The following is a 57,671-nucleotide window of genomic DNA, read 5'->3' as shown; positions in this document are numbered from 1 at the left end:
TTTGTTTCTGGAGTAATTTCTTTTTTGTGATTTGTAAGCGTTCCATCAATGTCTAATAATATTGCCTTAATTGCCATTTTCCTTTTCCTCTACATCCTTTTCATATGTCATTGTAATATACATACAAGCATATGCTTCTATCATATATATGCTTATCAATATTACACTATAATTTACATAGATACCATCATAGACAGCCCTGCTTCCCAGCAGAATCACAAGCACAAATACATGTGCAATACTATAATGATTCATCTGTTTTCCATACATACCAAGCAATATTTCTACTGCAGCAGCCGCAAATCCACCCATCAGAAATAAGCTGCATACAATCAAAGAAGATTGCATCATCATACATCCAAAAATACAGATACTGATTAGAATACTGATTCTTTGTGAAAGCGCATTTCTAAGTTTCATTTTTTCTTGAAAGTATGATGTAATGAGCCAGACAATACTAATGATTAAAAGATACACGTACATTCTATTTTGTGGAAACAATGCATCTTCATGGAAGATATGAATCATAGATCTACATGCAATCTTAAACGTAGAAAACATACATATATTTCTCATCATATTCAAACACGTAGATAAGACTAGTTTTTTACAGGAATGTTGTATTTCTTTATTTGAAATATCAATTTCATGAACTTTATACATGCATACATATTCTATTTCTGTAAACAGATAAAACATATACTGAGTAATATTGATCCATCCTTTTGTAAATGCATAATTACAGAAAGCAACCGTTACACACGCAAATATCATCGTACATAGATCTTGTTTCTTTTTCTGATACAGAAAGCAATCCAATCCATTACATGCCAAAAGAAACAGCCCAACACGAATATCCAGAACCAATCCAAAGATTCCAAGTATTATTGTCGCAATTATCTTTTTTTCGTAATCCAATCCTTTTTCACAGAACAAATATTGTAAAAGAACACGTAAAAGCAAAGCACTGCTGCAAGTCATCATTGTGAATAACATTATCCAGCTGGATGTTATTCCTTGATAAAACATCGCTACATTCACAACAACACCATATAGAAACAATAAAGGCAATAAAGATAAAAATGCATCCAGAATCATTTTGACCCACTTATTCTGCATTCTGTTTTCTCACCTCATCCAGCTTCTGTTTTACACTTGGTGCATTCTTTGTTAATTTTCGAATTGTTAGATCCTGTGCTTTATCATTTGCCAGTCGTAATTGACGATCACTGGATGTTAAAGCATCTTTAATCTTTTGCAGATGCGTAATTGACTTATCAATTTCATCAATTGCTTCATTAAACTTTTTAGAAGCAGATGCATAATTCTTTCCAAATGCATCTTTAAACTTATTCATGTTATCTTCAAAATTAGATAAATCCAGATTGTTATTCTTTTCTACAAGCAATTGCTTCTTGTAATCTAATGCATTCATTGCCGCATTTCTTAATAACGTTATGATTGGAATAAAGAACTGCGGACGAATGACATACATCTTTGGGTAACGATACGATACATCAACAATACCTTCATTGTATAAATCGTTGTCTGCTTCCAGCATCGTACAAAGAACCGCATATTCACACTTCTTTTCTCTACGATCTTTATCCAGTTCTTTCAGGAAATCTTCGTTCTTATGTTTTGTAGAAGTCGTTTCATTTTCATTCTTCATTTCAAACATAATGGAAATGATTTCCGTTCCTTCATCATCAAAATCACGGAAAATAAAATCACCTTTTGACCCAGTTCTTGCATCATTATCTTTTTCAAAATACGCATGTGGAAACATTCCCATACGATTCTTATTAAATTCATAGGAACAATGTTGTTCCAAAGTTTCACCAATCATTTTTGTAGATAAACGCACTTTGAAATCTTTGTATTGTTCAACAAGAGCTTTCTGATCCGCAATCTCTCGATCTTTGCTTTTTACCATTGCATCATATTGTGTGCGCATTGTTTCACTCTTCACAATAGATTCATTCTTAACAGTATCTAATTCTTTCTGTATATCACGAATTTCAGAATTCTTTTTTTCATTTGTTTCTGAGATTGCCTGCTGCACTGCCAACTGCTTTTCTGTATCACTTTTTTCAATCTGACCTTTCAAAGCAATCAATTCATTTTCTTTTTCATGGAGTTGTTTCTCTAAATCAATCGAGGCAGACTGCACCGCAGCCTTCTTTTCTTCTATACTTGCCTGTATCTTTGCTTCATACTCTGTTTCCTGCAGCTTTAAAGAATGATTCAATGCATCCAGCTGTTTCTGCATATTAAGAATTTCAGAATTCTTTTTTTCATTTACTTCTGCAATAGCCTGTTGTACTGCCAGCTGTTTTTCTGAATCATTTTTTTCAATCTGTCCCTTTAAAGCAATTAATTCATTTTCTTTTTCCTGAAGCTGCTTTTCTAAATCAATTGATGCAGACTGTACAGCAGTTTTCTTTTCTTCCCTGCTTGCCTGGATCTTTGCTTCATACTCTGTTTCCTGCAGTTTTAAAGAATGATTCAATGTATCAATTTCTTTTTGCTTCTGATCCATTTCCGTTTGAAATTGTTGTTGAAGCTTAGATGCATCCAGATCATTCTGGATTTTCAATTTATCTTGAATTTCTTTTTCTCTTCTTTGTAATTCTTCTTCAAATACATGATCTTTGATTTGAGATACGATGGAGCTATAGTCTGCTTCATTAATTGTAAATACAGTTCCACAATGTGGGCATTTGATCTGATTCATAAAACATCTCACTTTCCGTGGTAATATTATACTATATTAAAATGAAAGGACTTCTCGTTATGTCAATCAAATTATTACCATGTGATTACGCTGACAGTGAAATGATCGTCGCATGGTTGAATCGTGAAAGCAAAAAAGGAAACCAATTATCTTCCATCAATCCACTCTTTGCGAAATTCAAACATGAAGAGAAACAGTATTACTATACACAAGTCAATTCCGTTACAGATCAATATGAATTTGCACAAAATGGTGCATGCACAAAAGAAGAAATCATCGCAAAGATGAAAGAAAGAGGTTTTATATACTGTGGAAAGTGTGGTTCCTATCTGTATTTTGGATGTGAAAGTTTAAAACTCATTGAATACTTTGATACAAAAGAAAAACATGAATCCGCATTAATCAATGCATACCGAACACAATTGCTACTGCTGCTCATCAATATCTTCGTTACAGCACGCATGATTCCTTTATGGTATCGTCAGGCACCATCTTTTATCATTCGTATGACTGGAATGGTATTCATTTTATTTGTACCTGTTTATGCATTTCTTGATTTCATTGAAATCAGAAACAAAAGAAGAAACTTAGAAAACTATGTACCTGTTTACAAAAGAGAAGTTGAAATTCCTTCTCCAATATTTGAAACAGCGAAGAAAATACTCTTTATCTTTATCATTGTGTATATTCTTTTCAACACTTTCATTTGACAGCTTCAAAAACAAGCTGTCTTTTTTATGTTCATGATCACTATTTTCTAATTGGAGTATAATTTTCATCATGAAAGAACAAACATATCGAACATTGAAAGAACATTGGTTGCCAGTCACATTAGCATTTGGATTATCCATCGCATTTATTTTGTTATTTTCACACTCTACCAGTCCACTCAGCTGGTATTACAATGGCACAGATTCGTGTATTAACGTAACGATTGCTAGAGGATGGTACTTTGATATCATTCCATACAAAGATCTATTTGCGGAAAATGGGCCATGGATGTATTGGCTTGGAAGCATAGGTACAAAGTTTGTATATGGAAATAAAGGCGGAATAATTATTCCACAGATAATCAATCTATTCTTTTTCTTATTATCTGTCTATTTTATTTCTCGACTTGCTACAAGAAATAGAGCATATACATGTATGACTTTATTTCTAACGATATGTATGTTGAAAACAAACTATCCAGATGGAATGCATGCAGAAGAATTCCTGCTTCCCTGGATTGGATGGACATATTATCTCATTTTATACAGCCATAAAAAGAAAATATTTCCTTCATTCTATAGCATATTCTATGGCATTTCTATTGGTGTTACTGTGCTTTGTGAACCCACTGGTTTACTTGCATATGTTCCCCTCATGTGTCTATTTGCATATATACTGATAAAAAAGCAGTGGAAAGATTTCTTTCTATCTATCTCATGCATTCTCATTGGTTTTCTATGTATTACGATGCCTTTTGTTCTCTATTTCAAATATCAAAACTGTTTGAGTGAAATGATTTATGATGCATATAAATATCATACAGATCTCACTTTCTCAGCCACAAAAACATCGTATTACTATCACCTTGTATTCTTCTTACGCTTCGCTGCGATTGCACTCATCTTTTCTGCAATTTTATTTCTATGCAAAAAAGAATATTTCAAAGCTATTTCCTGGGGAATTTGTGGATGTATTGAAACGTACTACTTTGCACAAATGAATTTCACAACATACATCTCAATGTTCTGTATCGTGAATCTTGTATTCCTTTGTAATAGTATCTATTCACTGCTCCCTTTACAATCACGCCCTAAAATCACAATGATTCTATGTGGATGTGTATCGTTTACAAGCATGTACTATCTCTATTTAAAAGATTACCCAAACGCTATTTATACTGCATCAAACTATTCTATATATATCGACCAAGGATATGAAGGATTAATGAAGCTGATTCCATCAGAAGACTATGATAAACTCATCTTCTATGGTGGAAAGAATATGGAAGATACATATCTTTCAACAAATGCAATGCCTTGTTACAAATACTTCTATCTGCAGGATGAATTATCCACAAATGATGTCGTACTAAAAGAAAAGATCTATTCTACTTTTAAAACGTGCAAAGCAAAATGGATCTTAACAGATACACATACAGATGGTATTGCTGATATTCTCAAGCAAAACTACTCGCTTGTAGATGAAGCAGGAATTTATTCGCTATATCAGCGAAAGTAAAAGAAAAACATGGAGCTACTCAAAGTTCCATGTCTTTTTTATATCTTAGAATAAACCCTGGGACATCATTGCATCCGCAACTTTAACGAATCCAGCAATGTTTGCACCCTTAATCAAATCATAGCCAAATCCATACTTTTCAGCTGCCTTTGCAGATTCATCATGAATAGATGTCATGATTGTATTCAACTTAGCATCAACTTCTTCACTTGTCCAAGACAATCTTTCAGAGTTCTGAGACATTTCAAGAGCAGATACCGCAACGCCACCAGCATTTGCTGCCTTAGCAGGTCCAACAATTACACCATGTTCCTGTAAGTATGCAAGAGCTTCATTTGTAGCTGGCATATTTGCACCTTCAAAATAATACTTCGCACCAGCATCAACAATAAGCTTTGCTTCATCCATACCTACTTCATTCTGTGTAGCACATGGAATATAAACATCAGCCTTTACTTCATATGGCTTCTTGCCTTCAAAGAACTGACATCCAAACTTATCAGCATACATCTTGACATTTGCATTCTTGCTTGCACGCATTTCAAGCAGATAGTTTATTTTTTCTTCTGTTACGATTCCATCTGGATCATAAACATATCCATTGTGACCAGAAATTGTAACTGCCTTGCCACCCATTTCAGCAATCTTCTTAGCAGCACCCCAGGCAACGTTACCATATCCACTCAATACAACAGTTTTTCCTTCAAGTGTATCATTTTCATGAGCAAATACATTTTTCGCATAATATAGAACACCATAGCCAGTAGCTTCTGGTCTAATTAATGATCCGCCATATGTCAATGGTTTTCCTGTCAATACACCATTGTCCCATGAGTCTCTTACTCTTCTATATTGACCAAAGAGATATCCAATTTCTCTTCCACCAACACCAATATCACCAGCAGGTACATCAGTATTAGGACCAATATGTCTTTGAAGTTCTGTCATAAATGCCTGGCAGAATCTCATGATTTCAGCATCACTCTTACCATGTGGATCAAAGTCACTTCCACCTTTACCACCACCAATTGGCAATGTTGTTAATGAGTTTTTGAATACCTGTTCAAATCCCAGGAATTTCAAAATAGAAAGATTTACAGTTGGATGGAATCTCAAACCACCCTTATATGGGCCAAGTGCTCCATTAAACTGAATACGGTATCCACGATTAACATGTGGTTTTCCTTCATCATCAACCCAGGCTACACGGAACATAACTTGTCTTTCTGGTTCTACGAGTCTTTCAAGTAATGCAGCTTTCTCATATTCTGGATGTGCATCCACAACAGGTGCAACAGAAGTTAGCACTTCTGTTACTGTCTGTAAGAATTCAGGCTGATCTGGATTCTTTTTTCTTGTTTCTTCGATTACGCGATCTACATATGTACTCATGAATTCATTCTCCTTCTATCAAAGTACTTCTTTGATTTTTCAACGAAAATATTTTACAACGTTGATAAAATCTATAAAAGAATACAAAAACTAAAAATGAAAGAATTTATTTGATTTTTGCATCTCTTTGAAAAATTTTCATTTTATAGAACTTCCTGGATCTGTTCCATCGTAACAGGACCTTGTCTTAAAATCTGTATCTCCTCTTTTGTACAGTCAATAATTGTACTTGCTTCTCCAAAGGATACGTTACCTTCCATCATACCATCCAATAGTGGACAATGATTTTCAATTTCATCCAGATTTGTACAAACTTCTTCTCCAGACTGGTTTGCACTTGTCATAAAGACAGGACTGCCTAATGTTTGAATCAATTCTTTCAGTGGTTCACTTGTTGCCATGCGTATAGCAAGTGTAGGCATACCACCATTCACATAAAAAGGAACACTATTCTTTTTTGGCAGAATCAAAGTTACTGGACCAGGCATAAATGCACGAATCAGTTTTTCACTTCTTTCATCCACATCACAAATTGTTTTGATTTGTTCTTCATCAGCACACATGATTGGAAAAGCTTTAGTTGCCGGACGCTTTTTCACATCTCTCAGCTTCTCTTGTGCTGCTTCATGATCATATCTGCAGCACACACCATATACTGTATCTGTAGGGACAGACAATGTACCATCCTTTTCTAATATTTCCACCATCGCATGAATATCATTTTCTTTAAATCTTTTCATCACTTTCATCTTCACTTTCTAATACATACAAACGGGATTGAAAATCACCATTTCTACCATTATACACTTCTTCATTCTCACCACATGATGCATCACTCACAACCATTCCACAACTCATCAGCTCATCCCCATACAATCCTTCTTTAGAGGCATTGATTCGATACTTCTTGTCTGGATCTAATCCCTGTAGATAAAGACGTTGAAATGGTGCCATAACACTTTGCAGGATCTTATAATATCCAACAATTGCATGTTTCTGATCACTAGAAACAACCATCCATGCCATTGTATTTCCTTCAAACGGACTCACAAGACGATAGAATGTTCCATATTGAATCAAATGACGATATTGTTTCATAAATATCACTTGTTGTTTGATTTCTTCTGTTTCTTCCTTGCTTAGCTTTGAAAGATCCATTTCATAACCAAAAGCCCCAAAGCAGGCAACATTGAATCTTGTATTCAACGGTGTCATTCTCTTTAACTGATGATTTGGGCAGGCAGAAACGTGTGCACCAATACTGCTGATTGGATAGGCAAATGAAGTACCATACTGGATCATCATTCTTTCCACTGCATCCGTATCATCTGAACACCAGCATTGTGGCGCATAATACAGCATTCCCGCATCAAATCTAGCACCGCCGCTGCTGCAAGATTCAAACAGGATATTTGGATACTTCTTCAATAACATTTCATACAGACGATATACCCCTAGAATATATGCATGCACAACTCTACCTTGCTGAGGTGCACAATTAGAATACACTTCCGACATACTGCGATTCATATCCCATTTGATATAATCCACATCAGCTTTTTCTAAAACACGATCCAGCATTTCATAAATTGCATCTACAACTTCTTTTCTAGAAAAGTCCAATACATATTGATTTCTTCCATGACAACAATGATATTCTGGATCATTCATCACCCAGTCTGGATGCATTCGATACAAGTCACTATCTTTATTCACCATTTCAGGTTCAATCCATAACCCAAACATCATACCTTCTTCATGTACTTTTCTAGATAAACCATTGATTCCACATGGCAGTTTTTCCATATTACAGAACCAGTCACCTAATCCCGCATGATCATCATTTCTTTTTCCAAACCAGCCATCATCCAGAACAAACAATTCAATACCAGCATCTTTTGCCGCATGTACGATATTCATGAGCTTTTCTTCCGTAAAATCCATATACGTTGCTTCCCAGTTATTCACTAGAATTGGACGATCTTTATCTCTCCATACACCACGTGCAAGTCTAGATTGATACAGTTTATGATACGTTTGTGATAAAGCATTCATTCCATTTTCACTATATGCCAGAACAGCTTCTGGTGTCACAAAGCTTTCTCCTTGCTGTAATGTCCATTCAAATTGATCTGGATGAATACCCATTGTCATTCTTGTAACGTTATGATTATCAACTTCTACCTGTCCAAGAAATGAACCACTATATACAAGTGAACAAGCATATGCTTCTCCACTTCTTTCATCTGTATTTTCTCTTTTTAATACGAGGAATGGGTTATATTGATGTGAAGAATGCCCACGCATAGAATAAATAGACTGCACGCCATGCATAAGTTTTCTCCACTCAACATGCCTTTCTCTGCACCATGTACCTGTTAGTTCTAACATTTCATAGTTACAATCAGGAAGGTCCAGGCAGACAGATAATGCTCTATCTAGCGTAATAGATTGCTTTCCATAATGCATGAATTTAACATGTCTGCAAATCACAGGATATGTTTCATAAATTGTATAATACAAGATCATATCTGTATCTGTATGAGACTCATGCAATGTGATTTCTAATGTTGTGGCTTCTCCATCACTTTCAACATATGTCGAAGGTAATCCTTCTATTGATTTCTTTCCTTGATAAATGCTATGGGACGCATACACATATTCATTTACTGTGCTTCCATTTTCATGCGTAATTGTAAATGCAGGATATCTAAGATCTCCATGATTAAATCCAGGATATTCTTGCTTGATATGTTCTAGAGAAAATAACGTATCCCCCTCATATGTATAAGGTGCCATACCACGCTTTCTCATTTCAAACAGTTCATCAAAGCATTCTTTATCATGAATTCTTTTCCCAAAATATAACTGTCCTAAAGATCCATTCTTTAAAACCTTAAAAATATAACTGATTTGTTGATTGTATAAATGAAACGTTTTTGATTGTTCGTGAAAAATAATTGCCATATGTGAATTCCTTTCTTGTCCATAGTACTACAGATTCCTGACTCTTGTGCTATAATTTGAAACAATTATGAAATATATTATAAAGACATTTAACGATCTCACCCCAAAAGAAATACATCAACTCTACAAAGCTAGAATTGATGTATTTGTGGTTGAACAGAATTGTCCATATCCTGATGTAGATATGCATGATTTAGTATCTATTCATATTTTATTATTGAATGATTGTGACGAGCTGCTTGCCTATTGTCGTGTACTTCCCGCAAATACAACATTTCCAACTCCATCGATTGGAAGAGTATTAGCTTTACAAAGACACAAAGGCTATGCATCCATGGTTGTCAAAAAAGCAATTGCTATCGCAATCAATACGTATAATGCTGATACAATTACAATTGAAGCACAGACATATGCTCGCGCACTATATGAAAAGCTCGGTTTTCAACAAACAAGTAATCCATTCTTAGAAGATGGCATTGAACATATACAGATGCAATATCACAAGTAGTTTTTCATTACAAGGTTTAACAGATGAATGCCTTTTCTTCCAGCTAGTTCAACACCTTTTAAACAACGATTACAGTCAACAATGATCTGCATATCTAAATCCACGCCTTCGAAGTTATCTTCCATCAGTTCTTTTTGTAATTCTAATGGAAGTTCAGAGATCTTCGCATCTGGATATGCTTTTAATTTTTCAAGCAATGCATGATTTTCTGTTTCATAATGCAATGTACCACAATATACCGAATTCTCTTTATTGCGTTTTGCTTCCACTACATCCACATTCATTTTCTGAAGAATACTTCTGACTGCCTGATGTACTTCTGGATGATTTCGATCACGATAACAGTCTTGTAGAAGCATCTTTTCATGGTTGTAATCTGGAAATTCAAAATCTTCCAGAGAATCAATATACTCCCAAAGACTCATTGTTTTAACTTTATTTTCAATGGTTTCTCTACAATGCTGACAAAAATAAACGCCAATATCATCTTCATGAATTTCTCTTTGATCTCTTAAGCAGCATCCCGCAACTACCATCTTTTCTTTCAAAAGATTTCTCACTACTTTCGCAGTTGATGGTGAAGCAATAGAAAAGTTACAGCTTGGATAGTAAATATACATATGTTTTTCTCACTTTCTTTCTCAACTATAATGCATACGCTTACATTTCACAACGATTATGCTCATGTACCTTTTGCATTGAAAAAGGCCCAGATTTCTGGACCTTATTTTTTCTTTGGAACAAATACAGTAATTCTTTCAGGAATTACACTAATTTCAGAATTTTGAACATTCCCACCATCTTCACCATCCAGTGTCCATGGTACTTCATCTTCAAATTCAAACGCAGCTTTTTTAAACTGAAATGTTAATACACCGTTACAATGATCACGATTTCTATTAAATGCCGCTATCATTTCCGCAACATCAATTGGAGAAGGATTTGCTTTAATTAACAATGCTTCAAAAACACCATCATTCAATGAACTCTTTTTAATTACGCCTGGCTGTGTCCCCGCAACAGAAATACTGTTTGTAATCAATCCAAGCATAAAATCACCTTCATCAACTATGCCATCATGTGTAATCTTACAATGTTTCTTATATGTCAATCCACCAGGAATTGTTGTTAAAAAATTCAATACATACGCAACATATCCCAAACGATTTTTCATATCTTGTGGTGTTGTATAAGAAACAGATGGGAATACCCCAAATCCCGCAACATAGTTAAAGTAACTGTCGTTAAATTTCCCTACATCAAATGAGAATGGTTCTCCATGTGTAATGAATCTACAAATATCTTTGAAGGAATGATTTCTATTGCCATAAAGGCTCTTAGAAAAGTCATTTGTTGAACCAACTGGAGCATAGCTGATTGGTGCATGTAAATCATTGGCAATCATACCATTTGTTGCATGATTCAATGTTCCATCTCCACCACAGATGAAATATTGATCATATTTCCCCTTAGATTTCTCTAAGATAGATTCACAAGTTAATCCCTTCTTAGGAACCACTGGAAAAATTGTAACTTCATACCCATGTACACTTAAATACTCAATACATTGAAACAAATCATTCATACTTCCAGAAATACCAGCTTTCTGGTTATAGATCATTAATAGTTTCTTTCTATCCATTACTGTTCTCCCTCTTGTAGTACAGCTTCGTTATTTTGTGTATTTGTTGTATTTTCGCTGATTTCTACAGGTGTCATCAATAAACCCTTCTCAATCAAATCAGATACTTTTCCTTCATCTACTCTATGCCAGTTCGACTGTCTGCTTCTCAAATAGCAAACTGCATATAGATTCTTAATATCTTTATCATCACGATCAATTGTAACAGACCATTCAGAGTTATTTGAAGAAGACATGCCAATCTCAAGCTTGTCATTGATATCAGACTTATCCCACACAACAACTTCAACATCTAACTGTCCACCAGCTGCATTCACTGCACCATCTGCGTGGAATGTTAATGTATCTGCTTCTTCATCATATGTTGTATACAACTGTGCATTCCATGGTTTTTCAGCCGTATTGAAATCGCACTTGCCAACAACACTTCCTGCCTGCATATCATATATTACAACATGCACACCATCACGATAGTTCGTTAAGTTCTGCCAGTTGTTGCCAACTGTAATTGTCGCATAACTGCCATCAGAATCCGCACTAGAAATTGTATATCCCGTTCCATTTGCTAATTCACCACTGTCACGGATATAGCCAATGCCTTCCTTGAGGACTGTTGTACCCTTAGATAACACCGCATAGCGAGTATTTTCACCTTCATCAAAGAAAGTCTGTGGAATACCTAAATCAATCAATTCTTGTTTTTCTGCTTCCGTCATTTGAGCAAGTGCATCACCTTGTGTTGTTACAAAGATTGCATATCTTCTTTGATCTAATGCACTTGCACTATGCAGTGTCTGCTGCAGAAGATTATCTTCACACGGAATCACAGCCAGATTTCCAGAATATTGATAAATATTCTGTGTCTTCAAAGCATCGGAGTTATCAATACGAATATGTGCATCTACAGAAATTGTCTGGTATTCAATACCACCATTGGATACATCAATCACCGCATCATATCTGCCATCTGACTTATTATGCGTTGCCTTCACTTTCTGTCTTGATCCATCTGAATGTGTTACTTCAACGGAAACATAGTCAATATTTCCACCTGTATAGAAAATATCATCTACAGATAACGTAGCAGTCTTTGCCTCAGAATCATAACTCTGTAAATAAACAACAGATGAACGAATACCTTCTTTATTCAAATATTCCTGGAACTCTTCATTCGATACATCATTTCCACTCAATTCAGACATGAATGTACTCTTCTTATTCAGTTCACCTTTTTCTTTATCTAAACCATATTGTTCAGTTAATGTTTGTTTTGATGAAAATAAATTTGTACCAAGACCTAAACGATCTCCATCTATTTGAACACCCAAAGCAGCCAAAGTTGTAGGAAAGTTATCAAATGTTGTAAATGTTCTCTTTGTATTGTTTTCAACAGATACAGCTGAATTGATATAACATGTATACACTCTTCTTTGATATTCTGGATCAATATTTTCCATATAGTCAGAATCCATTGTTGGATGGTCACCAGAAATAACAATTGTTGTATTATCATACCAAGGCTGTGTCTTACACCAATCCACAAATTCAGTTACCTGCTTATCAGAATGGAAGAAAACATTAGAGTAGTGATCGTTAAATTTATTTTCTGCAGAAGAATCCAGATATCCGTCTTCAAAATGTGTATCTACCGTTAATAATGTATAGTTAAATGGCTGACCACTGCTTGCCATATTTGTAATGTCATTCTTTGCCATCTCAAACAAGCGTGCATCTTCAAAGCCCCACCATACATAATAACCACGTGGAATAATTCCATTTGCCTGTGCATATTCATAGTCGTGGAATGTATAGTTTCCATGTTCCTGCAAGTATAATTCTCTACCGCCAAATGAAACTGGAGAACCACAAGAGAATGTCTGATTATATCCAGCATTTTCTAAAATATCACCAAGTGCTGTAATGCCTGGGAAGAATGTAGATTGCGTAGACATTGTATTACGACCAACATCTGTCTGTAATGTCAGTCCTGCAGTTGCCGCAAAAATACCACCCATTGTCCAAGTCGTAGAAGGCATAGAATATCCACCATTTAACTGTGAATTATCTGTACCAGAAAAATCTTCATTTTCTTCCGCCAGTGCTGTCAATCTAGGAATGACATTTTCATCTCTTGCACCACCATTTGCCTGATCCGCAAAGCTCATTTCCATAGATTCACAATAGATATAAATTAAATTTCTTTTCTTTTCAGGGAATGTTAACTGTGTCTTTGAAGGGTCTACATATTCATCTTTGATAAAATCAGATGTTGTCGTCTGATTTTCCACATATGTTCCAACATCCAGATGATTCCAGAATGTTGTACCTGCAATTCCCACACAAATACAAGATACAACCACAAGAATTGATTTTCCGAGTCGTCTAAATAAAGTACCCGCTTTTGTAAGTATCACAATGACAATGATTGCGATAACTACCACAATTGCCATAGGAACAACTGCCTGCTGAATAAAAGCATCAATCATATTAGAACCTGTTCCTTCAAGTGGAGCAGTTGCCTCATACATCAACTCATCCATCTTCAGGTTTGGCCATGTTCTAATCAGCCATTGCACAACAAAATATAACAATGTTGAAATCGCAAAAAGAAGAACAGCTAATACACTAGTAAAAACACCTAAATGTTTTTTACTAGACAGTTTCATTTCTTTTTTTGATGCTTTCAAGCTCTTCTTAGCTTCTTTCAAAGCCTTCTTTTGCTGCTTGGCATCCTGCTTCAGCTGTTTGATCTTAGACTTAATGTCATCTTTGTTATCCACATAATCACTCTTCACAAGAGCATATGTTGTTTTCGCTTTTTCTAAATTCCGACTAGCTTTTTCTATTTTCTTTTCACGTAGTTTTTTTGCTTCAATATCTTTCTGACGCATTTGAAAACGTCTCAACAGCGGTTTTTTCTTTTCTTCTCTTGGAATAAAATCAGTTTCTTTATGTACAACTGGTTTTATATCCACTTTCTTTTCTGTATTTTTATCTGCATTAATAACCACATATTGAGAGTGTAGACCTGCAGGTCTTTTTCCTTTTTTCAAACTATAACGTGAATGACTTTGCTTTTTGAGATTTCTGTTTTTATTTACCATACGTTACATTATACTGATTTTAATGCGTCAATAAAATGAAAATTTCATGTAAATTACACATCAAATGCATTGTCTAAATAAATATCTACCGGTCTAGCCGGTGGTTTTTCAGTTTCGGGCATAGCCCTGCTCTCAAAGTTGTACCTTACAGCGCTAATGTGGTCTGCGGCGTACATTTATTCCCCGTAAACGGATCTTCCATCTCCAGTTCTAGCTGCTCAGCTGTTTGATCCTCCTTCAGCTGATTCTGAATATATTCCTGTATCTTTTTCGTGTTTTTTCCTACTTCAATCCTTCTTGCGTCATAAAATGCTTTTCTTCTATACTTCGTTGCAAACACTACATGATACTTACAATTCCATTTCGTGTGTGATAGACTGTGTAAGTCATTAGTATATTTTGAAATTATAAATCCTCCTTTTGTATTCTCGTTTGTAGTTTGCAGACCACTCACTATTTATACGCAAGAAGGATTTATTTTTCATTATCTCTCCGCTAAAGCTTTGCCTGCCCCAAGACTATCTTGGTTTTTTTAGCCAAAAAATCATTTCACCAAGTGTAAAATAATTTTTATTTACTTTATAATTCCACCATGATAATAACATTCATATACTTTTTCATCTTTACAGTATATTTCTTCATATCCTTGAAACCAGAATATATCCCCTATTACTTTTGTTTTATATGTATACTCTCCAGATTGATAGTATTCTGGTCCTCTATATGGCATATTCTGATCTGCATGGCATAGTGCCTCTTTTAGAAATTCTCCACTGAAATTCTGGTGCAATACACGTCCAATATAATTCATCGCATACTGTGCTTTTCCTTCATACCAAACACCTTCTTCACCAGCAAATATTTCTGAGCCAACATACGTATCATGATATGTATATGCACCATTGTTATATCTATAATCATGTGAATCTAATCTTGTGGAATCTACTTGATTCATATGTGCTGCATATGTATTCTTATTTGCTTCTAAACAAAATCTAATAAGCTTTTCTATATCTGTTTTCATTTCATTTGTACACTGTACTGTACAATCTTGATCTTTCACTAAGTAATCCACTGTAACATGAAACAAGTTACTGATTTGAATCAGATTAAAAATATCAGGATATACTTGTCCCGATTCCCATTTTGCGACGGCCTGCCTAGACACATTTAATTTTCCTGCAAGTTCTTCTTGTGTAAATCCATGATTTTTACGTATAAATTGTAATTTCTCTGAAAATATCATATATCATACCCTCCACAAGTATTGTAAGTATAAATTCATGTATATCCCATACACAAAGAGTTGCGTTTTCGCTACTTGAATTATATAAAAAAAGCAACCGCAGTTGCTTTTTAATAATTACATTTTTTCTGGAGCAGAAACACCAATCAAGTCTAATGCATTTGCCATTGTAACCATACATGCATTCACAAGACCCAGTCTTTCATTTGTTAATTCAGGATTTGCTGGATCAGATACTCTGCAGGAGTTGTAGTAAGAATGGAATGCCTTTGCTAAATCATGACAGTACTGACAGATTCTATTGACTGCTCTAAACTTAGCAGCATCTTCTACCTTCTTAGGAAATTCACTGATCTGCTTTAATAAAGCAATTTCCTTAGGATCTGTCAATAATGTATAGGAATCCTTCTTTTCAAATGCAGGTGTACCTTCCTTGTGGAGGATATTATACATTCTTGTATATGCATACTGAACATAGTAAACAGGGTTATCATTATTCTTCTGCTTTGCAAGATCCATATCAAAATCCATCTGTGTATTTAATTCCTTAGAAACGAAGAACCATCTAGCAGCATCCACACCTACGTCTTCGCAAAGTTCACGAATAGTAATTGCGTTACCAGTTCTCTTACTCATCTTTACTTCTTCACCATTAGAAACCATACGTACCATCTGGATCAAATCAACAAGCATCTTATCAGAATTGTATCCTAAAGCTTCTAAAGAACACTTCATTCTCTTTACATAGGAATGATGATCTGCACCCCATAAGTTGATTAAAGTATCATATCCTCTTTCAAACTTATATACATGGTTTGCGATATCTGGTGTCAAATATGTTAATAAACCTGTATTCTTCTTCAATACACGGTCCTTGTCATCACCAAACTTTGTAGACTGGAACCACAAAGCTCCATCCTTTTCATATGTTAAGCCCTTCTGTTTCAAGCTTTCGATGCACTGGTTGATTCTAGCAGCATTGTCCTGATAGAAGAAACGTTCATGCATCCAGGAATCAAAATGTACTCTGAATAGATCCAGATCTTTACGGATTGCATCCAGCTTCATTTCAATACCTTCATCCTTGAAGTATTCAACCCATTCTGAACGATCCTTATTCAACCATTTATCGCCATCTAATTCCTTGATTTTCTTAGCAACTTCAACAATATCCTGTGCATGATATCCATTTTCAGGTAAAGGATATTCCACACCAAACAATTCACAGTATCTTGAATACATACTTTCTGCGAGCATATCAATCTGATTACCCGCATCATTTACATAGTATTCACGAGTAACATCAAATCCAGCTTCACTTAAAATTCTGCATAAAGCATCGCCCCATGCAGCACCACGTGCATGACCACAATGTAAATCACCTGTAGGATTTGCTGAAACGTATTCTACAAGCAGCTTTTCATGTTTTCCAAATTCACTCTTACCATAGTCCTTACCAGCATCAATGATTTGGTTGATACATGCAGATAAAGCAGATTCATTAATCTTAAAGTTGATAAATCCAGGTCCAGCAACGCTCACTTCACTTGCTTCTGTAAGATTCTTCTTTAATACTTCAATCAGTTCATTTGCAATATCTGCTGGTTTTTTATGAAGACTCTTTGCAAGTCTCATTGCGATATTTGTACTATAGTCTCCCATCTTTGGGTCTCTTGGTCTTTCAACCATGACCATCTGATCTTCTACTTCTAAAGAAAATGCTTCATTTACAGATTGCTTAATCACATCACAAATTTTTACACTAATATCACTCATATTTTCTTATTCTTCCTTCTAAACGCCTAATTATTATAACAAAATGCGTATTGATTCCTACTTCTTTTTATTCGAATGATTCAAGATATCTCTGACCGCATTCAATTGATCTTTCTCAAAGTACAATTTTACAGGTCTTGTCTTTCCCTGAAAAGAAACACAGCCATCAGTGTAGTTCATTTTGATCTTTCCACATTTTTTCCAGTCACTCAAAACACCTGTCATGATAATACCTTTTTCACTAATTCCACTCTTCACAAAGTAGAACAGCGTTCCAATAATAATTAAAGAAATTGTCTGTATGTAGCGAAGTACACCTTCATATTGAAAGAAGCTCAACGCCGCAACAAGATAGAACATCGCAGAAAATACAAATTTATTTCCTGCTTTTGCCTCTATTTTGACAAGTTTACTCACTTTTACCCATTGAATCAAAAGTAAGATAATAATCAAATCCATTGCACAAAAGATATAATCCCCAAAATTACTCATTTGTTCATCTCCTATTTAAACCTTGCCATTATAGCATATTGTAAATCAATACTATTTATTTGCTTCAATATATTCCTTCAGCAGCCTTTCTTGTCCTGCCATAACATAATCATTAAAATCATCCATATGAATGATTTCTGGAATTCTAGATGCAGGTAAATACTTTTCTAATTCTTCTTTGATTTCTTCTACATCCAAAAGCATATCATTGCGAACAATAATCACTTCAGGATCAAGTATAGATATATTCGCAAGTAACGCTTTCCCAGTAATTTCACGCATTACTTTTACATTATACGGATCGATGGAAAGAGGTGTTTCATAACTCATTTGATTTAGAAGATAACGTATTTCTCCTGTAATTCCATGTGATCCTCGGATCAGTTTTCCATTCACAACGATTCCTTGACCACCTATCAGCCATCCAGCTGGCTGGGACATCAAGCAAACTGTTTGATACTTACTTTGATTTGTATACCATCCATATGCTGCACAATTTGCATTATTTTCGATTCTCACTGGTACCCCAGCACAGTCTTCATAATATTTCTGAATATTAAAGAAATTACTTTTCTCTCCTTGCAGATTTACACTTTTTGTTTTTGGTAAATCTAATTTTCCATCTTGAACAATTCCTGGCAAAGCAATACTAATTGCTTTAAATGGCGTCGCTGTATTTTGACAAACCTGCGTATCAATAATGTCATCAATATCTTCAAGATCCAACGTTTTTTTCAATACGCGACGATCCAATATAATTTCACCATTTTCATAAATTCGGTAATGAATGATTGTATTATCCTCACCTGGTGCAGTCGAGATGATTAATACTTTTCCAATATCCGATTTATTACATTTGCAGCAGTTCGATGCTTTCTTTTTTTTCGTTTGAAAGAATGCATTCACTTCATTTCTAACAAATTCTAAACATCCAGCTGCATCATAGCTTGCAAATAATTGCGTAGGTATTTTCAATATAAGTTTATCTACGATACTTCTTTTCAATCTTGCTTCTTCATATCCAACCTGTGGTGCAACTAAAACTACATCATAATCCTTGGCGTGCGCATATACTTCCTGTACACCAACTGCTGAAAAATCATAATCCAATGCATTCATTCTTGCGACTTCATTCAGCTTTTCAGCAAAGAAAGAAGTTGTCATACCCGCTGAACAACAAAGAAGTACTTTTGTTGTCTGGCTGTTCTTCAATGACAAAAGAGATGAAATCATTTCACGAAATAAATCTTTTGCATGTTCCTCATGAACTGGTTGAAAATGCAAAAAGAACCTCGTCATATTTGTTTTTTTGCATGTCACCTTAAGTTCAACGATTTCTCCTTCTTCCTCTAAGTGATAAAAATTCACTTCCGAAAGTCCATATTCATTCTCAATATGAATATGATCTTCATCTTGTTCTCTTATTGTGTATGGTCCATTCTGTTGAAGGACCCAATGCTTAAAATTAAATGATTCAGACATATTTCTATCCTTCTTTTCTTAGGTAAATTCTATCATACATCTTGTCAAATGAACTGCTGCACATATAAAAAGAGTATGAATTTCTCCATACCCTAACGTTACTTATGCAATTTTAGAAGGGTCGTAGAAAACAGTATTCCCTTCATTTGTTGTCTGTACAATTGCCACAACATTCATATCATTCTCTTTGAGAATCTTAGTCATTGCTTCAACTTCAATTGCACCTGTAGCCTTCACAAAGAATTCAGCACCTCTTTCATCATTCTGATAAACACCAAGTGCTTCTACATTTGCATCATTATCTGCAAGCAGCTTTGCTGCTTTTGCGAGCAAGCCAGGCTTATTTTCCATCTTGATTACAAACTTTGTTCCTTGATGTTTTAACCCAAGAAGATCAACAAAAGTCTTGAAAATATCCTTTTCTGTAATGATACCAATAACTTTGTTTGCTTCATCTACAACTGGCAATACATTAATCTCTGCATCCAGCATCACTTGTGCTGCCTGTTCAACAAACTGATCTTCTGTAACTGTCTTAACATTTTTGATCATGATATCTGCAACACTTGTTCTAGAAAGAAGATAGTTCAATTCAAAGATAGACAAAGACGTTGTATTCTGTCCAGAAGCTTCTGTAACAACACCTTCTGTAATCAAACCTTTCAATACACCATTTCCATCAACAACTGGAACACGATGGAAATGTCCTTTCTGCATGATATCCAATACTGTAGATACAGATGTATCTGGTGTTACTGTAACAGGTTTTTTCGTCATATGATCTTTTACATACATAATTATTATCCTCCAAGATAAGCTTTTCTTACACGTTCACTGGCAGCAAGCTCTTCGCCAGTTCCTTCTAATACTATTTTACCAATTTCTAAAACATATGCGCGATCAGCAATACCTAATGCCATTTTTGCATTCTGTTCAACAAGAAGAATTGTTGTACCACGCTTATTGATATCTTGAATAATTCTAAAGATTTCTTTTACAAGTAAAGGTGACAATCCCATAGAAGGTTCGTCAAGTAAAAGAATCTTTGGACGAGACATCAATGCACGTCCCATGGCAAGCATCTGTTGTTCACCACCAGACAATGTACCAGCCAGCTGTTTTTCTCTTTCTTTCAAACGAGGAAACAAGTCATATACATAGGCAAGATCTTTTTCAATTTCCTGCTTATCTTTTCTAAAATATGCACCCAGCAATAAATTTTCTTTTACAGACTGTTCTGCAAATACACGTCTTCCTTCTGGAACCTGCGCTAAGCCATCCGTTACGATCTTGTGAGAAGGTGTTTTAATCAAATCTTTTCCATCTAATGTAATAGAACCACTTGCTGGTTTTAACAATCCACTGATTGCATGCATTGTCGTGGTTTTACCAGCACCATTAGAACCAATCAAAGTAACGATTTCTCCATCATCAACATGGAAAGAGATTCCTTTAATGGCTTCAATCATGCCATAGCGTACAACTAAATTTTCAATTTTCAGCATACTCGATTCCTCACTCTCCAATATACGCTTTGACGACTTCTGTATTTGATTGAATTTCTTGTGGAAGACCTTGTGCTAGTACCTGTCCAAAGTTCAAGACAGTAATTCTTTCACAAATTCCCATAACAAGTTTCATATCATGTTCAATCAATAAAATTGAAATATCAAAATGATTACGAATCTTGCGAATCATATCCATCAGATCTTCTGTTTCCTGTGGATTCATACCAGCTGCAGGTTCATCCAATAACAATAGTTTTGGATCTGTTGCCAAAGCACGTGCAATTTCCAGACGACGCTGTGCACCATAAGGCAGATTTCCCGCAGTTAAATCAGCAAATTGATCTAGTCCAAAGATTTTCAATAATTCCATTGCTTTTTGCGTAGATTCTTTTTCCAGTTTGTAATACTTAGGAAGTCTTAAGATAGAAGTAAACAATCCATACTTCAATTCATTGTGCATACCTGTTTTAACATTATCTAATACAGACATATTAGAAAACAAGCGAATATTCTGGAATGTACGTGCTACGCCTACCTGGTTTGCCTGTACAGGATTAAGTTTATCCATATCTTTTCCGGCAATTTTAATTGTTCCACGCGTCGGCTGATATACTTTTGTCAACATATTAAATACTGTTGTCTTACCAGCGCCATTTGGTCCAATCAAACCATAGATCTCACCCTTATAAATATCAAGATCCAAATTATTAACTGCAGTCAGTCCACCGAAATCAATTCCAAGATTTCTAACTTCAAGAACTTTTTCACGTGTTTCACTCATGTGCCTGGACTCCTTTCTGCTTTTTGAACTTTTCAAAGAATGTCTTAATCTGTTCATTATTTGTTACGATCATCATTACAATCAATACAATTGCATATACAAGCATACGATAGGATGATAAGAAACGTAACATTTCAGGAAGCAATACAAGAACACTTGTAGAAATCAATGTTCCTGTCATATTGCCTAGTCCACCTAATACAACATATACAAGAATCAGAATAGATGTATTGAAATCAAACTTTGTTGCGGCAACAGATGAATAATTCATCATATACAAAGCACCGGCTGCACCACCTAATGCACTGGATACTACAAATGCCAATGTCTTTGTGGAAGAAACTTTAATACCAATTGTTTCTGCCGCAATCTTATTATCACGGCATGCCTGGATTGCACGGCCTTCTTTTGAATAAATAATGTTATATACAACAAGCAAGGAAATTAAAATCAAAATAAAGCCAACTGTAAATGTAGAAATCATTTTATTTCCAGTTACACCCATTGGACCAGAAACAATCATTTTTCCACCTTCACCTAATTGCATTGTATTGTTAATAAATCCAAAATGAATGCCATTGGCGTCTAAACCAACATACAAGTTATTCATCAAAGACATGATAATCTGTCCAAATGCTAATGTTACGATTGCTAAATAGTCACCTTCCAGTTTTAAAACAGGAATAGAAATCAACCACCCAACAAATCCAGCAATCAGTGCACCAATCACAATACAGATTAACAAGCGCACAAAATCATTTGATACTGTATTCAATAAAACCGCATTTGTTATTGCAGCACTAAATCCGCCAACAGACATAAATCCAGCCTGTCCAAGATTCAATTCACCAGAGATTCCAACATTCATATTCAATCCGATTGCAGCTACGATATAGCAGCAGACCGGAACAAGCAATGAAGAAATCATTCTAGGAATAGAACCAGCACTCTGCAGAATACTGATAACAATATATGCTACAATCACCAAAGCAAAACTGATTGAACGTCCGCGTGTTTTCGGACCGAAAAGAGATTTTACTAATTTCATAACCAACACCTCAGACTTTCACATTCACTTTCTTACCAAGTAAACCTGTAGGTTTAATGAGTAAGATGACAATCAATACCATAAATACAATTGCATCAGACAATTGTGTTGAAATATATGCTCTTGCAAGATTTTCAATGACACCTAATAATAATCCACCTAAAAATGCACCAGGAATGGATCCAATTCCACCAAGAACTGCAGCTGTAAATGCTTTGATACCAGGCATAGATCCAAGTGTTGGATATACAGATGGATATGTTGCACATAGTAATACTGCCGCAATCGCTGCTAAACCAGAACCAATTGCGAAAGTAATGGAAATAATTTGATTGACATTGATTCCCATTAATGATGCAGCACCCTTATCTTCAGAACATGCTCTCATTGCACGTCCTGTCTTTGTTTTATTAATGAACATTGTTAAAACAACCATAATTACAATACAAGATAGAATTGTTAACAATGTTAGATAAGGAATGCTCAATTCACCAATTGTTAATGTACCTTCCAATATAGTTGGGAAGATTTTTGTATCAGTTCCCCACATTAACATTGCAGCATTCTGCAGAAAATAAGAAACCCCAATCGCTGTAATTAATACAGATAGAGAAGATGCACCTCTCAGTGGCTTATATGCCAGTTTCTCAACAACAATACCAAGTACAGTACATGCAACGACAGATAAAATTAAAGCAACAATCGTAGGTAAACCAAAAGAGCTTAATGCAAAATAGGCAACAAACGCACCTACCATGATGACATCACCATGTGCAAAATTCAGCATTTTCGCAATACCATAAACCATTGAGTAACCTAATGCAATGATTGCATATACGCTTCCAAGTCCAAGACCACCAATTAAATATGATAGAAACGCCATAACTCACCCTCCTTTTTTTGTAAAACAACAAAGAAGGCTGTCATTGTTCACGCAATTAACAGCCTCCGTGCGTCACAATTTATTATTCAGCGCTGACGTAAGCACCGTTCTGAATTACAACAGCATTAGGAGCCTTAGAAACTTCACCATTTGCATTCCAAGTAACATCAGATCCTGTTAAACCATTGAATGTCATAGAAGTAAATTCTTTTTCAAGAGCTGCAGTAATATCTGAAGTAGCATCACTAGCCCTTACACCGGATTCTTCTAATGCCTGAGCAATTGCATATACACAGTCATACGCATCAGCTGCGAACTGGATTGGAGTATCACCATAAGCTTCCTTATAGTTCTTTACGAAATTCTGTGTTAATTCATCTTCTGCATCTGCAGAGAATGGTGTAAGCATATATAGACCTTCAGCTAGAGATGTATCGAAACCTTCCATGTCGAGGATACCATCCATACCATCGCATCCGAAGAACTTTGTTTCATAGCCCTGCTTCTTTGCTTCAGCTAAAATCTGTGAAGCTGGCTGATAATAGATAGGAAGGAATACAACGTCTGCGCCTGCATCCTTGCACTTCTTTACATATACAGAATAGTCTGTTGTACCATTTGCGAAACCTTGTTCAGCAACGATATCTAATCCAAGCTTTTTAGCTTCAGTCTTAAACTTGTTAAAGATGCCTGTTGAATAGTTATCATCGTTTCTGTAGATAACACCAACTTTTGTACCAACCTTGTTTTCAGAAATATAGTCAGCAGAAGCTACACCCTGGTTAGGATCTGTGAAGCACATCTGGAATACATTTCCATAAGGATCAGATTCATTATCAGCATTCTGATAAATAACTGCTGTGGATGAACCAGATGGTGTAATTGCGAAAATATCATCCTGCTGGTAGAGAGGAGATACTGCCTGGCCAGCACCAGAAGTAGTAGCACCAATAGATGCCTGCATGCCCCAGTCAGCTAATGTGTTATAAGCTGTAGCAGCCTTTTCGCCATCTGCCTGATCATCTTCATATTTGAATTCAAGCTGTACTTTTCCCTTTGCATTGATTTCTTTGACAGCTAATTCAGCACCATTCTTAACTGCGTTGCCATATACAGCAGCATCACCAGAAAGTGGACCAGAACCACCAATTTTGAATGCTTCAGCAGAAGCTGAAGTTGACTTTGCTGATGTAGTTGAATTTGAGGAGCATGCAACTAATGACATTGCCATAGCTGCAACCATTCCTCCTTTAAATACTTTACTAAATTTCATTTCTTTTCCCTCGCTTTTTTTTCTAAAGAATGATTATGATTATAGAGACATTCATATTTTGCTTCAATATGATTTTCACTATTTTTACACATTTTTCTGAAAAACATTTTGCTTTTGTGAAAATGTTTTCACGATTATATAATCTTCATCTCATATTTATATCTTTTCAAAACAAAAAGATTGCATCTTCTGCAATCCACTTTAGAAATGTATGTATCTTTCCATATAATATAAGATCTTGTAATTTTCACAAGACCTTCATTTTTTATTGCTTATCTTCTCTCCAGATTTTTGCTCCGAGTGCAGTCAATTTCTTGTCCAATTCAGAATATCCTCGATCAATATGATAGATATCTGAAATTGTAGTTACACCATCTGCAATCAATCCCGCAACAACCATTGCCGCTCCACATCTAAGATCTGTCGCAACAACTTCCGTTCCACCTAATGGTGTTGGGCCTTCAATATCAGCTTCTCCATTTCTCACTTCAATATTTGCACCCATCTTTGTAAGTTCATAACAATGTTTGAATCTTTCAGGATAGATTGTATCTTCTACTTTACTTTCACCTTTTGCCTGTGTCATTAATACAGTCAGAGGCTGTTGCAAGTCAGTTGCGAAACCTGGATAAGGTTTTGTTGTAACGTCTGTTCCCTTTAAGTCTTTGCTTTCTTCAACTTCAACATAATCAATGCCAACATGCATATTGACACCCATTTCATCAAGCTTTGACAATAAGGATTCTAAATGCTGTGGAATAACATTATTAATACGCATTTTTTTAGCACACGCAGCAGCTATCACAATAAATGTACCTGCTTCAATTCTATCTGGAATAATTTCATGGAAGCAGCCCATCAGATTATCTACACCATCAATTGTGATAACATTTGTACCAGCACCTCTGACTTTTGCGCCCATTTTGTTTAATAATGTTGCAACGTCAATAATCTCTGGTTCTTTCGCTGCATTTTCAATCGTTGTTCTGCCTTTTGCATAAACTGCAGCCATCATAATATTGATTGTTGCTCCAACAGAAGCAATATCCAAGAAAATCTTAGTACCAATCAATTCTTTCGCAGTGATTTCATAGCAGCCTTTTTCAAACTTCACTTCTGCACCAAGTGCTTCAAATCCTTTAATATGAAGATCAATTGGACGAGGGCCAAGATAACAGCCACCTGGCATTTTCATCCTGACATGACCATACTTTCCAAGAAGTGCTCCCATAAAGTAATAGGACGCTCTCAGTTTTGTAACCGCATCTTGAACAAGATCAGTATTCTTCATATTTGTTGGATCAATAATCAGATGATCATCAGCAACTTTTGTAACTTCAATATTTAATATATTTAAAATCTCACAAAGATTATTTACATCTGCAATCTGTGGAATACCTACAATTGTTACAGGTCCATTTGCTAAAACTGCAGCAGGAATCAAAGCAACCGTTGCATTTTTCGCACCAGAAATTGTTACTTCTCCCTCTAATTGATGTCCACCTTCAATTTTGATTACTTGTTCCATATGTATTCCTTTCCTATTTATTAATCAGAAACTTTCTTTTTGTTTCTTCAACCAGTTTAATATCATGTAGATTCTTTTCATAATCCATATGAAAAATATATGCATAAATGACATCAATAACGAATTTCATCGCTGTTGATGAGCCAAATCCACAGATTTTAGGATCTGGTTCATAGTAAGGAACCAGAATATGGTCATTTGCATAAATTGTTAACGGTCCTTTATTAGGTCCTGTTAATGCTACCATATAAATGTTCTTGCTAGATAAAATTTGTGCAATTCTAATTAATTCTTCACTTGGATTACTGTAATAGATAAATAAAGCTGCACTATCTGAATCTTCCTGACATGCCTGTGTTATATTAGCACCTGTTGTCTCTTGAAGGCATACATGCATTCCTATTTTTTCTAGTCGTAAATAAAGATCTCTTGCAAGTAAAAAGCTGTCTTCCGCAGCATAGATATACAATTTCTTTTTATCATGAATCATTTTTGCAATCTTTGATAATTTATCAACATCCAGATCACTCCATGTTTCATTTAAAGCACCCATAACAATAGCATATGTCTTATCCGCAATCATCTTTTTGGAGTCTGACAATTCATAAGGAACAGAATAGTTCAATTCCTTTCCATTAAAAACAAAAGTATCTAATTCTTTTGCTAATTGAACACATAATTCCTTATGACCTTTATACCCTAATTTTTTACAGAATCTAATAATACTACTCTTAGACGCATGTAAGGTATCTGACAATTCATTCAAAGATAAATTTGTAGCCTCTTTTGGATGCTCTTGCAGATATGAAGCCAACGCACTTTCTGTTGGCGTAAAATTTTCACGATTCCTGATTTTATCAATAATCCTCATAAAAAGATTTTACCATTTTTTCCTAACGAAATAAATGTTGATTCACCATTGCATCATCACTTTGCGAATGTTAAAATTGTGACAAATAAAAGCTAAGAAAAAGAAATAACGAAGATAATACAGTTTATAGAGAGCTTTATGTGGTGGAAATAAGGTAATATGCTATCTTCGGAAGTCACTTTTGAGCTGGTGAGTGAATCATAGTAACTTTACCCGTGTGATTCCGTTATCGATCAAAAGCTTGTTGGAGCTGGAGGGATATAACATTTTTTTGTTATATAAATTGAGTGGTACCGCGGGATATTTGCAGATATGTCGTCTCAGTAAATTCTGGGACGATTTTTTGTTTCAGAATCTTCCAACACAAAAAACAAAGAAAGGAAAGATTATGAAAAAATTATCAGCAAAAGAAACTGTATTACTCTCTATCGCATTATTTTCGATGTTTTTCGGTTCAGGAAATCTTATATTTCCACCATGGATGGGGTTCCAGGCAGGAAATACATCTATGATTGCTTTATTGGGATTCAGCATCAGTGCAATTATTTTCCCTGTTTTAGGTGTGGTTGCTATTGCAAAATGGGGAGGCTTAGTAGAATTATCTTCTAATATCAGCCATAAATTTGCATTATGTTTTTCCATTCTCGCATTTTCAGCAATCGGTCCTGGCCTGGCAATTCCTAGAAATGCTGCCGTATCTTTTGAGATGGCAGTCATTCCTTTTACATCCAGCATTTCTACAGCGATCCGCATTCTATACTCCGTCATCTTTTTTGCTATCTCTTATTACCTTTCATTGCATCCTGAAAAGCTCATGAATACTTTAGGGAAAATACTCGGACCAGTATTAATTGTCATGATGTTATTGGTAACCATTGGATGTTTCATCAAAGCACCACATCATTTACCTGATCCATCTATCGCATATAAAACAAACCAGCTTTCGCAAGGATTCATGGATGGCTATAACACAATGGATACAATTGCCGCATTAAACTTTGGTGCAATTATTTCTATGAATGCGCGTGCAAAAGGCATCAAAGATGAAAAATCCGTCATTTCTTCCACCATCAGCGCAGGATGGATTGCCGGATTCTTCTTGTTTGTTATTTATACAGGTATGACGCTCGTTGGTGCATTATCTGCCGGTTTATTCCAAAATGCAAATAATGGTGCAAATGTTTTGAGTAACATTGTTTATCATCTATTCGGAACATATGGTTTAATTGCATTAGCAATCATTTATGTACTATCCTGTTTAACAACATGCATTGGACTACTATGCAGCTGCTCCGAATTCTTCTCATCTATTTCAAAAATTGCTTACAAAAAATGGATCACCCTTTTCACAATCATCTCTTGTGTTGTCAGTATCTTTGGATTAGATCAGATCTTAACAATTTCAGTTCCTATACTTACAACCATTTACCCTGTTGCAATGGCACTTGTTATATTAGGACTGCTAAAAGACAAAATGCAACGTTATCCAAATACATATCCAATAACAATCTATACTGTTACAATTCTTTCTATCATCTATTCTTTGAATTCGATAAACATTCAAATCCCATTTATAACAAACTTTATACTGTCTTTTCCACCTAACAAAGATCTTTGCTGGCTGATTCCATCTATAATTGCATTTATGATTGGCATGATTACAAGTAAAAAGAAAATGCACTAAAAAAAGAAGCAAACTATGGCTTCTTTTTTTATGCAAAATAACGAACGATTTGTTGAATCCAAGCAAAAATAACCATCACACCAACAAATGTCCATAAATATAAAGAAGGTGTATTCATATACAACTCTTCTTTTTTCTTCCAGATCATGTAGATACCTACAGGTGGAAGGAAAAGAACAAGAGCATATGTCAGCATATTCTTTTTACTTAAGGAACGAACTAATCTTTGTTGATCTTGTTTGCTTGTTGCGTTTTTAGCTCGCATTTCTGCACGAATTTTTTCATTTTCTTCATGCAGTTCTTCTTTAGTTAACTTTTTCTTATTTTCTCTTTCTGCCATGCGATTATTATCCTATTTATTTGCTTAAATAGCAAGGAATTCCAGTATTTTTTTCACATTGTGAACAATTGAAAAAGAACCAGAGATGCACTCTGATTCTTTGACAAAATTTAATCTTAAGCTTCTTCTGTCTGACGGTTTGCTGCAATTACGAATGGTGTGTAGATCAATGTTGATACACCAACGATAATTACGATCTGCCAGATAGCACCCATGATATTTCCTGAAGATGCTAAGAAACCGAATAAACCAACTGGAGTTGTCCATGGAACGTCGATAACGAACAATGGGCAGAGTCCTAATGACTGTACTAAGTAACCACAGCATACACAAGCTACTGGAGCTAAGAAGAATGGTACAGCGAACATAGCGTTCATAACCATTGGGATACCGAAGATAATTGGTTCATTGATGTTGAAGATTCCACAAGGAATAGCTAACTTAGCAATAGCCTTGAAGTCATCTCTCTTAGAGAAGAGCATGATGGCAATGATCAAGCCCATTGTGATACCAGAACCTGTGGATGAGAACCATCCAGAAGCAAATGGGTTAGCAATAATAGAATACTTAGATCCTGCTGTATAGAATACACCAGAAGCTGTAACGCCTTCACCAGCCTGGTAAAGTTCAAGGTTTGTAGCCATCATCTTTGTCATGAATGGTGTTGTAACAGCACTCATAACGTTTGGACCATGGATACCGAACCACCATAATAACTGCATAATCAATACAACTACGACATATCCAGGAAGACCAGTCATGATCTTTTCAACTGGCTTCATGATTGTTGTAATAATATCGAATAATGTTAAACCAAACATAGAGCAAATGTAACCAACGATAGATACAATCAAAATTGTAATGATTGTTGGGAACAATACTGCGAATGACTGTGATACGTTTGGTGGAACTGAATCAGGAAGAGAAATCTTCAACTTACCTGAATCAACAAGTTTAACATAAAGTAATGTAGCTAAAACACCAACAAGTAAACCAACGAATAATCCATCAGCCTTTGTGTAAGAAGAAGATACAACGTTAGAAATTGTAACTGTTTCTCCACTTTCTGTTGTTGTGGAAGCTGTTGTGTTGATTAATGTAACGAATGAAGCAAGTGCTACTGCTGGAACTGTCTTGTCGTTAGCATGTCCAATGTTTTCTGCATAGTGCATGGAAACGAGTACGCAGATAGCTACTGCCATAAAGTTCATACAACCATAGTTAGCTGTTGTGAAGATTGGTGTTAATGTCTGTAGCCAAGCAAAGCCTGGAACGTTAGCTAGAGAAATGTAGTAGATCATTTCTCCTGTTTTTGGGTCTGGTACACCACCAGTCTGGCATAATACAAACTGGAACAGAGTACAGAAAGCGCCCCAAATGACGACTGGCATGTTGTCAATAAATGAGTCCTTTACAGCGGAAAGAACTGTATTTGACTGCATCTTACCTGCAAGAGTAAGAAGGCCATTCATAAATTTGTCTTTCATTTTTTCAAATCCCCTTTCGACATCAGTTAGTTTAGATGGCAATGAAAGGGATTTCAATGTAAATTTCAAATTGTGGAACAAAGTTTTCTGAAAAAAGTATTTTATAGCTCTGTATTTGACACTTTTTAATATTTTTTGCCAATAAAACAAAATAAAAACGTTTTCAGAGAAAATTCTCTAAGATTCGTTGAAAAAATATTTTCTTTTTTGTGTGAATTTGATGTGTTTGTTTTCACATTTTCATTTCAGTTCACCTTAAAATAAACATAATAATGTTCAATTTCACTATCAATATAGGATAAATCGAAAAAATTTTTCTTAGGATAACTTCACACGTAAAAAAAGAACCAGAGATTTTCTCTGATTCTTTAGATGCTTCGTTAGAATTAAGCTTCTGCTTCCTGACGGTTTGCTGCAATGACGAATGGTGTGTAGATCAATGTTGATACACCTAAGATAATCACTGCCTGCCAGATAGCACCCATGATATTTCCTGAAGATGCTAAGAAACCGAATAAACCAACTGGAGTTGTCCATGGAACGTCGATAACGAATAGTGGGCAGAGTCCTAATGACTGTACTAAGTAACCACAGCATACACAAGCTACTGGAGCTAAGAAGAATGGTACAGCGAACATAGCGTTCATAACCATTGGGATACCGAAGATAATTGGTTCATTGATGTTGAAGATTCCACAAGGAATAGCTAACTTAGCGATAGCCTTGAAATCATCTCTCTTAGAGAAGAGCATAACTGCGATGATCAATCCCATTGTGATACCAGAGCCTGTTGGTGAGAACCAGCCTGCGCCGAATGGTCCAGAGATAATAGAATACTGAGATCCAGATGTATAGAATACACCTGCAGATGTAACGCCTTCACCAGACTGGTAAAGTTCAAGGTTTGTAGCCATCATCTTTGTCATGAATGGTGTTGTAACAGCACTCATAACGTTTGGACCATGGATACCGAACCACCATAGTAACTGCATAATTAATACAACAACAAGGTATCCAGGTAGACCTGTCATAATCTTTTCTATTGGCTTCATGATTGTTGAAATAACATCAAACATTGTTAAGCCAAATAAGGATGTAATATAACCAACGATAGATACACAAAGAATTGTGATGATTGTTGGGAACAATACTGCGAATGACTGTGATACGTTTGGTGGTACTGAATCAGGAAGAGAAATCTTCAACTTACCTGAATCAACGAGTTTAACATAAAGCAATGTTGTTAAGATACCAACAAGTAAGCCTACGAATAATCCATCAGCTTTTGTGTAAGAAGAAGCAACAACGTTAGAAATTGTTACTGTTTCTCCACTTTCTGTTGTTGTAGAAGCTGTTGTGTTGATGAGTGTAACGAATGAAGCAAGAGCTACAGCAGGAACTGTCTTGTCGTTTGGATGTCCAATGTTTTCAGCAAAATGCATGGAAACAAGTACACATACTGCGACAGCCATGAAGTTCATACATCCATAGTTAGCTGTTGTGAAGATTGGTGTTAATGTCTGTAGCCAAGCAAAGCCTGGAACGTTAGCTAGAGAAATGTAGTAGATCAATTCTCCTGTTTTTGGATCAGGCACACCACCGACCTGACATAAGACGAACTGGAACAGAGTACAGAAAGCACCCCAAATGACGACTGGCATGTTGTCAATAAACGCATCCTTGATTGCTGAGAGGACTACGTTTGACTGCATCTTACCTGCAAGAGTAAGAAGGCCATTCATAAATTTTTCTTTCATAAAACTTTACGTTTCCTTTCTTGTAAAAATATTCTATCCCGAAGATGTAAGCGTATACAATAAAATTCTGATAGATTGATACTAATTTTCGTAAATTTATGTGATTTTTTTCGATCGTTGACAATTTTTTAATGCATTTTTTCAATTTTATGTTTATTTATTTATTTTTTTCTTTGTTTTTTATCGATACATGACTATTCCATTCCATTATTTTGGGATTGTTATGTGAATACATTGCATTTTCAAGTAAAAAAAGAATCAAAGTTAATAAACCTTGACTCTTTTAATGAAATATTAATTATTAATCTTCTTCTGTCTTGTTATAGATTTTTTTATACGCATGTTTTTAAAATTTGCAATGAACTACCACACCTGATACGTAGTTCCGATGTGGTATCCCTGTGATGTACTCTTCTCATACAGAGAAGGGTATTACCATAGGGATTTTGATTCTTGTGATCTGTAGCTATGCACCTTACGGCTGTCACTATGTTTTCACAATGGCCGGTTCACTCGACCTCTACTGTTTTTACACAGTTACCTGTTTAAATCTGCAAATGCAAAAACTTCTGGATTCAACAGATTTGTTAATATTACTGATGATGTATCACAGCCTGCTTTTCTTAAAATATTTGCAGCACCATTGATATCTGCATTCAATACAGTTCCATCTGATGAACGATACAGGCCTCTTTGAATACGTTTTCCAGAAAAATGATGTTTCGTTTCATCACCTTCTGCATAGACCGGGATATCGTCGCCGTCCAGAAAACTTGCCTTACTTGTATATGACTCTTCATTTCTGACAACAGTTACGCCATACTCACATGCTTTCAATTCAATCATGGATTTGAGCATTTCAAAAGGAATGCTGACAAAATTCTGATTGTTCACTGTACCAATGCAACTGTTCTGTTTCCAGAAAACATTAGAGCCTAACACAAGACAGCGATGTCATTGCGCTGGCACCAGACAAGCAGCTTCCTGCTCATTTTATGAAAGCAGTCTCTGATGTAGCTGGTTCTGTATGCAGAAAGTCTGTCAAGATACTTTGACCACACACGTTCTGTTGTTTTTTTTCTTTGCTCATCAGACTGATACGTTCAGCTTTTTTCTTCATGAAATACTGATTGACTGATTTGATGAATCTGCCTTTAAAAAGAATACTTTTACCCGTATCTGAAACAACAGCCATTGTGTTGTCTACACCAAAGTCAACTGCAGCTGCATGTTTACCGCTTTGTACAGAAGCAGCTTTTACCTGATAGACAAGTAAAAGCTCGTATCCACCAGAAACAGGTTTCACCTTTACTTCCATCAGCCTGCCATGTCTTCTGCGTACAGGAATGCGAATCTTTGTACGAGGAAGCTTCAGTTTCCCATCATAGATGACAGCATCCTGATTGGTAAAAAGATAAGAAGCTGTATCATTCCTGCAGTATCCAGGCATCTTAGGTTTCCCTGTATAACCAGAAGGATCTTTCCTGTATTTCTTTAAAGAGGCAAGCCAGCCTTTGAAATCTGTACAGACCTGTCTGATGACATGCTGTGCAGTCTGCATAGGAAGCCCGGAAAAGAAATCAGGATTATTTGTAATACGCATAAGCCTCTGCAATATGCCATACCCAGGCACATAGTAAGACTTCTGACCTTTAAGAAGTGCAAGCTCGCCTTGAACTTCTTTCTCATTAGCTGTCAAAGCAGTCTTGTTGTATGCAGTAAAGGCGTTACGAACACGGAACAATGCAGCATTATGAAGACACTTTGCCTTGTGAGCAAAGCCATCCAGATATGCATACAGCTCATGATTTTCGGTTACATAAATCCTGTCAGTTCTGTACATGAATAAGTCCTTTTTACTCATATATTATATCATATATAAAGTGCAGAATATGGCTTATTTATGCGAAAATATATTGTTTTATAGCAGCACAGAAATCAAAAGAATAGAAGAGTACATCAGTTAACAGTAACGCTGAATTCACCACCGCCCTATGAGGACGGCGCGCTCTTCTGAAGTGCTAATAGATATAAACTGCACAAAAAAAGAACCCATACATTATGGATTCTTTCATAGTTTTTCAGCAATTAAGCCTTGTTAGCAGAGCCGAAAGCTTCGCAAAGTTCAACAACCTTCTTTGTTACAGCTTCTGTACCTGGCTTGAGAAGTTTACGTGGGTCATAACCCTTGCCTTCCTTATCCTTGCCAGCTTCGATGTAAGCTCTTGTAGCTGCAGCGAATTCTAACTGTAATTCTGTGTTGATGTTAACCTTAGATACACCAAGTGTAACAGCTTCGTGAACCTGTTCAAATGGAATACCAGAACCACCGTGTAATACTAGTGGCTTGCCTTCAACAGCTTCGTCAATTTCCTTTAATCTGTCGAAGTTTAATCCCTTCCAGTCAGCAGGATATACACCATGGATGTTACCAATACCAGCAGCTAAGAAATCAACGCCTAAAGCTGCGATTTCAGCACATTCCTTTGGATCAGCTAATTCACCGTTAGATGTAACACCATCTTCAGTACCACCGATACCACCAACTTCACATTCAACAGAGATACCCTTTGAATGAGCTAAAGAGATGATGTCCTTGGACTTAGCAACGTTTTCATCAAAATCGTAATGAGATCCATCAAACATAACAGATGTGAAACCAACTTCGATACAAGCCTTTGCACCTTCGTATGTGCCATGGTCTAAATGAAGAGCTACTGGAACAGTAATACCCATTGATTCATAAAGATCACGAACCATGTCAGCGACTGTCTTGAAGCCACCCATGTACTTACCAGCACCTTCAGATACCTGTAAGATTGTTGGGGACTTTGCTTCCTGTACGCCAGCAAGCACAGCCTTTGTCCATTCTAAGTTGTTGATGTTGAAGGCTGGAATAGCGTAATGTCCTTCGTGAGCCTTTTCAACCATTTCTTTTGCAGAAACTAATGCCATAATATTTCGATTCCTCCTATATTTTGGTACCTATATTTTAGTCGCGATTAACCTCCATGACAAGCTTTACTTGTGATACGAATCACTTATTTACATTTTTTTCATACAATTGCATAAAAATAATACATAACTTCGCCATTATCATCTAATGCAGACATGTAATATAACGTTGCTTCTTTTGTATCTATGGATATCTTTCCAATGATCTGTAAACTCTTTGATTCCTTATTTTTTGTCAAATCATCAAAGTGATCTTTTACATATTGCTGACCATCATTCATCATTGTTTCTTGATTATCATATACATCTGAACGATACAATACATTTCCAAGATAAGAATTCACATCTTCCCATTTACCTTGGCCTTCACTTGCTTCGTCTTTTCCTTCATTCATCTGTCCCAAAGCCTGCGTATATGTTCTTGTACCAATTGTCATAAATGATGACGGTTCTTTTTTCTTAACGGCAACACTAAAAGCAAGATCTGTTGCATTTCCATTGATATCGCAAGCTTTTAAACGTACATTGTAACTTCCAGGTGTTTCTGTATCTACATCACTAGAAATCGTATACCAGCCTTTCGAATAATATGGTGCATTCTTTTCTTCCTTTTCAGGTTCCGTTTCAACAAACTGCAGATCACCATCAACAGCATCTTTCACAGATTCAATATTATCTGCTGCATCAAATGCATCACCTTCTGTAATTGTCACTTTGCTTTCTTTCAATGTAATCTGTGGAGACTGGGTATCATGCACAGTAATATTCAAAGAAAAATCTCTCGTAACTTTCTGACCATAGCTGTCATCCATAGAAACTGTATATACAAGCTTCTGCGTTCCTACTTTAGATGTATCAATCGTTGATGGATTACATTGGATATCACCATAGTGTGTATCCACAATCGAAAGTGGATCATTCGCTTCAACGCCATATTCATAGATTGTCAAATCCACTTTGTTGCCATCAGCATCCTTTTCATCTTCTTTAAAAGTAACTTTTAATTGGTTATAGATCTTATCATACGCAGCCTGTTTCGCCTGCTGCTGTTTTTCATAATTAGAAATCAGCAAATACCCACCAATACAAATGACACACACAACCGCCAGTACAATAAAAATCCATGTTTTCTTTTTATGATTTGCTGGTTTTTTATCAATTGTTTCAGGTTCTTCTTTTTTTGTCTCTGCTTTCTTTTCCGACATTCCAATGTGAATATCGTCTTTCTCAGCATCATCCAAATCCACAGTAATAGGGGTCATACGCACCGGTTTTTCAACAGGTTCATCCAATGTATCCTCTTCATTTTCGTGATGATATACAACATCTTCAACGATAGGCAGCTCTTCTGTATGCTGCTCCTCTTTCAAATTCTTGTCTGGCTCCATATTCTTCACCTTTCCAAAAAAGGGGTCACTTCAAGTGGCCCCTCTTTCATTTTTTAATTGTCAAATGCATCATCCCCAGTAGGAAGGTCTAATCCGCTCTTATCCAGTGTTTCGTCGAGGTCTTCATCATCCATCGCAATCTCACTTGTATCGATATGAACTTCATCAAACTTTCTTCTGTTTCTTAGATCCCATTTGTTTCCTTCTAAAGAAGCAAATCTTGAATCAAGCATCAGTTCTGAATAGAACTGACTCTTTTTCTTTCTTAATTTTTCTTCCGGAATGCTCATTTGCTTACTTACTTCTGCCCAAAGTTTTGCAAAATCGATTTCTTTTTTTCTCTTTGACAAGCACTGGTAAGCTACATCCGTCATGCTCTGTGAAACGCTCATTTTTTATCTCCCTTATCTACGCATTTTAAAATGCAAACGATTTCTTTATTGCGCAAGTATGTTACATTGTGGAAGATATAAAGTCAAGATACATTATGAAAGATATTGTATGTTCCACTCCAACCTTTGGCGTAAAATTTCTTCATTTTCACAAATCACACTGTATTCAACAGCCCATAGCGACTCGCTTTTTACGACTTTGTGTGTTTTTGTTTTCATCTCCATATCCCCATATGGACTTTTTATCGTCGAATGACCAAATTTTCCATTTTTTAAAACTGTAGTGGAAGAAATATCACATTTTCTCTCTAATGTAACCTCATCTTCTTCAAACGTCACAAAATGCAAAGCATTTTCATCTTTTTCTTTGTATTTCAAATGATTGCTTTCTAAAATTGCATTTCCATCCGCAATTATTTTTTCTTCATTTTCTAATAAATTAATTTGTTTTAACTGTATTCTTACTTTCATTACTCCACCTTAGGAAAATACACTTTATTGTCATCTTTCTCTGGTCCATGGATCAAAGAATATACGATATTGGAAGCATTCGATAATTCCTTTGTTGAACCATCTTTCATACGTACCCATATGCTTCCTGTACCAGAACCAGAATACGGAACATATGGAGATTGTGCAACCTCATCTTTTGCCCAGTAATAATGCAGATCATATCCATTCTTCTTCAATGTATTTCTGACCTTGCGGTTCTCATTTGGCTGAGAATCTTGATATTCAAATAAAATACGATCTCGAATACGAATTGCTAAATCTGAAATAATTGGATCAGGATGCTTTGTCAACAAATGGAAACCATATCCACACGACGTTTCATCAAGTTGAAAATAGGCATCTAAAGATATCTTTTTTCCTGAAATAATTGGTTCAAATAGAGAAATGACATGTTCATCAGCATTTTCATATCCCAGATCTTTCAATCGCTTAAAAAGCAAATGCAGTACGGTTTCATAGCTTCTAGCAACGGGATGGTAGTAAACCTGCCAGTACATGTGATAACGTGCCATAATGTAGTTTTCAACCGCATATACGCCACTTTCTTTGATTACAAGCTGCTTTCCATCATGTACACGCATTGTTCTCAAGATTCTTTCAAGATCATATTCTCCATATTTTGTACCAGTAAAATATGCATCTCTTAACAAGTAATCAAAGCGATCCGCATCTAATTGTGAAGAAATCAGCTGACTCAATAATGGATTGCTGCTTTCATGTCGAATCACATCCGCTACATCTTTACTCAATCCTTCGCAACAATCTTCAAGAATTCTTGTAATTTCTGTATTTTCTTCAATGATTCTGCACGTAAACTCTTCATGGCTTGTTTTCGTAACACCTTCAAACGCATGAGAATATGGGCCATGACCAATGTCATGTAAAAGCCCCGCAAGCATTGCGGTTACTTTTTCCCTTTCATTTAAGGCATTTGAAATATCCTGTACTTCACTGACCATTCTTCTAACAAGTTCATATACGCCTAAAGAATGCCCAAATCTTGAATGTTCTGCGCAATGATATACAACATACGCACCACCTAGCTGACGTATTCTTCTGAGACGTTGAAACCAGCTGGAATTGATCACATCCCATACAACCTGCAGCTCCACATGAATATACCCATGTACGGGATCTCTCAACACCTTTTCTTCAGTTGTCTTTTTAAACATTTTTATTTTTCCTCAAGAAGAACGATTGCAAATGCCTGCACACCTTCTTCTCTGCCAACAAATCCCATCTTTTCTCCACGTGTTGCCTTGACACTGACTTGATCAATTGAACAATGTAATGCATCCGCGAAGTTTTGTCTCATTTTTTCAATGTGTGGTGCCATTTTAGGTTTTTCAATCATAATCAGTGAATCAACATTTCCAATTCGATATCCTTTTTCATCCATCATTCTAGCAACTTCTTTTAAAATAATTTGTGAATTCACACCTTTCCACTTTTCATCTGTATCAGGAAACCATTTTCCTAAATCCCCTAATGCAAGTGCACCTAAAACAGCTTCTGCCACCGCATGCGTTAATGCATCAGCATCAGAATGTCCAGCCAATCCTTTTGTATGCGGAATTTCAACACCACCTAAAACAAGTTTTCTGCCTTCAGTTAATTGATGTATATCAGTACTTTGTCCAATTCTCATATGAATATCTCCATCTTTTTTATCTATTTTACCGTATAATATTTCATATGAAATTAGAAATTCCAGAATATGTATCTATTTTAATGAAAGAATTAAACAAACACGGTTATGAATGCTTTGTGGTTGGCGGGGCAATCCGTTCTATTTTGCTAAACAAGCCTGTCAACGACTATGATTTGACCACAAGTGCGCTCCCAGAAGAAACAAAGCAGGTTTTTCATGCCTATCATACAATTGATACAGGTTTAAAACACGGCACAGTCACTGTCGTTTCAAAACATATTCCTGTAGAAATCACTACCTATAGAAAAGATGCAGAGTACAAAGATCACCGCCATCCAGACGAAGTCATTTTCACACGGACAATCAAAGAAGACTGTGCACGTAGAGATTTCACAATTAATGCCCTTTGCTATTGTGAAGAAACTGGTATTTTAGATTTTTTCAATGGAAAAGAAGATATTGAAAAAAAGATTGTTCGCTGCATTGGGGATCCTTATCAACGTTTTGAAGAAGATGCATTACGTATTTTAAGAGCGATTCGCTTTGCTTCACAGCTCAATTTTTCAATTGATGATCATACATCAAAAGCAATCTTAGATACAAAAGAAACATTGTCTTATGTTTCCATCGAAAGAATTCAGGAAGAGATGAATAAGTTTTTTGCTGGCGAAGGCTGTGTTCCTTTATTGTATCCATATAGAAAGGTGTTCTCTGTATTTCTAAAAGAAATGGATTCAGTGAACTGGGAACAATTGATTCAGCGATTACAGAATTCTAGACAAGACTACAGAATTCGTTTTGCTCTAGTATTATCAGATCCTGCATTCAGTGATGTTAAACACACATTAAAATACATGAAATATTCAAACAAAGAAATCACCGCAATTTCTCAAATGATCAAATACAGAAATGCACCAATATCCACAAAAACAGACATTTTATATTTATTGAAAGATATGTCATGTGATTTCATGCAATATTTAAATTACCGAGAAGCCTACGATTTAACGTCATATGAACAATCTTTCCATATTTATCAATCCATTATTCAAAACAATGATTGTTACAGCTTAAAACAGCTTCAAATCAATGGAAAAGATATGATTGCTTTAGGATATACAGGAAAAGATATTTCACTGTACCTCAATCAATTATTGAATGCAGTCATTGAAGAAAAAACAGCCAACAATAAAGAAAAATTGATTGCTTACTTACAAACAATCAATTGATATGCATATCTAGGGGAACCATCTTTGACATAGATGATTCCTGTTTTTTTAAATCCATTCTTTTCAACCATTCTCTGCATCGATACATTCTTTTCATGCGTATCAATACGAATGTTGAAAATATCTTTTTCTCTGCCAATTTCTTTTGCTTTTTCTATAAACAGGGAAGCAACATTTTTACCTTTCATTGATGAATCAACACATATTCTATGAATCACAATATATGGATCATCATTAAACCATGCACCATCAATAACAGTATAGTTAGGTTCTGCAAGAGATGAAATATATGAATATCCTATCACCTCTCCATTTTCACACGCACAATACGCACCACCCTTTTGAATATCATCCAATACATCACACGCATCAGGATAGCCATTCTGCCATTGTGGAATATCATTTTCTTTTAAATATGCTTTTGCCTGATTTATAATTTCTACGATTTGCAGAACATCACTTTTCTTACTTTTTCTAATTTCCATTTCATTTAAAAAGCAGGTTACCCTGCTTTACACTTCTTATAGTTTCTTAAACTGATCTACATCAAGAACGAAGATTGTAGCTCCACCAACCTGTACTTCTACAGGGAAAGAAGCATAGCGTCCAATATCATAGCTAGCTGTAGATGGAACGATTTCAGTACGTCTTTTTGCTTCAGAACCAATAACATCAATACATTTATCAACTAGATCGTCATCTGTACCGACGATTAACGTTGTATTGCCAGCTCTGAGAAAGCCGCCGGTTGTAGACAAACGAGTCATGTAGAAATTATTTTTTGTGAGTGCTGAAGTTACAGCGGAAGCATCATCGTTAGAAACGATAGCTAATACGAGTTTCATATGTAAACCTCCTAATCTAATATTATTTTATCACAAATCTTTAAACATTAAATCTGAAGAAAACAACATCGCCATCCTGCATGACATATTCCTTTCCTTCAACACGGAGTTTACCAGCTTCTTTGAGCGCTTTTTCACTGCCATATTTCATGAAATCTTCATATCCATATACTTCTGCACGGATAAATCCCTTTTCAAAATCTGAGTGAATGACACCAGCACACTGTGGTGCTTTCATTCCTTCATGGAAGGTCCAGGCTCTGCATTCTGGTTCACCAACTGTAAAGAAAGTACGTAGTCCTAATAAATGATATGCAGCCTGAATGATCTGATCTAAGCCAGATTCTTTAATTCCCAGGTCGTCAAGAAATGCCTGTTTTTCTTCTTTATCTAAACCTGACAATTCTTCTTCCATCTTTGCGCAGATTGCGATGACTTCACTGCCTTCACTTTCTGCCAGTTTCTTAACATCTTGATAGTAATGATTGCTTTCAGGATCATTAATTTCATCATCAGACATATTTGCTACGTAAATGACTGGTTTCGCTGTCAATAAACCATAGTTTTTCATAATTTCAAGATCACTGTCATTGAGATCCAGTAAACGAACAGCCTTGCCATCCAGTAATTGTTCTTTAAACTTTGTTAATGTTTCCATTTCCTTGACGGCATCTTTATCTTTTGTCTGTGCTTTCTTTGCGATTTTGCTGATACGATTTTCTACAGAATCCAAATCTGCAATTGCTAATTCAAGATTGATTTCTTCAATATCACGTACTGGATCAACAGAACCTTCTACGTGTTCAATATTTGAATCATCAAAGCATCTAACAACGTGAATAATAGCATCTGTAGAACGGATGTTTCCTAAGAACTGGTTTCCTAGACCTTCACCCTTGGATGCACCCTTCACTAAACCTGCAATATCAGTAAATTCAAATGTTGTATAAATTGTTTTCTTTGGATGGAATGCTTCTACAAAGTCTTCCATTCTTTGATCAGGAACTTCTACGACACCTACGTTTGGCGCAATTGTCGCAAACGGATAGTTCTCTGCCAATACCTGGCTATTTGTAATTGCGTTAAAAAGTGTTGATTTACCTACGTTTGGTAAACCGACAATACCTGCTGTTAATGACATTTTCTAATTTACTTCCCTTCTTTATTCCTGTGGAGCTTTCTCCACAACCTTTTTCATTTTACGCTCAAATTCATGACGAGGAAACATAATTACGTTTCCACACCCCATACATTTAATTTTTATATCCGCGCCCATACGAATAATCTGCCAATATTTACTTTTATGACACGGATGTTCCTTTTTCATCTCAACGATATCATTCAATCCATATTCATTTACCATTACAATACCCTCGCTTATACGCTTCTATTGTATTCTTTAATAACATTGTAATTGTCATAGGCCCAACCCCTTTTGGAACAGGTGTAATCGCACGACAATGATTCTTTACAGATTCAAAATCTACATCCCCACATAAATGGCCATCTTCTAATCGATTCACGCCTACATCAATAACATATGCATCCTCTTTTACATAAGAAGCATCAATATACTTTGGAGAACCAATCGCCACAATCAATATATCTGCCATTCTTGTAATTTCTTTTAAATTTTTTGTGTGGGAATGACAAATCGTTACCGTAGCATTTGCATTTTGAAGTAAACGAGCAACAGGCGTTCCGACAAGTTTACTTCTTCCAATCACAACCGCATGCTTTCCTTTCGGATCACAATGCATACGTTTTAACAACTCTAAAATACCACTTGGTGTACATGGAGCAAATGCCGGTTCATTTAAGAACAGCTTGCCAAAATTCACTGGTGTTAAGCCATCTACATCTTTATTAGAAGAAATATAGGATACTGCTTCATTTTCATCTAAACCTTTTGGAAGAGGCAACTGTAATAAAATACCATCTACTCCAGGATCATTCGATAAACGCTGCAGTTCACTGTTTAATTCTTCTTGTGAAATAGAAGCTGGCAATATCAGTTCTACACTATGAATTCCAACACTTGCACATGCTTTTTCTTTTCCTTTAACATAGGAAATGGAAGCAGGATTATCCCCAACAAGAACAACAGCTAGACACGGTACACGATTACCACTTTGCTTAATTGCATCAATCTGCTGTCTCATCTCATCTCTGATTTCTTGAGATAGTTCGCTGCCATAAATAACTTCAGCCATCCTTCACCTCCTATTTTCGAATATCTATATCACTGTCCAATATGATTGTAACAGGTCCATCATTCAATAAATCCACCTTCATATCTGCACCAAAGATACCTTCTTCTACATGAATTCCAATCTTTCTTAAATATTCATTGAAATACATGTATAAAGGTTCTGCAATCGCTGGTTTACCAGCATATGAAAAAGAAGGACGATTTCCTTTATGACAGTCTGCATATAAAGTGAATTGAGAAATCGATAGAATAGATCCGTCTATCTGTGAAAGATTCAAATTCATCTTATCTTCTTCATCTGTAAAAATTCTTAGTTTTGCGACCTTTTCAGCCATTTTTTCAACAATTTCTCTTGTATCTTCATTTTGAATGCCAACTAAAATCATATATCCTTGATTGATCTTGCCATGAATTGCTCCGTCTATTTCAACAGAAGCATGTTTTACTCTTTGAATTACTAATCTCATAACAAGGATTTTATAACAAATACCAATTTTTTAATATCATAATTCAATTTATTTTATTTATGATTGTGACAGAAATGTGAAACATATTAAATGTAAACGCTTACAGTTTGGGATAAGTGTGTGAAAGCTTCTGAAAATTTGATACAGACTTAAGAATTTGTTAATATTTTAGTATGCAAAAGAACAATAAATTAAAAAAGACATTCAGATTCATCTTGCCAATGTTAGCGGCGGGAGCTATTGTAGCTGCCTCAATCAACTCTGACGTTAAGGCTGATGATCCATTAAAAGGAAGTTTACCAGTTTACGATATTGAACTAGGAGATACAAATGTAGCAGCAACATTGAAAGCTGATGTTATTACAGATCGTTGTAATATTGATGACAATCTGAACATCGATGATATCAACGTTGACTTATCAAGTATTGATATTTCTGGCTTGGATACTTCAAAAGCAGGTATCCAGACAGTTACATTAAAAGTAAACCTGGTATATACGGATAATTTAACAGATTCTGTTGGTTATTCATTTACACAAAATGCGGCAGTTAACATGAAAGTAGTTTCCGCCCCAGCATTAAAACTGAAATCCAATGAAGTAACTGTTAATAACGGTGATACTTTCATTCCTGAAAGTTACATTTCTTATATCAACGACGATTCTGGTGAATTGCCAGCATTAACTTTTGATACACAGAACTTAGATATGAATACTGATGGTACTTATCTAGTCACATATAAAGCTGTTGATTTACAAGGTAATACAACAACACAGAATTTAGTTGTTAATGTAAAGACTCCTCAAGAAGTATTAGATCAGATTGCTGCAGAACAAGCTGCACAAGCCGAAGCTGAAGCACAGGCACAAGCTGAAGAAGAAGCTAGAAAAGCTGCAGAACAGGCTGCTTTATTAGGAGCTAGTGGAGAAAACACAAATACTTCTGGTCTTGGATATACAGCTGGTGGTGCTAACCCTTATGGTGGTGGCTGGTCTAACTGTACATTTGGTGCATGGCAGGCTTTATATAATGCAAGAGGTATCGCATTACCAAACTTAGGAAATGCATCACAATGGTATGCAAATGCAGCAGCATTAGGTTACGCAGTAAGTGGATCACCTACTGCTGGCAGTATCGCTGTATATAACGGACATGTTGCTTATGTTGATGGTGTCGAGGGAGATATGGTTCATATTGTAGAAGGTGGTTTCAATGGTCACTATAATGAACGTTGGGTATCTTCTGCAGGTACAGGTACAAAATCAACAATTGGTTATATTAACGTCTAAAAGAACGGAAATTCCGTTCTTTTTTTATTCAATGCCATCTTGACATTATCACCTGCCAGTCTAGCAGAAAATATGCCAGTATAATTTCAAGAAAAGCACAACTGGCATTTTCGTCATGCTTGAGAAATCAATGATTTCAGGAATTAAAAAACAAATCTTATAGAAAAGCTGTTAACTTTCGCTGAAGATTTGTTTTCTTGAATTTTCAATTAATATCACTAAGAATTTATATGCCTTAACTTAATGACATTGGGGGATCATCTTCCCTTCCTTCTATTTGCTTTCTTCATTATAAATAGAATAACAAACAAAACTAATACAATAATACTGATAATATTGATTACTTTTCCAAACATACTTTATTCAATTGCTCTATACTGTGTCCACTTTCCACTCTTATATCTTATCGCAAAGAAGACAATACGTACAATCCAATCGATATACATTGCAATTCTCGTACCAACAACACCAAGTCCCATGACAGTACCTAATATATAAGCTCCTGCAACACGTGCAAAGAACATCGATAAAACGCCCACATACATCGTATACTTTGCGTCTCCTGCAGCTCTCAAGCATGTTGGTAATACAAATGCAAGTACATGAAATAACCCAACCGCAAGACACTCCATACCAAGGATTGTTTCTGTAATTGCCAGAGTTTCATTTTTTAATGTATATAACTGTAAGGCAAAAGGGCTTACAACAAATAAAATTACATTGTTGATAACTGCCATGACCATTGCCATAATCAGCATCTTTCTAATATAGTATCTTGCCTGATCGTAATCATTTGCACCAACACATTGACCAACAACCGTTACTACCGCTAACTGCATTGCCATTTCTGTTGTATAGCACAATACACATAATGAATTCGTTACGCCATTTGCTGCAATCTGCATTGTTCCATACGTTGCTACAAACATACTGATAATGACTTTTCCTAGCTGGAATAATCCATTTTCAATTCCGTTTGGAATCGCAATGGATAATATTTTTGAAATAATCGTTTGATTCCATGTCAGTATATCTTTCCACACGACACTGATTGGTGCTTCTGAATCAAAGCATAGAGCTAGCATAACAATTGCCGCAACAACTCTGCTTGCTAATGTTGGCCATGCAACACCAGCAGCACCCATATGTAATAGATATACACAAATAAAGTTTCCAACAACATTAATTACATTCATCAGAATAGAAACACGCATCGTTGTATTTGTGCGATTCATACTTCTATATAACGCTGCAGAACTGTTATATACACCTAAAAACGGAAATGACAATGCTGTGATCCAGAAATATACGCTCGCGCTGTTCATTACATCAACTTCAATGCTTTTGTATAAAGCATGCAGGATAACACTGTGGAAAGCTACACATAAAATTCCGAACACTAAGGAAATCACAAAACTGATCATCAATAACTGTGAAGCTGACAGCTTTGTATTCTCTTCATCCTTGTTTCCAAGATATTGTGTAACAATAACAGAACCACCGCCTGCAATCGCTGTTAATATCGCTATAATCAGGTTATTTACATCATTTACAATGGATACGCCTGAAATTGCTGCTTCTCCTGCAGCGGATACCATGATTGTATCCGCCATTCCTACAAGCATCACTAACAGTTGTTCTACTAATAAAGGCAGAATTAATCTGCCAAGCTGTCGATTTGTAAACATTTTATTTTTCATAGCGTTTATGTTATTCCTGTTGTGAATGATTGTAAAGCAATTTTAAATTTTCAAAAAAATTGTTTCGAAAGAAAAACTAAGTTCTCTTAGTTTCACAGATTTTGCAATCTGACTTTTCTGGACTTAGTTTATTTATTTTTTGCGTGCAATATGTAATAAACGTAATGAATTTAATACGCAAAGCATAGCAACACCAGTATCAGCAAAAATTGCCCACCACATATTTGCGATGCCTAAAGCTCCGAAGATGAGAGTTAATACTTTAATAGCAATCGCTCCATAGATATTTTCATTCGCTACAAATAAGATACGTTTACTAGCAGCAATTGCTAGTGAAATCTTGCTGACGGAATCATCCATCAAAACAACATCTGCAGCTTCAATTGCAGCATCACTTCCCAATGCTCCCATTGCAATGCCAACATTTGCTAAAGTAATGACTGGCGCATCATTTACACCATCTCCCACAAACGCTGTCATACCTTCTTCCATGTACTTTTTCACTGTATTAACTTTATCTTCAGGCATACATCCGCCAATTGCCTGATCTACGCCTAACTGCAAGCCAATTGAAGATGTAATTTCTTGATTGTCACCAGAAACAATTATACATTTCTTACCTTCTTTATGCAGTGTATCAACGGCTTCTTTCGCATCTTCTTTCAACTGATCTCTTAATACAAGACAGCCTTCATAAACACCATTTTTAGCTACATATACAAGTGTTCCTGTAGATGTTTCTTCTTTACACTGAACGCCTTTTTCACTCATTAATTTATAATTGCCAGCTAAGATTTCTTCACCATTCACTTTTACACTTAATCCTCTGCCAGCAATTTCCTGTGCATCTGTTACTTCTTCATCATGAATTTCAGAGTGACATGCTTCTTTAATCCCTTGTGCAATTGGATGGTTAGAAAAATGTTCCGCATATGCTGCATCTAGAATCAATTGATCTTTATCTACTGCTGAAAGAACTTCTTCAACCGCAAACTTTCCTGAAGTCAATGTACCAGTTTTATCCATAATGACCTGTTTAACTTTTGCCAGATCATCAATGACATTTGCACCCTTCACTAAAATACCTCTAGAAGATAACCCACCAATTCCCGCAAAGAATGATAGAGGAATTGAAATGACAAGAGCACATGGACAAGAAATTACCAAGAATGTACAAGCTCTGCGAATACCTTCATTAAAGTCTCCAAATGCAATTCCCACAATAAGAGCTACCGCAATTGCTAAAAATACAACAATTGGTGTGTAATACTTAGAAAACTTTGTAATAAACTTTTCGTGTTGTGCTTTGTTTGCATCGTTGTTTTCTACTAGGTCTAGTATTTTAGCAACAGTTGATTCACCATATTCTTTTGTTACTTGAATCTCTAATACACCCGTTTCGTTGACTGATCCAGAAATAACTTCATCACCTGCATCGACATCTCTCAGCTTGCTTTCACCTGTCAAAGAAGCTGTATCCAAAGAAGAGGAACCACTCACAACAATTCCATCGAGAGGAATTCTCTCACCTGGCTTTACACGAATGATTTCATCAATCAGTACTTCTTCTGGATCAACCTTCTCATATTCATCATTGCGCTTAACCATTGCATAATCTGGACGAATATTCATGAGTTCACCAATTGATTTTCTACTTCTTCTAACCGCAAGATCCTGGAAATATTCACCAATCTGATAAAACAACATAACACCAGCAGCTTCTTTCCATTCCTGCTGATAAATTGCTGCTAATGTAGCAATGGACATTAAGAAATGTTCATCAAACAACTGTCCTCTTCCAATACCACGAACAGCTTTGATCAAAACATCATATCCAAGAACAAGATATGCTCCTAATGCAAAAACAATCTGCAGTGTACTTTGCATAAACAATGAACAGCCAAACAACACAGCACCCACAATCAAACGAACCAGCATTGTATGATCTTCTTTTTCTTCAACAATTTTCTTTTCTTCTTTCTTGTATTCAGAAAATTCTACTTCTGGTTCATTTTCCGCAATCATTGCTTTCATTTCAGAAGCAATACGACTCTTGTCTTTTGGACTGCATTTAACAATCAATAATTGATTCATAAAATCAGCATCGCATGATTTTACACCAATAATCTTCATTGTTTTTTCTGCAAGTTCATTTGCACAATCAGCACAATCAATATTTGTAATATTGAATTTATATGTTTTATCAATTTCTTGAGATACTTTCTTGATGACTGGATGTTCTTGATCATCTTCAATGATCTTACGCATTTTGTTTTCCACAGTACTCATGAAAGAAGGATCAACATCATAATTCAACTTAGAATGGATTCCAAACTCTAAACTACAGTTAGTTACACCATCTAATTTACCAATTTCTTCTTCTAATTCCTTTGCACAATTTGCACAATCAATGCCATCCACAACAAATAATTGATGCATTGTCTTCACTGCATCTAATTTTGTAATGACTGGATTTTCCTGGTCATCTTCAATCATCTTGATCATTTGTTTTTCAACATCATTTACTAAAGAAGAAGTAACATCATAGTTAAGCTTTGAATGGATTCCAAAAACTAAAGTACAGTTAGATACTCCTTCTAGTTTTCCAATCTCTTCTTCTAATTCTTTTGCACAATTTGCGCAATCAATGCCATCAACATTATAGGAAACATGAATGTTATGTTCTTTTTCTTCAACTCTAGTAATGATTGGATCTTTTTGATCATCCTCAATGATTTTTCTCATTGCTTTTTCAATTGCTTCTGCATCATTGCCTTCATAATTGTATTTCAAATGAGAATGCACTCCAAACTCTAAACTGCAGTTAGATACACCATCTAATTTACCAATCTCTTCTTCTAATTCCTTTGCACAATTTGCACAATCGATACCATCAACATTATATTGGAATGTTTTCATATTTGCCCCTCTTATTTGAACAAGTGTTCAATTGTTCTACTTCATTATATTATTCCAGTTGTCTATATTCGTCAATCATATTTCTGAAAATTTTGCTATAATGTTTCACATGATCAAAACAAACTGGCATACACATACAAAACGATGCGGTCACGCGATTGGAGAAGATGAAGACTATGTCAAAGCAGCCATTGAAGGAGGGTTGAAAACATTAGGTTTCTCTGACCACGCCGCTTATAAAACACAAGTTCCTACAGAAAGAATGAATATCAGTCAAGTTGGAGAATACATGGCATCTATTCGTTCTTTAAAAGAGAAATACAAAGATCAGATAGATATCTATTTAGGAATGGAAGTAGAATGTTATCAAAGTGAATGGGATACTTTATCACAATTTAGAAAAGAATTGGATTACTGCATTTTAGGTCAGCATAACATTGATTTAGATTTAATCAGTTCCTATGGTTTAAATACACCTCAGCAGTTATCCATGTACGTTGATCGACTAGAATATGCATGTAAGCATGCTTTATGTGATTATATTGCGCATCCTGATGTATGTTTATATTCTTATCCATATATGGATGAAAGTGTCAGAAAAATTGCGGAGAGAATTGCTAAGATTTCTATTACATATGATATGCCTTTAGAATTAAATACCGGCAGTGGCGTGCACAATGGAATGCATTCTTATCCAGATGGAAAAAGATATGCTTATCCTACAAGAATCTTCTTTGAAGAATTTGCAAAGAAAAAATGTCCAGTCATTATCGGACTAGATGTTCATAATCCAGAATTATTTAAAACAGATACAGATTTAAATCGTGCATTATCTGTTGTTGAAGGATTAGATTTGAATTTTCTTACAGATTATGACCTGGCATCTAGCGCAAAGAAGAGAAAAGAATTATTCTACTAATATTATAAGTATGATAAAACCACAGCTCATTTTAGAGAACTGTGGTTTTTTTGATATTTGATTATTTGTCTAATCCAGCCAGAATCTGTTCAGCTACACCCTCAGCGTCGAGCTTGTATTCTTTTAACAGAGTCTTCCAGTCTGCACTTTCTGCAAATCCTCTCATACCGATTCTGTGAATTCTCTTAGGACAACGATCTGCAGCTACTTCACAAATCATTGAACCTAGTCCGCCAGTTACGGAATGTTCTTCTACTGTGAAGATTTCATCATTGCTTTCAAGAATCTTTGCAATGCCTTCTTCATCTGTTGGCTTAATTGCACAGACATCAATAATTGTTGGGTCAATACCCTTTTCATTCAATGCTTTTAATGCACCTAATGAAGACTGTACCATCAATCCCGTAGCAAATACTGCTACCTTGGATGTACCTTCATGAATGACATTGATCTTTGTTACATCAAACTTCTTGTTTTCATCAAATACATCCTCGACCTTGCTTCTTCCAAGTCTGATATAGCATGGATTGTTTGTTGAAGCTACATGATCAATAACAGCCTTTGTTTCCCACTGATCACATGGTGCATATACTTCTAGACCAGTAATATCTCTCATAATTGCAATATCTTCAATTGCCTGGTGAGTAACACCATCTTCACCAACTGTAATACCTGAATGTGATCCTACGATCTTAACATTCAAATGTGGATACGCTACGCTGTTTCTGATCTGTTCCCATACTCTGCCAGTACAGAACATTGCAAATGATGATGCGAATGGAATATATCCACTTGCCGCAAGGCCTGCAGAAACACCAATCATATTGGCTTCCGCAATACCCATGTCAAAGAATCTTTCCGGGCAGACTTCTCCTGCCTTTCCACTGTATGTTGATCCAGCAAGGTCTGCATCTAAAACGACAATCTTTGGGTTTTCTTGAATGAGTTTTGAAATCTCTTCACCATATGCTTCACGTGTTGCTTTAGACATCTTATTCACCCTCCAAGTCTTTTAATGCAATTGCTGTCAATTCAGCATCTGGGGCCTTTCCGTGCCATCCAGCTTGATTTTCCATAAAGGATACACCTTTACCTTTTATTGTCTTAGCGATAATACAAGTAGGTTTTCCCTTATATTCCTTTGCCTTTTCAAAAGCATCATGCAATGCCTCATAGTCATGACCGTCTACAGTCATAACATTCCATCCAAATGCTTCGAATTTTGGCTCAAATGGTTCTGGTCCAATAACATCTTCACATCTGCCGTCAATCTGCAGTCCATTGTTGTCAATAATCCAGCACAAATTATCCAGCTTGTAATGACCTGCAGCCATTGCAGCTTCCCAGACCTGACCCTCTTCGGCTTCACCATCTCCCACAAGAGCATAGATACGATGATCATTCTTGTCTAATCTATTTGCCAATGCCATACCAACAGAAGCACTAGTTCCCTGACCTAGAGAACCTGTTGACATATCAATGCCATCTAATTCATTAATGTCAGGGTGTCCCTGAAGTCTAGTATTTAATTTTCTAAATGTTAAAAGCTCTGCTTCATCAATAATACCCTTTTCTGCTAATACAGCATAGAGTAATGGTGATGCATGTCCCTTTGACAAGACAAAGCGATCTCTGTCTAAAGAGTGGGCATTCTCCTTTGTGAAATCCATGACATCAAAGTAAAGTACTGTAAGAATGTCAGCTGCACCTAGTGATCCTCCTGGATGACCAGATTGTGCATTGGATACTTCTTTTATAATGTTCTTACGAATATTTTTTGCATGATCCTGCATTGCTTTTAAATCCATAGTTTTCCTCCGACTTTTGCCTAATTATCATATCACAAAAACATTTGTGTATTTTTTAACTTGTTAGTTTTTGTGATTTTTTATAAGATTTGTAACAAATCACTGATTTTATGAATCATTAGCACATCAGCAGTACACTTTCTTTCACCGTGTGTCCATATCCAGACAGGTTTCATATGTGCACGATATGCTCCAATAATATCATTCGCAAATATGTCTCCAACAAATACACTTTCTTCTGCCTTTACGTTTAATTTTTCTAATGCAGCAGTAAATAATCTTGTATCAGGTTTGTGATAGCCATAGCCACCAGAAACAATCACATTACTTTCATCAAAGAAATGAGATAATCCTGCCTGTTGAATTTTGTTTCTCTGACATGTACTGTCACCATTTGTAATAATTCCAAGCTTATATTTTTTCTGCAGCTGTTCCAATGTAGAAATTGTATCAGGAAAAGGAACAGAAACTTTCCATTGTTCTTCGTTCCACCACTTTTTAAAATCTGCGCACGGCAAGGTTATATCGTATTTCTTTTTTAACATATCAACAATATGCTGTTTATGAATATTTCCTTGTTCATCCCAAATCATCACATCTTGAAGAATTGCTTCTAATTCCATCTCATCTTCAAAATCAGTGCAGCTTTTAAGCAATCTATAAAACGTATCGTATGCATAGGATTCACGATGCCCTAAGGTATCATCAAAATCAAATAAGACTGCTTTGATATTTTTAAAATCATTGTTCATTTTCTTTTAAAAACTCCTCATATGCCTTTTGAATTGTTTCATCTGCTTCTTTGATTAAACCAACAGCTTCTCCTGGGCGAATAAATCTTTTGTAATATCTTGTGAAAAAGAAATCCTTTTCCTGGTGTGTCATTGTATTCCAATTGTCTGGTAATGGTTCCATAAAATCCTCCATGTAAATCTTAACATATATAAAAAGATGAAGGTGCAAATTCCTTCATCTTTCAGTTATTATTTCTTCATTAAACCACTGTTTTTCAGTAGTAATTCAACATCTGTTCCTTTGAATTTCTTTAGAACAAAGTCAATAGCTTTCTTTTCTGCATAGTTCAATTCAGCTTCATCAATAGACTTCTTGTCAATTGCATAATAAGCAGCTCTTAATAATTCTCTTACATCATATTGTGATCCCCAGACTTCAGGAACACCACGATCTACATTTAATAATGTATAAACTGCTTCCATGCCACTACGCATTGAGTATTCTGTTGTAAAGATAGTATCTCTTGGAATTTCAGTAAATTGCCCAATAAATGCAAAGTTAACAGCACCATCTGGAACAACATGTGGACGATCTGTATTCTTTCTTGGCTGGAAGAATGCATTGATATATGGCATATAACATGTTGTTGTATTACATGCATTAGCTGCAAGATCATCAATACGATCTTCGTCTACACCAATGTGATACAGCCATTCTTTACATACTTCTTCACCTGTACATTCCTTCATTGGTTTATTCACATAGTTTCCTGGACGGTTCGTATTCAGTGAATACAACCATACAAGAACTGTGTTTTCATCCTGTGATTTAAATTGTGGCTGTCTGTTAATTGTCCAGCTTAGATACCAATGATCTCTAGAATCTTTAACTGTCACAATACCACCTGTTGTTACGCGATGACGTCTAGGATCTCTCTTACATACATTCATGATATGTTGAATAACTTCTTCATTGCTTGTTTCAACAGTTGCACTCATCCAGTTAGTAGCTTCTGTATCACTGCAGAATACTTCTGGCTTCCCATATTCACCATGTTTTGCCTGTTTTGCGATATTTTTCCAAAGATCCCATGATTCACCATAGCCATCCTTGATTTCACTTAAATCAGGTGCTGTATGCTGATCTCCGTAGCAACTTGTATCTGTACAGCAGCCATTTGTGATAAATACCAGATCATCTTCTGATAATTCAATCTTTTCTTCAACGCCATTCTTCAAGATAATTAATTCCTTAGCTACCTTACGATCATGTTCATCTGTATCAATGATGACATTCTTGACGTCCATTCCAAATTCGATTGCAACTCCATGTGCTTCAAGATATTTTACAAGAGGCAGAATCATACTTTCATATTGGTTATATTTTGTAAAACGAAGAGCCGAGAAATCAGGTAAACCATCAATATGATGTACATATCTGCATAAATATCTCTTCATTTCCAATGCACTAGACCATTTTTGGAAAGCAAACATTGTCTGCCAATATAACCAGAAATTTGTATCCCAGAATTCATCCGGTAAAACATCAGAAATCTTTTTATCTTCTAATTCATCTTCTGATGTAATAAAGAGTTTGCTTAATGCCATTGCACTCTTTTTATCAAGTGTGAATTTACCATCTGTATGTGCACTTTCACCGCGATTTTGACTTGCTCTGCATAAAGAATAGTTTGGATCTTCTTTATTCAACCAATAATATTCATCCAATACTGTAACGCCTTCCGTTTCGATGGAAGGTACATCTTTAAATACATCCCACATGACTTCAAAGTGGTTATCCATTTCTCTGCCGCCTCTCATGTAGAAACCTTTTGTTACATCTTTTCTACCATCGCAGCTGCCTCCAGCAATATCAATTTTTTCTAAAACATGGATACGGTCCCCTGAAATCTGACCATCTCTTAAAAGATAGAAAGCAGCAGTTAAGCCAGCTAATCCTGTACCAATAATATATGCTGACTTCTTATCTGCATCCTTTGGCTTTCTTGGGTGTGCGAATGCTTCATAATTTCCTGAACTATAATACATAACATATTCTCCTTTTTGACTTAAGGTCAGTATAGCACTCGTCAATAAAGAGTAAATTGACACAATTCAAAATATGTCAATCGATGAATTAAAAAAAAAGAATCCAAAACTGGATTCTTCATTGATCATTAACCTAACTTTTTGTAAAGAGTAACGAATCTTTCAGCAAGGATTCCAAATCCTTCAGCACTCATTAACTGATCTTCAGCGTGTGTGAGTAAAAGATCCATGATAACCTTGTCACCCTGAGCTGTCTGTGTTAATAACTTAGCGTGAGCATCATGTCCTTCAACATAAGCATCCTGACCTTCTTTAATAAGTTTTTCAGCTTCATCGAAGTTTCCTTCAGCTGCTGCATCAATAGCTGCAATATAGTTAGAACGAGCTGTTCCTACTGCTGCGATAATGTTAAACGCAATTAATTCTGTACCTTCCATGTTTTCTCCTTTATAAGTACTTATGTACAAATATAATAATAATATGAAAACGGTTTCCACGCAAGAACATAGAAACCGTTTTTTTATTTTTTAAAATTAAGCGTTTAGCTTCTTTTCAGCCATTTCAAGAACAGCTTTACCATCCATTAAACCATAAGCTCTCATATCAATTGCTTCAATTGGTTTACCAGGGAACTGTTTCTGAAGCTTAGCCAATGCGAAACGAACCTGTGGTCCAATCAAAATAATATCAGCTTCTGGTCCATGCTTATCAACTTCATTGAGTGAATAAGCTGCGATGTTATAATCTGCACCCTTAGCTGCTGCTGCTTCCTTCATTTTGTTAACAAGTAAACTTGTAGACATGCCTGCGGAGCAAAATAATGTAATATTCTTTGCCATAATTATTTAACCTTCTTTCTTGGAAATTCTCCGTACATTTATAATAATATAGAAGCGTCTACATCGCAAGAAAAAATTAAACATGATAACAGACAAATAATTAGTTTATGATTTGGAAATATTCTTCCATTGTAAGATTACTATCTGTAATTTTCTGTGCCATCTCTTTTCCTACATAACGGAAATTCCATGGTGAGAATTTTACACCAGTTATTTCTTCCTTTCCTTTTGGGTTTCTTAAAATAAAACCAAATTCGCTACAATGCGTAATTAGCCATTGATATTCATCAGTTTGTTCAAATCTAACATCTAACTCATATTTATGAGAAGTCGAAGATAAATCAACAGATAAGCCCGTCTGATGTTCAGAACAACCAGGAATACAATCGATACGTTCGGCCTCCTGTTTACCAAATTTAGAAACATAGTAATCATACAAATCAGTTTGATATTGAAAATCACGATATCCAGAAACAAGATAAAGATGAATGCCTTCTTCATTTGCTTTAGAAAACATATCTTCTATAGCGGAAGAAACTTCAGGTAAAAGTACTTGTGATTCGTATTGTGGTACATTAACAATAACCAACGTATCTGGAATATAACCACTTGCTAAAGGATGCCATTTATTAACAATTCTAAGCAAAGAATCATCACTTGTAACATCATAAATTTCAGGAGTGCTCGCAGGCATGATAGATGGTGTAGGAGAAGGAATATATGTAGATTCAGGGGCAGTCACGGGTTGAGGAGAATTTTGTACGTCAGCAGACAAAGAATGATCAATACGATTCGTAAAACCACTAAATAAAAGATATAAAAACAAGCAGGATAAAACACCACTTAACATAAGAACAATATAAACTTTTTTATACAAACTTCTGATATTCATACAAGGTATTGTACAGACAAATAAAAAAAAAGCAAAGACCTGGCAACGTGCTCGATTCACCGTAAGGCTATTTTTGCCGCTGATGTGCTTAACTTCTGTGTTCGGGATGGGAACAGGTGTGACCACATCGCTATC

The 57,671-nt window shown here is 35.6% G+C and carries 56 protein-coding genes, 1 rRNA gene and 1 other annotated feature (1 of these 58 running past the window's edge); of the genes, 7 read left to right on the top strand and 50 right to left on the bottom strand.

Features of this window, described 5'->3' with window-relative positions:
- The 3 genes in view from ACTND6_RS01775 to ACTND6_RS01765 are tightly spaced (each overlapping or abutting the next) and all read right to left on the bottom strand, a layout consistent with a single transcriptional unit that may run on beyond the window.
- Positions 1-77, bottom strand: the 5' end (the start) of a protein-coding gene (locus ACTND6_RS01775) for a Cof-type HAD-IIB family hydrolase (RefSeq protein WP_178176377.1). 778 nt of this gene lie to the left of the window's left edge; the window shows 77 of its 855 coding nt (coding positions 1-77); its start codon is at positions 75-77; its stop codon lies off the left edge, out of view.
- Positions 67-1,119 (bottom strand): hypothetical protein, encoded by a 1,053-nt coding sequence (locus ACTND6_RS01770; RefSeq protein ID WP_441021334.1) that lies wholly within the window; start codon positions 1,117-1,119, stop codon positions 67-69. The genes ACTND6_RS01775 and ACTND6_RS01770 overlap by 11 nt, the downstream gene beginning before the upstream one ends.
- Positions 1,109-2,737 (bottom strand): DUF2130 domain-containing protein, encoded by a 1,629-nt coding sequence (locus ACTND6_RS01765; RefSeq protein ID WP_441021338.1) that lies wholly within the window; start codon positions 2,735-2,737, stop codon positions 1,109-1,111. The genes ACTND6_RS01770 and ACTND6_RS01765 overlap by 11 nt, the downstream gene beginning before the upstream one ends.
- 59 nt (positions 2,738-2,796) lie before the next feature.
- Between ACTND6_RS01765 and ACTND6_RS01760 the strand changes: the two genes are divergently transcribed.
- The gene (locus tag ACTND6_RS01760) at positions 2,797-3,447 is read left to right on the top strand and encodes a DUF2812 domain-containing protein (protein WP_178176371.1); all 651 of its coding nucleotides are present in this window, start codon (positions 2,797-2,799) and stop codon (positions 3,445-3,447) included.
- A 70-nt stretch (positions 3,448-3,517) separates the two neighbouring features.
- Positions 3,518-4,966, top strand: a complete 1,449-nt coding sequence (locus tag ACTND6_RS01755; protein WP_441021342.1) for a glycosyltransferase family 39 protein — start codon at positions 3,518-3,520, stop codon at positions 4,964-4,966.
- Positions 4,967-5,011: 45 nt separating this feature from the next.
- On the opposite strand, the gene gdhA is transcribed toward ACTND6_RS01755, so the two are convergent.
- The 3 genes from gdhA to ACTND6_RS01740 all read right to left on the bottom strand — a co-directional run bounded on the left by gdhA (position 5,012) and on the right by ACTND6_RS01740 (position 9,325).
- Positions 5,012-6,358 carry an NADP-specific glutamate dehydrogenase gene (gene gdhA / locus ACTND6_RS01750; protein WP_178176367.1) on the bottom strand — a complete coding sequence of 449 codons (1,347 nt, stop codon included), beginning with the start codon at positions 6,356-6,358 and terminating at the stop codon, positions 5,012-5,014.
- Between the two features lie 143 nt (positions 6,359-6,501).
- Positions 6,502-7,098 carry an L-threonylcarbamoyladenylate synthase gene (locus tag ACTND6_RS01745; RefSeq protein ID WP_441021348.1) on the bottom strand — a complete coding sequence of 199 codons (597 nt, stop codon included), beginning with the start codon at positions 7,096-7,098 and terminating at the stop codon, positions 6,502-6,504.
- A complete protein-coding gene (locus ACTND6_RS01740; protein ID WP_441021350.1) occupies positions 7,085-9,325 on the bottom strand; it encodes an alpha-galactosidase in 2,241 nt (746 codons plus the stop codon). Before ACTND6_RS01740 ends, ACTND6_RS01745 begins: the two co-directional genes overlap by 14 nt.
- 67 nt (positions 9,326-9,392) lie before the next feature.
- On the opposite strand from ACTND6_RS01740, the gene ACTND6_RS01735 reads away from it, so the two are divergent.
- The gene (locus ACTND6_RS01735; RefSeq protein WP_441021353.1) at positions 9,393-9,833 is read left to right on the top strand and encodes a GNAT family N-acetyltransferase; all 441 of its coding nucleotides are present in this window, start codon (positions 9,393-9,395) and stop codon (positions 9,831-9,833) included.
- On the opposite strand, the gene ACTND6_RS01730 is transcribed toward ACTND6_RS01735, so the two are convergent.
- The 16 genes from ACTND6_RS01730 to ACTND6_RS01655 all read right to left on the bottom strand — a co-directional run bounded on the left by ACTND6_RS01730 (position 9,824) and on the right by ACTND6_RS01655 (position 27,467).
- A complete protein-coding gene (locus ACTND6_RS01730; RefSeq protein WP_441021356.1) occupies positions 9,824-10,453 on the bottom strand; it encodes a hypothetical protein in 630 nt (209 codons plus the stop codon). The two genes, ACTND6_RS01735 and ACTND6_RS01730, sit on opposite strands and share 10 nt — an antisense overlap.
- Positions 10,454-10,557: 104 nt before the next feature.
- Positions 10,558-11,475, bottom strand: coding sequence for a diacylglycerol/lipid kinase family protein (locus tag ACTND6_RS01725; protein WP_441021361.1), 918 nt, complete (start codon positions 11,473-11,475; stop codon positions 10,558-10,560).
- Complete coding sequence (locus tag ACTND6_RS01720; protein WP_441021363.1) at positions 11,475-14,579, bottom strand: sulfatase-like hydrolase/transferase; 3,105 nt, start codon at positions 14,577-14,579, stop codon at positions 11,475-11,477. Before ACTND6_RS01720 ends, ACTND6_RS01725 begins: the two co-directional genes overlap by 1 nt.
- A gap of 145 nt (positions 14,580-14,724) precedes the next feature.
- Positions 14,725-14,985: a transposase gene (locus tag ACTND6_RS01715; RefSeq protein ID WP_441021477.1), complete on the bottom strand. Its 261-nt coding sequence runs from the start codon at positions 14,983-14,985 to the stop codon at positions 14,725-14,727.
- 168 nt (positions 14,986-15,153) lie between these two features.
- Complete coding sequence (locus ACTND6_RS01710) at positions 15,154-15,825, bottom strand: DUF5680 domain-containing protein (RefSeq protein ID WP_441021367.1); 672 nt, start codon at positions 15,823-15,825, stop codon at positions 15,154-15,156.
- Between the two features lie 117 nt (positions 15,826-15,942).
- A complete protein-coding gene (gene argS / locus ACTND6_RS01705; protein WP_441021369.1) occupies positions 15,943-17,601 on the bottom strand; it encodes an arginine--tRNA ligase in 1,659 nt (552 codons plus the stop codon).
- Positions 17,602-17,658: 57 nt separating this feature from the next.
- Positions 17,659-18,093, bottom strand: coding sequence for a hypothetical protein (locus ACTND6_RS01700; RefSeq protein ID WP_441021373.1), 435 nt, complete (start codon positions 18,091-18,093; stop codon positions 17,659-17,661).
- Positions 18,094-18,144: 51 nt separating this feature from the next.
- Positions 18,145-19,575 carry an ROK family protein gene (locus ACTND6_RS01695; protein WP_441021376.1) on the bottom strand — a complete coding sequence of 477 codons (1,431 nt, stop codon included), beginning with the start codon at positions 19,573-19,575 and terminating at the stop codon, positions 18,145-18,147.
- A 102-nt stretch (positions 19,576-19,677) separates the two neighbouring features.
- Entirely contained in the window at positions 19,678-20,370 is a 693-nt protein-coding gene (locus ACTND6_RS01690; RefSeq protein WP_441021380.1) for a CBS domain-containing protein, read from the bottom strand.
- A gap of 5 nt (positions 20,371-20,375) precedes the next feature.
- Positions 20,376-21,080, bottom strand: a complete 705-nt coding sequence (locus ACTND6_RS01685) for an ABC transporter ATP-binding protein (RefSeq protein WP_441021384.1) — start codon at positions 21,078-21,080, stop codon at positions 20,376-20,378.
- A gap of 10 nt (positions 21,081-21,090) precedes the next feature.
- Positions 21,091-21,864 carry an ABC transporter ATP-binding protein gene (locus ACTND6_RS01680; RefSeq protein ID WP_441021388.1) on the bottom strand — a complete coding sequence of 258 codons (774 nt, stop codon included), beginning with the start codon at positions 21,862-21,864 and terminating at the stop codon, positions 21,091-21,093.
- On the bottom strand, positions 21,857-22,912 hold the full coding sequence (locus tag ACTND6_RS01675; protein WP_441021392.1) for a branched-chain amino acid ABC transporter permease: 1,056 nt from the start codon (positions 22,910-22,912) through the stop codon (positions 21,857-21,859). Before ACTND6_RS01675 ends, ACTND6_RS01680 begins: the two co-directional genes overlap by 8 nt.
- A gap of 10 nt (positions 22,913-22,922) precedes the next feature.
- Positions 22,923-23,795, bottom strand: a complete 873-nt coding sequence (locus tag ACTND6_RS01670; RefSeq protein WP_441021396.1) for a branched-chain amino acid ABC transporter permease — start codon at positions 23,793-23,795, stop codon at positions 22,923-22,925.
- An 82-nt stretch (positions 23,796-23,877) separates the two neighbouring features.
- Complete coding sequence (locus tag ACTND6_RS01665) at positions 23,878-25,068, bottom strand: ABC transporter substrate-binding protein (RefSeq protein ID WP_441021401.1); 1,191 nt, start codon at positions 25,066-25,068, stop codon at positions 23,878-23,880.
- Positions 25,069-25,333: 265 nt separating this feature from the next.
- The gene (locus ACTND6_RS01660) at positions 25,334-26,596 is read right to left on the bottom strand and encodes a UDP-N-acetylglucosamine 1-carboxyvinyltransferase (RefSeq protein WP_441021404.1); all 1,263 of its coding nucleotides are present in this window, start codon (positions 26,594-26,596) and stop codon (positions 25,334-25,336) included.
- A 13-nt stretch (positions 26,597-26,609) separates the two neighbouring features.
- Complete coding sequence (locus tag ACTND6_RS01655; protein WP_441021407.1) at positions 26,610-27,467, bottom strand: MurR/RpiR family transcriptional regulator; 858 nt, start codon at positions 27,465-27,467, stop codon at positions 26,610-26,612.
- A gap of 85 nt (positions 27,468-27,552) precedes the next feature.
- Positions 27,553-27,793, top strand: a binding site (T-box leader).
- Between the two features lie 62 nt (positions 27,794-27,855).
- Here ACTND6_RS01655 and brnQ point away from each other — a divergent pair.
- Positions 27,856-29,151, top strand: a complete 1,296-nt coding sequence (brnQ, locus tag ACTND6_RS01650; protein WP_441021409.1) for a branched-chain amino acid transport system II carrier protein — start codon at positions 27,856-27,858, stop codon at positions 29,149-29,151.
- A 28-nt stretch (positions 29,152-29,179) separates the two neighbouring features.
- Here the strand turns inward: brnQ and ACTND6_RS01645 are convergent, their stop codons facing one another.
- The 11 genes from ACTND6_RS01645 to ispF form a co-directional block, all read right to left on the bottom strand.
- Entirely contained in the window at positions 29,180-29,491 is a 312-nt protein-coding gene (locus ACTND6_RS01645; RefSeq protein WP_441021412.1) for a hypothetical protein, read from the bottom strand.
- Between the two features lie 116 nt (positions 29,492-29,607).
- Entirely contained in the window at positions 29,608-30,978 is a 1,371-nt protein-coding gene (locus tag ACTND6_RS01640) for a PTS sugar transporter subunit IIC (protein ID WP_441021415.1), read from the bottom strand.
- Between the two features lie 386 nt (positions 30,979-31,364).
- Positions 31,365-32,735: a PTS sugar transporter subunit IIC gene (locus tag ACTND6_RS01635; RefSeq protein ID WP_441021417.1), complete on the bottom strand. Its 1,371-nt coding sequence runs from the start codon at positions 32,733-32,735 to the stop codon at positions 31,365-31,367.
- 537 nt (positions 32,736-33,272) lie between these two features.
- Positions 33,273-33,593 carry a zinc ribbon domain-containing protein gene (locus ACTND6_RS01630; RefSeq protein ID WP_441021478.1) on the bottom strand — a complete coding sequence of 107 codons (321 nt, stop codon included), beginning with the start codon at positions 33,591-33,593 and terminating at the stop codon, positions 33,273-33,275.
- A gap of 130 nt (positions 33,594-33,723) precedes the next feature.
- The gene (locus ACTND6_RS01625; RefSeq protein ID WP_441021418.1) at positions 33,724-34,599 is read right to left on the bottom strand and encodes a transposase; all 876 of its coding nucleotides are present in this window, start codon (positions 34,597-34,599) and stop codon (positions 33,724-33,726) included.
- 224 nt (positions 34,600-34,823) lie between these two features.
- A complete protein-coding gene (fba, locus tag ACTND6_RS01620; protein WP_178175735.1) occupies positions 34,824-35,690 on the bottom strand; it encodes a class II fructose-1,6-bisphosphate aldolase in 867 nt (288 codons plus the stop codon).
- A gap of 101 nt (positions 35,691-35,791) precedes the next feature.
- A complete protein-coding gene (locus ACTND6_RS01615; protein ID WP_441021423.1) occupies positions 35,792-37,078 on the bottom strand; it encodes a hypothetical protein in 1,287 nt (428 codons plus the stop codon).
- Positions 37,079-37,131: 53 nt separating this feature from the next.
- A complete protein-coding gene (gene rpoE / locus ACTND6_RS01610) occupies positions 37,132-37,470 on the bottom strand; it encodes a DNA-directed RNA polymerase subunit delta (RefSeq protein ID WP_178175737.1) in 339 nt (112 codons plus the stop codon).
- A gap of 93 nt (positions 37,471-37,563) precedes the next feature.
- Entirely contained in the window at positions 37,564-37,941 is a 378-nt protein-coding gene (locus ACTND6_RS01605) for a DUF1934 domain-containing protein (protein ID WP_441021429.1), read from the bottom strand.
- Entirely contained in the window at positions 37,941-39,155 is a 1,215-nt protein-coding gene (locus ACTND6_RS01600; RefSeq protein WP_441021432.1) for an HD domain-containing protein, read from the bottom strand. Before ACTND6_RS01600 ends, ACTND6_RS01605 begins: the two co-directional genes overlap by 1 nt.
- A 2-nt stretch (positions 39,156-39,157) precedes the next feature.
- Positions 39,158-39,631, bottom strand: coding sequence for a 2-C-methyl-D-erythritol 2,4-cyclodiphosphate synthase (gene ispF / locus ACTND6_RS01595; RefSeq protein WP_441021436.1), 474 nt, complete (start codon positions 39,629-39,631; stop codon positions 39,158-39,160).
- A gap of 47 nt (positions 39,632-39,678) precedes the next feature.
- Between ispF and ACTND6_RS01590 the strand changes: the two genes are divergently transcribed.
- Complete coding sequence (locus tag ACTND6_RS01590; RefSeq protein WP_441021440.1) at positions 39,679-40,863, top strand: CCA tRNA nucleotidyltransferase; 1,185 nt, start codon at positions 39,679-39,681, stop codon at positions 40,861-40,863.
- Here ACTND6_RS01590 and ACTND6_RS01585 read toward each other — a convergent pair.
- From ACTND6_RS01585 to dtd, 6 genes are read right to left on the bottom strand one after another with little or no spacing between them, the layout of a single operon-like run.
- On the bottom strand, positions 40,842-41,348 hold the full coding sequence (locus tag ACTND6_RS01585) for an N-acetyltransferase family protein (RefSeq protein WP_441021444.1): 507 nt from the start codon (positions 41,346-41,348) through the stop codon (positions 40,842-40,844). The two genes, ACTND6_RS01590 and ACTND6_RS01585, sit on opposite strands and share 22 nt — an antisense overlap.
- 36 nt (positions 41,349-41,384) lie before the next feature.
- Complete coding sequence (locus ACTND6_RS01580) at positions 41,385-41,708, bottom strand: cyclic-di-AMP receptor (protein ID WP_178175743.1); 324 nt, start codon at positions 41,706-41,708, stop codon at positions 41,385-41,387.
- Positions 41,709-41,748: 40 nt separating this feature from the next.
- Positions 41,749-42,849 carry a redox-regulated ATPase YchF gene (gene ychF / locus ACTND6_RS01575; protein ID WP_178175744.1) on the bottom strand — a complete coding sequence of 367 codons (1,101 nt, stop codon included), beginning with the start codon at positions 42,847-42,849 and terminating at the stop codon, positions 41,749-41,751.
- A gap of 21 nt (positions 42,850-42,870) precedes the next feature.
- The gene (locus tag ACTND6_RS01570; protein WP_178175745.1) at positions 42,871-43,071 is read right to left on the bottom strand and encodes a DUF951 family protein; all 201 of its coding nucleotides are present in this window, start codon (positions 43,069-43,071) and stop codon (positions 42,871-42,873) included.
- Positions 43,061-43,921, bottom strand: a complete 861-nt coding sequence (folD, locus tag ACTND6_RS01565; protein ID WP_178175746.1) for a bifunctional methylenetetrahydrofolate dehydrogenase/methenyltetrahydrofolate cyclohydrolase FolD — start codon at positions 43,919-43,921, stop codon at positions 43,061-43,063. The genes ACTND6_RS01570 and folD overlap by 11 nt, the downstream gene beginning before the upstream one ends.
- Positions 43,922-43,931: 10 nt before the next feature.
- Positions 43,932-44,387 carry a D-aminoacyl-tRNA deacylase gene (gene dtd, locus ACTND6_RS01560; RefSeq protein ID WP_441021453.1) on the bottom strand — a complete coding sequence of 152 codons (456 nt, stop codon included), beginning with the start codon at positions 44,385-44,387 and terminating at the stop codon, positions 43,932-43,934.
- 173 nt (positions 44,388-44,560) lie between these two features.
- Here dtd and ACTND6_RS01555 point away from each other — a divergent pair, with 173 nt between their 5' ends.
- Positions 44,561-45,676: a CHAP domain-containing protein gene (locus ACTND6_RS01555; protein WP_441021456.1), complete on the top strand. Its 1,116-nt coding sequence runs from the start codon at positions 44,561-44,563 to the stop codon at positions 45,674-45,676.
- Positions 45,677-46,035: 359 nt separating this feature from the next.
- Here the strand turns inward: ACTND6_RS01555 and ACTND6_RS01550 are convergent, their stop codons facing one another.
- Together ACTND6_RS01550 and ACTND6_RS01545 are read right to left on the bottom strand one after the other, a co-directional pair.
- Positions 46,036-47,376, bottom strand: coding sequence for an MATE family efflux transporter (locus tag ACTND6_RS01550; RefSeq protein ID WP_441021460.1), 1,341 nt, complete (start codon positions 47,374-47,376; stop codon positions 46,036-46,038).
- 132 nt (positions 47,377-47,508) lie between these two features.
- Entirely contained in the window at positions 47,509-50,295 is a 2,787-nt protein-coding gene (locus tag ACTND6_RS01545; RefSeq protein WP_441021465.1) for a heavy metal translocating P-type ATPase, read from the bottom strand.
- Between the two features lie 109 nt (positions 50,296-50,404).
- Here ACTND6_RS01545 and ACTND6_RS01540 point away from each other — a divergent pair, with 109 nt between their 5' ends.
- Positions 50,405-51,214, top strand: a complete 810-nt coding sequence (locus ACTND6_RS01540; protein ID WP_178176255.1) for a PHP domain-containing protein — start codon at positions 50,405-50,407, stop codon at positions 51,212-51,214.
- A gap of 61 nt (positions 51,215-51,275) precedes the next feature.
- Here ACTND6_RS01540 and ACTND6_RS01535 read toward each other — a convergent pair whose 3' ends face one another.
- The 9 genes from ACTND6_RS01535 to rrf all read right to left on the bottom strand — a co-directional run.
- On the bottom strand, positions 51,276-52,205 hold the full coding sequence (locus tag ACTND6_RS01535; protein ID WP_441021468.1) for a transketolase family protein: 930 nt from the start codon (positions 52,203-52,205) through the stop codon (positions 51,276-51,278).
- A gap of 1 nt (position 52,206) precedes the next feature.
- A complete protein-coding gene (locus ACTND6_RS01530) occupies positions 52,207-53,022 on the bottom strand; it encodes a 1-deoxy-D-xylulose-5-phosphate synthase N-terminal domain-containing protein (protein WP_178176259.1) in 816 nt (271 codons plus the stop codon).
- Between the two features lie 80 nt (positions 53,023-53,102).
- The gene (locus tag ACTND6_RS01525; protein ID WP_441021470.1) at positions 53,103-53,774 is read right to left on the bottom strand and encodes an HAD family hydrolase; all 672 of its coding nucleotides are present in this window, start codon (positions 53,772-53,774) and stop codon (positions 53,103-53,105) included.
- Positions 53,764-53,937 carry a hypothetical protein gene (locus ACTND6_RS01520; RefSeq protein WP_178176263.1) on the bottom strand — a complete coding sequence of 58 codons (174 nt, stop codon included), beginning with the start codon at positions 53,935-53,937 and terminating at the stop codon, positions 53,764-53,766. The genes ACTND6_RS01525 and ACTND6_RS01520 overlap by 11 nt, the downstream gene beginning before the upstream one ends.
- Positions 53,938-54,005: 68 nt before the next feature.
- On the bottom strand, positions 54,006-55,805 hold the full coding sequence (locus ACTND6_RS01515) for an oleate hydratase (RefSeq protein WP_441021472.1): 1,800 nt from the start codon (positions 55,803-55,805) through the stop codon (positions 54,006-54,008).
- Positions 55,806-55,933: 128 nt separating this feature from the next.
- Positions 55,934-56,242: a PTS lactose/cellobiose transporter subunit IIA gene (locus ACTND6_RS01510; protein ID WP_295562407.1), complete on the bottom strand. Its 309-nt coding sequence runs from the start codon at positions 56,240-56,242 to the stop codon at positions 55,934-55,936.
- A 96-nt stretch (positions 56,243-56,338) separates the two neighbouring features.
- Positions 56,339-56,644, bottom strand: coding sequence for a PTS sugar transporter subunit IIB (locus ACTND6_RS01505; protein ID WP_295562409.1), 306 nt, complete (start codon positions 56,642-56,644; stop codon positions 56,339-56,341).
- A 100-nt stretch (positions 56,645-56,744) separates the two neighbouring features.
- Positions 56,745-57,338, bottom strand: a complete 594-nt coding sequence (locus ACTND6_RS01500; protein ID WP_441045038.1) for a M15 family metallopeptidase — start codon at positions 57,336-57,338, stop codon at positions 56,745-56,747.
- Between the two features lie 235 nt (positions 57,339-57,573).
- Positions 57,574-57,671: ribosomal RNA gene (gene rrf, locus ACTND6_RS01495) — 5S ribosomal RNA — on the bottom strand; the annotation flags it as partial.

Origin of the sequence: Bulleidia sp. HCP3S3_C9, assembly GCF_052064035.1 — a bacterium.
Classification (GTDB): Bacteria; Bacillota_I; Bacilli_A; order Erysipelotrichales; family Erysipelotrichaceae; genus Bulleidia.
Note: the sequence above shows the minus strand (reverse complement) of the source record. Positions and strands in the feature narration are given on the sequence as shown.

Bases quoted from the DNA above. Each gene is read 5' to 3' on its own strand.
- ispF (WP_441021436.1), bottom strand. From the start codon at position 39,631: ATGAGAATTGGACAAAGTACTGATATACATCAATTAACTGAAGGCAGA.
- ACTND6_RS01680 (WP_441021388.1), bottom strand. From the start codon at position 21,864: ATGAGTGAAACACGTGAAAAAGTTCTTGAAGTTAGAAATCTTGGAATT.
- ACTND6_RS01540 (WP_178176255.1), top strand. From the start codon at position 50,405: ATGATCAAAACAAACTGGCATACACATACAAAACGATGCGGTCACGCG.
- ACTND6_RS01605 (WP_441021429.1), bottom strand. From the start codon at position 37,941: ATGAAAGTAAGAATACAGTTAAAACAAATTAATTTATTAGAAAATGAA.
- ACTND6_RS01535 (WP_441021468.1), bottom strand. From the start codon at position 52,205: ATGTCTAAAGCAACACGTGAAGCATATGGTGAAGAGATTTCAAAACTC.
- folD (WP_178175746.1), bottom strand. From the start codon at position 43,921: ATGGCTGAAGTTATTTATGGCAGCGAACTATCTCAAGAAATCAGAGAT.
- ACTND6_RS01600 (WP_441021432.1), bottom strand. From the start codon at position 39,155: ATGTTTAAAAAGACAACTGAAGAAAAGGTGTTGAGAGATCCCGTACAT.
- ACTND6_RS01685 (WP_441021384.1), bottom strand. From the start codon at position 21,080: ATGCTGAAAATTGAAAATTTAGTTGTACGCTATGGCATGATTGAAGCC.
- ACTND6_RS01590 (WP_441021440.1), top strand. From the start codon at position 39,679: ATGAAATTAGAAATTCCAGAATATGTATCTATTTTAATGAAAGAATTA.
- ACTND6_RS01740 (WP_441021350.1), bottom strand. From the start codon at position 9,325: ATGGCAATTATTTTTCACGAACAATCAAAAACGTTTCATTTATACAAT.
- ACTND6_RS01735 (WP_441021353.1), top strand. From the start codon at position 9,393: ATGAAATATATTATAAAGACATTTAACGATCTCACCCCAAAAGAAATA.
- ACTND6_RS01725 (WP_441021361.1), bottom strand. From the start codon at position 11,475: ATGGATAGAAAGAAACTATTAATGATCTATAACCAGAAAGCTGGTATT.
- ACTND6_RS01765 (WP_441021338.1), bottom strand. From the start codon at position 2,737: ATGAATCAGATCAAATGCCCACATTGTGGAACTGTATTTACAATTAAT.
- ACTND6_RS01550 (WP_441021460.1), bottom strand. From the start codon at position 47,376: ATGAAAAATAAAATGTTTACAAATCGACAGCTTGGCAGATTAATTCTG.
- ACTND6_RS01520 (WP_178176263.1), bottom strand. From the start codon at position 53,937: ATGGAACCATTACCAGACAATTGGAATACAATGACACACCAGGAAAAG.
- ACTND6_RS01660 (WP_441021404.1), bottom strand. From the start codon at position 26,596: ATGGAACAAGTAATCAAAATTGAAGGTGGACATCAATTAGAGGGAGAA.
- ACTND6_RS01545 (WP_441021465.1), bottom strand. From the start codon at position 50,295: ATGAAAACATTCCAATATAATGTTGATGGTATCGATTGTGCAAATTGT.
- ACTND6_RS01690 (WP_441021380.1), bottom strand. From the start codon at position 20,370: ATGTATGTAAAAGATCATATGACGAAAAAACCTGTTACAGTAACACCA.
- ACTND6_RS01530 (WP_178176259.1), bottom strand. From the start codon at position 53,022: ATGGATTTAAAAGCAATGCAGGATCATGCAAAAAATATTCGTAAGAAC.
- ACTND6_RS01645 (WP_441021412.1), bottom strand. From the start codon at position 29,491: ATGGCAGAAAGAGAAAATAAGAAAAAGTTAACTAAAGAAGAACTGCAT.
- argS (WP_441021369.1), bottom strand. From the start codon at position 17,601: ATGAGTGATATTAGTGTAAAAATTTGTGATGTGATTAAGCAATCTGTA.
- ACTND6_RS01755 (WP_441021342.1), top strand. From the start codon at position 3,518: ATGAAAGAACAAACATATCGAACATTGAAAGAACATTGGTTGCCAGTC.
- ACTND6_RS01745 (WP_441021348.1), bottom strand. From the start codon at position 7,098: ATGAAAAGATTTAAAGAAAATGATATTCATGCGATGGTGGAAATATTA.
- ACTND6_RS01710 (WP_441021367.1), bottom strand. From the start codon at position 15,825: ATGATATTTTCAGAGAAATTACAATTTATACGTAAAAATCATGGATTT.
- brnQ (WP_441021409.1), top strand. From the start codon at position 27,856: ATGAAAAAATTATCAGCAAAAGAAACTGTATTACTCTCTATCGCATTA.
- ACTND6_RS01720 (WP_441021363.1), bottom strand. From the start codon at position 14,579: ATGGTAAATAAAAACAGAAATCTCAAAAAGCAAAGTCATTCACGTTAT.
- ACTND6_RS01615 (WP_441021423.1), bottom strand. From the start codon at position 37,078: ATGGAGCCAGACAAGAATTTGAAAGAGGAGCAGCATACAGAAGAGCTG.
- fba (WP_178175735.1), bottom strand. From the start codon at position 35,690: ATGGCATTAGTTTCTGCAAAAGAAATGGTTGAAAAGGCTCACGAAGGA.
- ACTND6_RS01515 (WP_441021472.1), bottom strand. From the start codon at position 55,805: ATGTATTATAGTTCAGGAAATTATGAAGCATTCGCACACCCAAGAAAG.
- ACTND6_RS01500 (WP_441045038.1), bottom strand. From the start codon at position 57,338: ATGCCTGCGAGCACTCCTGAAATTTATGATGTTACAAGTGATGATTCT.
- ACTND6_RS01760 (WP_178176371.1), top strand. From the start codon at position 2,797: ATGTCAATCAAATTATTACCATGTGATTACGCTGACAGTGAAATGATC.
- ACTND6_RS01625 (WP_441021418.1), bottom strand. From the start codon at position 34,599: ATGAGTAAAAAGGACTTATTCATGTACAGAACTGACAGGATTTATGTA.
- ACTND6_RS01635 (WP_441021417.1), bottom strand. From the start codon at position 32,735: ATGAAAGAAAAATTTATGAATGGCCTTCTTACTCTTGCAGGTAAGATG.
- ACTND6_RS01580 (WP_178175743.1), bottom strand. From the start codon at position 41,708: ATGAAACTCGTATTAGCTATCGTTTCTAACGATGATGCTTCCGCTGTA.
- ACTND6_RS01655 (WP_441021407.1), bottom strand. From the start codon at position 27,467: ATGAGGATTATTGATAAAATCAGGAATCGTGAAAATTTTACGCCAACA.
- ACTND6_RS01730 (WP_441021356.1), bottom strand. From the start codon at position 10,453: ATGTATATTTACTATCCAAGCTGTAACTTTTCTATTGCTTCACCATCA.
- ychF (WP_178175744.1), bottom strand. From the start codon at position 42,849: ATGTCATTAACAGCAGGTATTGTCGGTTTACCAAACGTAGGTAAATCA.
- gdhA (WP_178176367.1), bottom strand. From the start codon at position 6,358: ATGAGTACATATGTAGATCGCGTAATCGAAGAAACAAGAAAAAAGAAT.
- ACTND6_RS01630 (WP_441021478.1), bottom strand. From the start codon at position 33,593: ATGCTCAAATCCATGATTGAATTGAAAGCATGTGAGTATGGCGTAACT.
- ACTND6_RS01510 (WP_295562407.1), bottom strand. From the start codon at position 56,242: ATGGAAGGTACAGAATTAATTGCGTTTAACATTATCGCAGCAGTAGGA.
- ACTND6_RS01675 (WP_441021392.1), bottom strand. From the start codon at position 22,912: ATGAAATTAGTAAAATCTCTTTTCGGTCCGAAAACACGCGGACGTTCA.
- ACTND6_RS01665 (WP_441021401.1), bottom strand. From the start codon at position 25,068: ATGAAATTTAGTAAAGTATTTAAAGGAGGAATGGTTGCAGCTATGGCA.
- ACTND6_RS01700 (WP_441021373.1), bottom strand. From the start codon at position 18,093: ATGAGTAATTTTGGGGATTATATCTTTTGTGCAATGGATTTGATTATT.
- ACTND6_RS01695 (WP_441021376.1), bottom strand. From the start codon at position 19,575: ATGTCTGAATCATTTAATTTTAAGCATTGGGTCCTTCAACAGAATGGA.
- ACTND6_RS01670 (WP_441021396.1), bottom strand. From the start codon at position 23,795: ATGGCGTTTCTATCATATTTAATTGGTGGTCTTGGACTTGGAAGCGTA.
- ACTND6_RS01570 (WP_178175745.1), bottom strand. From the start codon at position 43,071: ATGGTAAATGAATATGGATTGAATGATATCGTTGAGATGAAAAAGGAA.
- ACTND6_RS01555 (WP_441021456.1), top strand. From the start codon at position 44,561: ATGCAAAAGAACAATAAATTAAAAAAGACATTCAGATTCATCTTGCCA.
- ACTND6_RS01770 (WP_441021334.1), bottom strand. From the start codon at position 1,119: ATGCAGAATAAGTGGGTCAAAATGATTCTGGATGCATTTTTATCTTTA.
- ACTND6_RS01640 (WP_441021415.1), bottom strand. From the start codon at position 30,978: ATGAAAGACAAATTTATGAATGGCCTTCTTACTCTTGCAGGTAAGATG.
- ACTND6_RS01505 (WP_295562409.1), bottom strand. From the start codon at position 56,644: ATGGCAAAGAATATTACATTATTTTGCTCCGCAGGCATGTCTACAAGT.
- rpoE (WP_178175737.1), bottom strand. From the start codon at position 37,470: ATGAGCGTTTCACAGAGCATGACGGATGTAGCTTACCAGTGCTTGTCA.
- dtd (WP_441021453.1), bottom strand. From the start codon at position 44,387: ATGAGATTAGTAATTCAAAGAGTAAAACATGCTTCTGTTGAAATAGAC.
- ACTND6_RS01585 (WP_441021444.1), bottom strand. From the start codon at position 41,348: ATGGAAATTAGAAAAAGTAAGAAAAGTGATGTTCTGCAAATCGTAGAA.
- ACTND6_RS01525 (WP_441021470.1), bottom strand. From the start codon at position 53,774: ATGAACAATGATTTTAAAAATATCAAAGCAGTCTTATTTGATTTTGAT.